Origin of the sequence: Halogranum rubrum, assembly GCF_900114455.1 — an archaeon.
Classification (GTDB): domain Archaea; phylum Halobacteriota; class Halobacteria; order Halobacteriales; family Haloferacaceae; genus Halogranum; species Halogranum rubrum.
This window is the reverse complement of sequence record NZ_FOTC01000010.1, coordinates 57672-99737: the sequence shown is the minus strand read 5'-3', so window position 1 is coordinate 99737 and position 42066 is coordinate 57672. Positions and strand designations below refer to the sequence as shown.

Annotated in this window: 43 protein-coding genes (1 of these 43 cut by a window edge); 34 read left to right on the top strand and 9 right to left on the bottom strand. The window is 56.1% G+C overall.

Annotation, left to right across the window (positions count from 1 at the left end):
* Window positions 1–699 precede the first annotated feature (699 nt).
* Window positions 700–1194, top strand: coding sequence for a hypothetical protein (locus BM083_RS21855; protein ID WP_245756973.1), 495 nt, complete (start codon window positions 700–702; stop codon window positions 1192–1194).
* 33 nt (window positions 1195–1227) lie between these two features.
* Here the strand turns inward: BM083_RS21855 and BM083_RS21850 are convergent, their stop codons facing one another.
* Window positions 1228–1461, bottom strand: coding sequence for a hypothetical protein (locus tag BM083_RS21850; RefSeq protein ID WP_089872628.1), 234 nt, complete (start codon window positions 1459–1461; stop codon window positions 1228–1230).
* Window positions 1462–1901: 440 nt separating this feature from the next.
* On the opposite strand from BM083_RS21850, the gene BM083_RS21845 reads away from it, so the two are divergent.
* The 6 genes from BM083_RS21845 to BM083_RS21805 all read left to right on the top strand — a co-directional run bounded on the left by BM083_RS21845 (window position 1902) and on the right by BM083_RS21805 (window position 8643).
* Entirely contained in the window at window positions 1902–3311 is a 1410-nt protein-coding gene (locus BM083_RS21845) for a hypothetical protein (protein WP_143085799.1), read from the top strand.
* A gap of 255 nt (window positions 3312–3566) precedes the next feature.
* Window positions 3567–3857, top strand: coding sequence for a DUF8069 family protein (locus tag BM083_RS21840; protein ID WP_089872624.1), 291 nt, complete (start codon window positions 3567–3569; stop codon window positions 3855–3857).
* Complete coding sequence (locus BM083_RS21835) at window positions 3857–4180, top strand: DUF7558 family protein (RefSeq protein WP_089872621.1); 324 nt, start codon at window positions 3857–3859, stop codon at window positions 4178–4180. Before BM083_RS21840 ends, BM083_RS21835 begins: the two co-directional genes overlap by 1 nt.
* Before the next feature lie 84 nt (window positions 4181–4264).
* A complete protein-coding gene (locus BM083_RS21830; RefSeq protein WP_089872619.1) occupies window positions 4265–5566 on the top strand; it encodes a hypothetical protein in 1302 nt (433 codons plus the stop codon).
* Window positions 5563–7017, top strand: a complete 1455-nt coding sequence (locus tag BM083_RS21820) for a hypothetical protein (RefSeq protein WP_143085798.1) — start codon at window positions 5563–5565, stop codon at window positions 7015–7017. The genes BM083_RS21830 and BM083_RS21820 overlap by 4 nt, the downstream gene beginning before the upstream one ends.
* A gap of 759 nt (window positions 7018–7776) precedes the next feature.
* Window positions 7777–8643 carry a DNA-binding protein gene (locus BM083_RS21805; RefSeq protein WP_089872613.1) on the top strand — a complete coding sequence of 289 codons (867 nt, stop codon included), beginning with the start codon at window positions 7777–7779 and terminating at the stop codon, window positions 8641–8643.
* A 114-nt stretch (window positions 8644–8757) separates the two neighbouring features.
* Here the strand turns inward: BM083_RS21805 and BM083_RS21800 are convergent, their stop codons facing one another.
* The 3 genes from BM083_RS21800 to BM083_RS21790 all read right to left on the bottom strand — a co-directional run bounded on the left by BM083_RS21800 (window position 8758) and on the right by BM083_RS21790 (window position 11484).
* Window positions 8758–9960, bottom strand: a complete 1203-nt coding sequence (locus BM083_RS21800; RefSeq protein WP_089872611.1) for a pentapeptide repeat-containing protein — start codon at window positions 9958–9960, stop codon at window positions 8758–8760.
* Window positions 9961–10335: 375 nt separating this feature from the next.
* Window positions 10336–10587 (bottom strand): hypothetical protein, encoded by a 252-nt coding sequence (locus tag BM083_RS21795; protein WP_089872649.1) that lies wholly within the window; start codon window positions 10585–10587, stop codon window positions 10336–10338.
* A gap of 75 nt (window positions 10588–10662) precedes the next feature.
* Window positions 10663–11484 (bottom strand): IS5 family transposase, encoded by an 822-nt coding sequence (locus BM083_RS21790; protein ID WP_089872610.1) that lies wholly within the window; start codon window positions 11482–11484, stop codon window positions 10663–10665.
* Window positions 11485–11619: 135 nt separating this feature from the next.
* Between BM083_RS21790 and BM083_RS21785 the strand changes: the two genes are divergently transcribed.
* From BM083_RS21785 to BM083_RS23610, 18 genes are all read left to right on the top strand, one after another.
* Window positions 11620–12810, top strand: a complete 1191-nt coding sequence (locus tag BM083_RS21785; protein WP_089872608.1) for a hypothetical protein — start codon at window positions 11620–11622, stop codon at window positions 12808–12810.
* 56 nt (window positions 12811–12866) lie between these two features.
* On the top strand, window positions 12867–13595 hold the full coding sequence (locus tag BM083_RS21780; protein ID WP_143085796.1) for a hypothetical protein: 729 nt from the start codon (window positions 12867–12869) through the stop codon (window positions 13593–13595).
* 96 nt (window positions 13596–13691) lie between these two features.
* Entirely contained in the window at window positions 13692–14618 is a 927-nt protein-coding gene (locus tag BM083_RS21775; RefSeq protein ID WP_089872647.1) for a transcription initiation factor IIB, read from the top strand.
* 96 nt (window positions 14619–14714) lie between these two features.
* On the top strand, window positions 14715–15596 hold the full coding sequence (locus BM083_RS21770) for a biosurfactant protein 1 (RefSeq protein ID WP_089872645.1): 882 nt from the start codon (window positions 14715–14717) through the stop codon (window positions 15594–15596).
* Window positions 15597–15757: 161 nt separating this feature from the next.
* Window positions 15758–16138, top strand: coding sequence for a hypothetical protein (locus BM083_RS21765; protein WP_089872604.1), 381 nt, complete (start codon window positions 15758–15760; stop codon window positions 16136–16138).
* A gap of 75 nt (window positions 16139–16213) precedes the next feature.
* Window positions 16214–16693 (top strand): zinc ribbon domain-containing protein, encoded by a 480-nt coding sequence (locus BM083_RS21760; RefSeq protein ID WP_089872601.1) that lies wholly within the window; start codon window positions 16214–16216, stop codon window positions 16691–16693.
* A gap of 101 nt (window positions 16694–16794) precedes the next feature.
* A complete protein-coding gene (locus BM083_RS21755; protein WP_089872599.1) occupies window positions 16795–17232 on the top strand; it encodes a DUF8025 family protein in 438 nt (145 codons plus the stop codon).
* Between the two features lie 108 nt (window positions 17233–17340).
* Window positions 17341–17832, top strand: coding sequence for a DUF7995 family protein (locus BM083_RS21750; protein WP_089872597.1), 492 nt, complete (start codon window positions 17341–17343; stop codon window positions 17830–17832).
* 3 nt (window positions 17833–17835) lie between these two features.
* The gene (locus tag BM083_RS21745; RefSeq protein WP_089872595.1) at window positions 17836–18201 is read left to right on the top strand and encodes a DUF7568 family protein; all 366 of its coding nucleotides are present in this window, start codon (window positions 17836–17838) and stop codon (window positions 18199–18201) included.
* Between the two features lie 77 nt (window positions 18202–18278).
* Window positions 18279–18674 carry a DUF7567 family protein gene (locus tag BM083_RS21740; RefSeq protein WP_089872593.1) on the top strand — a complete coding sequence of 132 codons (396 nt, stop codon included), beginning with the start codon at window positions 18279–18281 and terminating at the stop codon, window positions 18672–18674.
* 78 nt (window positions 18675–18752) lie between these two features.
* Window positions 18753–19157 (top strand): DUF6166 domain-containing protein, encoded by a 405-nt coding sequence (locus BM083_RS21735; protein ID WP_089872643.1) that lies wholly within the window; start codon window positions 18753–18755, stop codon window positions 19155–19157.
* 19 nt (window positions 19158–19176) lie between these two features.
* Window positions 19177–19452 (top strand): DUF7389 domain-containing protein, encoded by a 276-nt coding sequence (locus BM083_RS21730; protein ID WP_089872591.1) that lies wholly within the window; start codon window positions 19177–19179, stop codon window positions 19450–19452.
* A 50-nt stretch (window positions 19453–19502) separates the two neighbouring features.
* On the top strand, window positions 19503–19724 hold the full coding sequence (locus BM083_RS21725) for a DUF8129 domain-containing protein (RefSeq protein ID WP_089872588.1): 222 nt from the start codon (window positions 19503–19505) through the stop codon (window positions 19722–19724).
* Window positions 19725–19778: 54 nt separating this feature from the next.
* Window positions 19779–20078 (top strand): hypothetical protein, encoded by a 300-nt coding sequence (locus BM083_RS21720; RefSeq protein ID WP_089872586.1) that lies wholly within the window; start codon window positions 19779–19781, stop codon window positions 20076–20078.
* Window positions 20079–20181: 103 nt separating this feature from the next.
* Window positions 20182–21192 (top strand): DUF6610 family protein, encoded by a 1011-nt coding sequence (locus tag BM083_RS21715; protein WP_089872584.1) that lies wholly within the window; start codon window positions 20182–20184, stop codon window positions 21190–21192.
* Between the two features lie 76 nt (window positions 21193–21268).
* Entirely contained in the window at window positions 21269–21616 is a 348-nt protein-coding gene (locus BM083_RS21710; RefSeq protein ID WP_089872582.1) for a DUF8013 domain-containing protein, read from the top strand.
* Between the two features lie 85 nt (window positions 21617–21701).
* Window positions 21702–22628 (top strand): ArdC-like ssDNA-binding domain-containing protein, encoded by a 927-nt coding sequence (locus tag BM083_RS21705; RefSeq protein WP_089872580.1) that lies wholly within the window; start codon window positions 21702–21704, stop codon window positions 22626–22628.
* A gap of 110 nt (window positions 22629–22738) precedes the next feature.
* The gene (locus tag BM083_RS23610) at window positions 22739–23605 is read left to right on the top strand and encodes a hypothetical protein (RefSeq protein ID WP_177197740.1); all 867 of its coding nucleotides are present in this window, start codon (window positions 22739–22741) and stop codon (window positions 23603–23605) included.
* Between the two features lie 71 nt (window positions 23606–23676).
* Here the strand turns inward: BM083_RS23610 and BM083_RS21690 are convergent, their stop codons facing one another.
* Window positions 23677–24615 carry an ADP-ribosylglycohydrolase family protein gene (locus BM083_RS21690; RefSeq protein ID WP_089872576.1) on the bottom strand — a complete coding sequence of 313 codons (939 nt, stop codon included), beginning with the start codon at window positions 24613–24615 and terminating at the stop codon, window positions 23677–23679.
* Window positions 24616–24681: 66 nt separating this feature from the next.
* On the opposite strand from BM083_RS21690, the gene BM083_RS21685 reads away from it, so the two are divergent.
* Window positions 24682–25698: a metallophosphoesterase family protein gene (locus BM083_RS21685; protein ID WP_245756972.1), complete on the top strand. Its 1017-nt coding sequence runs from the start codon at window positions 24682–24684 to the stop codon at window positions 25696–25698.
* 64 nt (window positions 25699–25762) lie between these two features.
* Here the strand turns inward: BM083_RS21685 and BM083_RS21680 are convergent, their stop codons facing one another.
* Window positions 25763–27028, bottom strand: a complete 1266-nt coding sequence (locus tag BM083_RS21680; RefSeq protein WP_089872574.1) for a hypothetical protein — start codon at window positions 27026–27028, stop codon at window positions 25763–25765.
* 241 nt (window positions 27029–27269) lie between these two features.
* Between BM083_RS21680 and BM083_RS21675 the strand changes: the two genes are divergently transcribed.
* The 4 genes from BM083_RS21675 (at window position 27270) to BM083_RS21660 (ending at window position 30534) form a co-directional block, all read left to right on the top strand.
* Window positions 27270–28394: a tyrosine-type recombinase/integrase gene (locus tag BM083_RS21675; protein WP_089872572.1), complete on the top strand. Its 1125-nt coding sequence runs from the start codon at window positions 27270–27272 to the stop codon at window positions 28392–28394.
* Window positions 28395–28641: 247 nt separating this feature from the next.
* On the top strand, window positions 28642–29028 hold the full coding sequence (locus tag BM083_RS21670; RefSeq protein ID WP_089872570.1) for a hypothetical protein: 387 nt from the start codon (window positions 28642–28644) through the stop codon (window positions 29026–29028).
* A gap of 341 nt (window positions 29029–29369) precedes the next feature.
* The gene (locus BM083_RS21665) at window positions 29370–30050 is read left to right on the top strand and encodes a nucleotidyltransferase domain-containing protein (RefSeq protein ID WP_089872569.1); all 681 of its coding nucleotides are present in this window, start codon (window positions 29370–29372) and stop codon (window positions 30048–30050) included.
* On the top strand, window positions 30040–30534 hold the full coding sequence (locus BM083_RS21660; RefSeq protein WP_089872567.1) for a DUF8154 family protein: 495 nt from the start codon (window positions 30040–30042) through the stop codon (window positions 30532–30534). The genes BM083_RS21665 and BM083_RS21660 overlap by 11 nt, the downstream gene beginning before the upstream one ends.
* Window positions 30535–31406: 872 nt before the next feature.
* On the opposite strand, the gene BM083_RS21650 is transcribed toward BM083_RS21660, so the two are convergent.
* Together BM083_RS21650 and BM083_RS21645 are read right to left on the bottom strand one after the other, a co-directional pair.
* A complete protein-coding gene (locus tag BM083_RS21650; RefSeq protein ID WP_089872562.1) occupies window positions 31407–34286 on the bottom strand; it encodes a UvrD-helicase domain-containing protein in 2880 nt (959 codons plus the stop codon).
* Entirely contained in the window at window positions 34279–36861 is a 2583-nt protein-coding gene (locus BM083_RS21645; protein ID WP_089872560.1) for a PD-(D/E)XK nuclease family protein, read from the bottom strand. The genes BM083_RS21650 and BM083_RS21645 overlap by 8 nt, the downstream gene beginning before the upstream one ends.
* A 220-nt stretch (window positions 36862–37081) precedes the next feature.
* Between BM083_RS21645 and BM083_RS21640 the strand changes: the two genes are divergently transcribed.
* From BM083_RS21640 to BM083_RS21625, 4 genes are all read left to right on the top strand, one after another.
* Window positions 37082–37405: a DUF6788 family protein gene (locus tag BM083_RS21640; protein WP_089872558.1), complete on the top strand. Its 324-nt coding sequence runs from the start codon at window positions 37082–37084 to the stop codon at window positions 37403–37405.
* 228 nt (window positions 37406–37633) lie between these two features.
* Window positions 37634–38563: a ribonuclease H family protein gene (locus BM083_RS21635; RefSeq protein ID WP_089872556.1), complete on the top strand. Its 930-nt coding sequence runs from the start codon at window positions 37634–37636 to the stop codon at window positions 38561–38563.
* 24 nt (window positions 38564–38587) lie between these two features.
* Window positions 38588–38902, top strand: a complete 315-nt coding sequence (locus BM083_RS21630) for a hypothetical protein (protein WP_049917019.1) — start codon at window positions 38588–38590, stop codon at window positions 38900–38902.
* A 1076-nt stretch (window positions 38903–39978) separates the two neighbouring features.
* Window positions 39979–41244 (top strand): orc1/cdc6 family replication initiation protein, encoded by a 1266-nt coding sequence (locus BM083_RS21625; RefSeq protein ID WP_342707960.1) that lies wholly within the window; start codon window positions 39979–39981, stop codon window positions 41242–41244.
* A gap of 238 nt (window positions 41245–41482) precedes the next feature.
* On the opposite strand, the gene BM083_RS21620 is transcribed toward BM083_RS21625, so the two are convergent.
* Window positions 41483–42066 carry the end of a sacsin N-terminal ATP-binding-like domain-containing protein gene (locus BM083_RS21620; protein ID WP_089872554.1) on the bottom strand. It continues 5389 nt past the right edge of the window, so 584 of the gene's 5973 nt are visible here — the last part of the coding sequence; the start codon falls outside the window, past its right edge; its stop codon occupies window positions 41483–41485.

Below are 42066 nucleotides of genomic sequence, written 5' to 3'. Positions count from 1 at the left end.
AGGTAACCTTATTCGCCTAATTTCCCGTTTCGCCGATATTCAGCGGGTAGCGGCCGTCACACGTTGCATATATCGACGAGAATCTCGAGTCTCGTTTTCATATAACAAATAACGACCTCAAAATAGTCCTCCGCTATCCTATGCAATTCTGTAGCCGTCAAGTCGGAGTTCGCACCTCGATATTCGTCCAAAGGAAGGGTGGGGTACGAGGTGTGAATCCGGTGTGTTGCAAGGAGGGGATTCAGGGAAGATCGGAGTAGGGGTGGAACTTGGAAAGTTATCAGCTGCGGATAACACAGCGAGCGGCGTTGGGCGAGTGGTGAGATGGAGAGAGACAGGTGATGAGGTATCGGTCGGGAGTGGGCAGAGAGGCGAGGACTGGACAGGACTGGTTGAGGTCACTCAATTTGCGGAGATTGATTTTTCAGAGTGCGTATGAATGTGGGAAGAGGACTAGAGATACTCCACCGTGAAGCCAGGGTGTTAGCTGACGGTGTAACGGGAGTGGGGAGCATATGACGTCCTCCATGAGAGGATGAGTCCTTCGCGTTTTGTGTCAGTCTGCATATGGACGTAAATAGAGGGCGTGTGGTCAGAGAGCTGTTGTTCGCGCCGACGAAGGGTGACGGCGCTCAGCAGTCACGATCATTCGGATTGATTCCTGGCGTGCGAAGGAGCCTGGACAGCTGAGTGCGGTCAGTGAGTGATACCATGTCGACGTTCAGTAACTCCGAGTCAGCGACCGCATCGTCTTCAGAGAACCACGCGAGTCCACGAGATACTGGCGAGCAATCTCGGCAGTCTGGATGGCTAGACGAAGGGAGCAGCGACGACGGGACACCAACGCTCGAGATGGATCGGTGTCCAGAGTGCGGGGCACGCCGCTTCGTCTCGAAACTCCTGGTGTATGAGGTGACGAGCTTCGACGAGGGCGGTGAGCGAGAGTTCCGTCGGCAACATGTTCGGGCGGAGTTCGAGTACACCTGTAGCGAGTGCCAGACAACACTCCGGAGGCTGCCTGCGGATCGACGCGACTACTACGACGAGGTCAACGTCCTAGAGGCAGAACGCCGTGCAGCCCTCCGAGATCAGCTCCGACGGTTGTGTCGGCGAGTCGGGCGACGGCTCTGGGAGATGAAGTCGTGGGGTGCGCTCGTGGTCTTCGCAATCGTCGTCGCGATATTCTGGCTGTAACAGCTGGCCACATGGAACGGCAGTCAGCTCTCGTCAGAGTCGCGATGGCAGCCGCAGTTCGTCTTCGACTTCGTAGAGGTAGCCCTTCAACAGCAACTGCTCGATATGTGCCCGCGCGTCGGCACGCTCATTGCCCTGGTCGAGGAGATGGGCGACGGCGTCCTCTCTCGTCGGGGTCTTGTCATCGTCTGCAGCGTCGAAGTACTGCTCGAGGTGGTCGAGCGCGGCTTCCTCGCTGGAGGTGAGCGGCGTCCGCGAGTTCTCCATTACATAGTGTATCGGTGTCTCCCGATTTGATGATTGGGGTCTCACAGCTTCAGGGGATAGGGTTGATTCGAGACTTTCTTTCACCGTAGTTACTAGTGACTCTGCTCCTAGAGACGGAGCGTCAGTCCATGTTTGCTGTTCAGAACTGTGCGGCAGCTGTCTGAATCTCCTGCAAAATACAGAGCGCATTTCGTGCAGTAGTGTTGCCATCAATAATTAGAGCCAAATAGCTAGTTCATCCATAATAAACTCATAATTTTATAATTATATAATAATATTGCTGGGTTCAGATTACGCTCCCCCTACGTATCGAGTTCTTCGTGGACTTGTAGCTCCGACATCGCGACCCCAGAAAGCTCCTGCCGTGGGTTTGGTGGACCGCTTGTCTTTGCTGGCCGTCCCACCGCAAAGCGTTAAACGCCACATGAGGATGGTTGGGTATGACCACTGTCTATCGGTTTCGCCCAATGGAGAACTTACTCAATAGATACCACGAGCTTGAGAACCAGGAACTGGTACTCTCCTCACCGCGAGATTTTAACGACCCGATTGAGGGTTATCAGGACGTGTTTTGGGAAGGGGATGAGGTCCTGTGGGAGAATCTGCTCCGGCATTATCTCTTGAATCTCCTTTCGGCGGCCAATACTTGCCTAATATTCGATGACGACGGTTTCGATGACTATGCCATCCAACCCGAACTCACTCGTGACAGCCTCCCCACCGATGAATATCGTGAACTCTTCGATTCCGTCTGTCAATCCTTCTTCCATGAGCGAGGATTCGCAAGAGTCCCTTCGAGCTTAGCTTCCCTTCCAGAACCGCTGAGAAGGAAAAGTCTGCAACTGGTCTTGTCGGCTCTCCACTTTCCGGCGCTCGCATCTGTGTTGGATATATTGCGAGATTCAAATATTATTCCTGAAACATTGTTCGAGGTCCCGAATTCAGCAGACCCAGACACCGTTTTGGAGATTCTGGATAGTCTTTCTGCCGTCATGGATGACGAGGACGAAACGCAATGGCTAGAGTCTATGGCATCGCACGTTGGCTCCCACAAATCGCATGCGTTCCTACAGCAAGCCTTGCAGACTGGGGCCGATGAGCTTGAACTGCACATGAAGAAGAAAATTCTCTTATTCGCGTCATTTCCTGGCCGATACGTGAGGGAAGTCTGTGATTCGCTCATCCATCCGAATTGGCACACGCTATGCTTTGCAAGGGAATGCACAAATCCTTCCATGTGGGCTACATATGCAGACGAACACCGAGGCGCTGCCTTGATGTTCCGCACTGACAGCCAATCTGATGGGGCATGGTCAGAGCTCAATGTGAATGGGAGGACCGGATGGCAGGGCTCGGAGCCCATATTTGATCAGATTCAGGCATCGCTGTACGCTGTTGACTATGAATCCCCTCCTCCCCAGGTGAACTTCTTTAAGTTCTTAGGTAATCTTCCACGCCCGACGCTCGAGTCGGCATGGCATTCCACAGCGGACGGAGAGACCAGCCCAATTGTGGACGAGATCTTAGAGGATGAGGAATCCTGGCGTGATGACCTGTGGGATCACTTCCGCAGTATGACAACGACGAAACTGGAGCAGTGGGAACATGAACAAGAAATACGCATGGTACTTCCCGATTTGTTAGATTCAGAAGGTCCTCGTCGGAAGGTCACATTTGATTTATCCCAACTTGCAGGAGTTGTATTTGGGCTACGAACCTGCCTCGAGGACCGTTTTGAGGTAATGCGGATCCTCTCCGAAAGCAGTCAAGACGGCGATTCCCCACCTGTCGAGTTTTACGAGATGGTTTTCGACGGCACGAGCTTCCGGAAGGTGAAACTTGGCGTATGATGGCGTTTATCAAGTGCCTCAACCCAGTGAGACACCCACGATTTTGTTCGGAGCAGATCGCTCTCGGCGAGTATCTGCTCAACTCACGCTCTGTCTCTAGGAGACGACTCGCCGCCAACTACGGTGAAAGAAAGTTGTGCATTATCCCTTCTCCGAAGCGGTGAGTCTCCCAGTACTCCCCCAGTCAAGGAACAGGGTCTGTCGACGCCGAAAGGCGTGAGGCGCGCCTACGAGCGTGCCGGAGCGTGCATTCACATGACTGGTTCAGACGCATTCGATGATACGGCAGCCGATTACGAACGGCTCGAAACCGAACTCCTCGCACAGGACCGAGATGCGGCCCGAGTGTCGACGGCAGACGTCGACGAGACGACGGCGCGACAGGTCGTCAGTGACCTCGTCGACGACGGTGTCGTGACGGCGGTCATCGAGCAGCGAGTGCTGGTTCACGAACCAAGTGGCGAAGCCTTTGACTCGATTCTACAGCTCGCTGTCTTCCATCGCGGCTGGTCGGCTGCCCGCGACACCGGCGAGGCGGACGAGTGATGCAGCAGACGCTCTCCGGGTGTGCCTTCTGCGAGGCAGTACCCGGATCCGCGGCAGGCACGGCGCATACATGGGGGAAAGACGAGCGAGTCACCCACCAGATCTGCGTCGACTGTGCCGTCCAAGAGCATCCCGATCCCGACGATCGGGATCACCACGCCTGTGATAGCTGTGGACTCGTCGTCGACGCGCTCACTGCACTCACGCGATTCCGTGTTGAACTCGGGCATCTCGAAGGACCGTTACAGCTCTGTGCTCGCTGTAGTCCCGGTGGGCCTGCAACGTACTGGACCCACGACCTCGACGAGCATTTCGTAGAATAGACGCCGGTCACGCCCCTGTTAGAACAGATCAATAAACCGACGCCGATATGCTTATATGTTGATTGTTAAAATGAAACTGATTGTATGGGCGTACCGACCGTTTCAGATGTAGAAGACGTCGAACTCTACGACCGACTTGAGCATCGGTCATCTGATGTGCTCTGCCGGGTGTTCAACCACTTCTACTTTGAGAGTGTCGAGGAGTACTGCGATCCAGACGAATACGACCCGAAAGGCTGGCGACGTCTTCTGGCAGGTGCACTGCCCGAGGAGACGCGAAGTTGGATCCAGACTCACGCCCAGGTCGCAGACGAGAACGTAGATCGTGTCCATGCTGTCGCATATCTCAACGAGGCGTACAACGTCCCTGAGGAGAAACGAGATCCGGACACGTTGTATGAACTGGCGATTTTGATCCATGAACTCGAACTGGAGGAGCAGCTAGCGCAGCTCATCGTCTCCGCACGGATCAAACAGAACGAGATGAAGCGAACGTGGGTCCTCGACGAAAAGATCTCGCTATCGAACCTAACCAATCGGATCAGTTCTTTTCATAAGTCGTGGAACCAGCGGGAGAATCGAGCGAAGGCAGTGCTCGTACAGCAGGAACTCACCGACGAGTCTGTAGCGTCCCTCCAGATCTTCGCAGAGAAAGGAGCCGGTGTAACTGAAGAACTGACGTTTAAGTTCCGAGAGGGAGAGAATAACGGTGACACCGAGATTCCAGAGCGTCCGGAACTGTCGACGGTCCGTTATCGAGAGCTCAAACAGATGCGGGTGCTCTTAAAAGTCGAGTCGGACAAGACACTCATTGTTTTCACGGACGAGCATAGGCGCGGGTGGACTGGCGTCCTCAATGGATTTTTCGAGCACGCCTTCGATATCGAGTCGGTCACGAGCACGATAGAAAAGCAGACCGTTACTGAGGCAGCCGAACTCCGTGAAGAGGCGCATGAATCGGTCGATATCAGCGACAACCCAATTGAACACATGACAGGGTTGATCGACGACCGTTCGGAAGCTGCTCTCGATGCAGTCGACGCGTCACCACACGGGGCCGAACGGAAACAGCGACTCAAATCTAAGATTCAAAATATCGAACTATCCGGCTCAGAGATCGAGGACGACCCCAATCTCGGCACCGAGGAGTTCCGACTAATCGGCAGAACAAATCTCGATGAAGTGTTCAAGCAGGTAGACATCGAAGACGGCTTTCTTCAGTTTCTCGAGCGAGCAAGCAACGAAAGTCTAGCCCTCGTCCTCAACGTCGACGGGCGACACGTTGCTGCCCGTAAAACAGGACCACAGTCGGTCGATGGATCTCGGCTCGGCTCGGAGACACAACTCGCGCTTTCGTATTTCTTCGATCAAGAGGGGGTATTGTGAACGAAAACACAGTCGAAGCACTTGAGTCAGTCATCGATAGACGAGGGAGCGACGGTCGGTACACAGATGAAAACCTCCCAGAACCCCTCGCAGGAACGGAATTCGTCACTGCGAGCGAAGAACTCCCGAACAGGTGCCAGCACGACGGGTGTCGGATAAGCTGCCAAGTAGTCGAACGGAATGGCGGAGACGTACAGTTGGAATGTCGGCGAGAAGAATATCCACACACATTCACCATCAATAGCGCTGAGTACACCTTCTATGATATCGAATTCGAATCTCTCCTCCGGACTGTCGCCGACCACATCGGAGAGGATATCAGCTCAGTAGCGTTTGATCTGCCACGCCGAGTCACCGCAATAACCGATTCTGGATTGCGCCTCACGATGCCAGTCGCTCCGGCTCGCTTTGAGCGGGAGGTAATGGAGATATACGCGGAGGCGCTCCGAGACGACCAACCAACACTGTTGCTTACAACAGAAGGGAAGCTAGAGGACCTCCTTGAACTCGCTTCACTGTTTTCGACTGGGAGTCTCGTCTACGCAACACCACTCTCGGCCTTAGCAGAGACATCCGGGCATCTTTCGACGATGACCGAGACCGCCCAAGCGATTCAGGCAATGGAACAGAAGTTCGTCGACGAGCGATACGAGGAGGCTGGCGATCTCGTTCACCGGGTGAATATGAACCCGCGATACATTCTCACGGAACTCAATCATATGCGATTGCTCCGGAAGACAGGACATCTTTCTGGCGGTGATCGCTTAGAGACGGTCACCGAACTCGTCTTCTCACACTTGTTCTCGACCTATCCAGGAGAAGGCGGGGAAGACGACAGTGGTCAGAGCGTCCCCGATAACCTATTTCATATTCCAGCCCTCGATTCGAGCAAGTATTCAGAATCGATTCTTGGCGTCGTCGACGCCAAGTCCGCAGATCGTGCGAAATTCGGTCGGGAGGAAGCTCGTGGGAAACACGACGAGTATCTCGAACGGGCGGAGCGAGAATCAATCAACACCGACCAGGTCGCACATGCGTTCGTCATATTGGAATTCAAGGGTCAACAGGAAATCGAGTTTTTCGATAAGATGGACGAGTTCTACGATGAAGAGACTCATCTCGTGATCTTTACTGCCGATGCGCTGGCAATGCTCATGGCAGCATATCTGGCAGCGACTGTCGCGAACGAACTCGAGCTCATTCGAGGTGACTTTCGTTCAGCAATTTACCCGCTGTTCGAGCCAACAGCGTTCAGAGACGCTGGTCTTGCTCGTGTTGAGCGGGAAGTCGGCCAGTTGCAAGAGGATTACCGAGACAGGTACCTCCAGCGTCCAAGGCTGTTGATTGTCCACCGTCGTGTAGTTGAGAAACAGCTACAACGCTGTTTGGCATCCGAGAAAGAAATTGAGCCGATTTTCGAGCGATATTTCGCGGATATGCCGCTAATCTGAATCGAGGAACTAGAATCTCCTTCGAGTACGACGAATACCAGGAGCTAGAGGAACGAGCAATGGTTGGCTTCTGACCCGAATCCGTCGTTTCAAGCGCAACGAAAGCCCTCGACCGCTCGGCATCCCGCGACCCACGCTGCGCTCCTCGTGCCTGTGGTGCTTGCGGGGTCGGGGGACGACCGAGACGGCCTCGCCCTTTCTGAGTCCACCAGGATATCAGCTGTGTCACTGAGCGCCAGGCCCGGTTGAACCGTGTTTCTCTACGGCCCGCCCCGCTCGCCGCTGCCGCCCTCCGCGTCGCTCGCGACCGACCATTCCGGGCATGCGGGCGCTCTCCGCACCGCCCGCGCCCGTTCCGGGCTAAAATGCATGTGCCCTCGACGCCAGCGGGTATCCCCGTCGGTTGCGCCCCTCGCGGGCTTTCGCGTTCCAGGGCTTGGTGCCGCCTGCGCTGGCGCGCGCCACACCGCGGCGCGCGTTCTCGGCGACAGTCGCCCTGGACACGGACCCGCAGTCCGGGCCGGACACGAGCGGGCATATCCCGCTGGCCGCTCGCTCCGGGCGGGTCGGCGCGCGGTGCTGGATGATTCGCCTCACTAGGGCGCGCTCTCGCTCGCGCCCATAGGGCGCTCGCGAAGGCGCGAGCGAGAGCGCGCAGATGGTTCTGTCGGTCGGTGTCGTCGGAAAACCGCGATGTCATAGCATCGCGGTGTCGGCGCGTGAGCGCCTTCGTCGGAAATCACCCTGTAAGTGATTCCAATGTCAAGTAACAACGTCACCACGGATGTAGTTTCGGTCGATGAACAGGCGTTCGAACAGGCGGATAAGCAGACGGTCGATGAAGACGGCTTTGAGGTCGTCGACGAGACGCCGGAGTTCGAGGCGACGGTCGAGCAGGAGACGCAGGCAAAGGTGGATGCGAACCACCCGGACGGGATCGCGGATACGAGCGAGGACCGGATTCACGGTGCCACCCTCGAGCAGGAAGAGCGCATTCAGGCGCGGGAAGCCGAACTGGAGCGCATCAGTGCTCAGGCCGAATTGGGGACGCAGGACGGACGTGAGGAGCGCACGCGAGAGGTCGTCAGCGAGCAGTGTGGTCGTGACGAGCCGGAAGCCGAAGCCCGAACGGATCCCCGAGAGAATCTCGCACAGAGCGAGCTCGCGGAAGTCAACAAACAGGCGATGCGGATCAGTGAGCGTATCGATGGTGGCTGGTCGAGAGCGGTCGTCGCGGAGCAGCTGGCCGAGAAGGTGCAGCGCGGGCAGGACGTGACGAAGGCGGTGTTGGAGACATTGAAGGAGCAGAAGGCGGTCCCCGGAGCAATCGTGCCCATCGCGGATGTGCCGGACGTCCCGGTCGGGGAGGTGACGGTCGAAGGCGAAATCACGCAGCTCTGGACTCCCTCGTCGTCGAACATCCAACAAGTCGGACTGATCGAAGACGAAAGCGGGCGAACGAAGTTCACGGTCTGGGAGAAGAGTGGAAAAACGGTGGTTCGAGAGGGGCAGACAGTCAGGTTCAGGGCGGTCAAGAAGAACTGGTACCAGGGCCGATGCAGTCTCGCAATTACGGGCTGGTCGCGAATCGAGTTCCCAGAGCGCGGTCGGTGGTGGGAAGAATAGGCCGGATGAGAGCCGTTCTTTTTTATTGTGTGCCGGACCGACCCAGACCCCGCCGCCCCACCCTCCGCTCCGTGCTCGCTTCGCTGCGCGCGCAGCCACAACCTCGCTCACCGATTACCACGTCACTCGACGTCCCAATACGAATACCAATAGAGCCATCAGTAAAGCTCCAAGCAAGGCTTCTGTACTGGCAATAAGCTGTGTCAGGCCTGTCGCTGGCTGATAATCACCATATCCTAGCGTAGTGAAGGTCACCACACTGAAATACAACAGCTGCATCGGATCAGAGGTTACCACCTCCCCACCCTGCCGAATACCACCGAAACGCGAGAACAACACCGCAGCTGCCGCAATCACCGCGAACGACCACCCGACTACGAACCATGGACTCTCCCCATATCGTGTGACCCACCGCGACAGCTCCGCCTTCACATATGACCGAAACTTCCGCTTCCGGCGATACAGCACGCGGCGAGCATTCTTTTCATCGATGTAGTACTCCCGGGCCTGCTCCGGCTCAGAGCTGTCTCGATACAATTGCGACAACATTCGGTACTGCCACGCCGCCCGTTCATACGGATCCTCATTCGGGTCCCGGTGGTCGTGCATCATGAGCTCGCCGTCGTCGATCCCGGGACGCTGACCGACCATGGACTGGACTAAGCCGCCGCCCTCGTACCACGTTTGGCGACCGAAATCCGTGTCATTGTCAATTCGGGCGTTCTGAAACGAGGTGTGGTAAAGTGCCGCGCCCACGAAGTCGGCATCTCGAAGATCCGTGTTATCGAAGGTACACTCCTCAACGTTAGCCCGTTCGAAGTTCGCTCCTCGAAGATGTGCGCCATCGAACCGAGTGTCAGGTAGTCTTGCTTCTCGAAAGCTGATTCCTCGACATGTTGCCCCCTGAAAATATGTTTGGAAGATATTTGCGTTGGAGAACCTGACCTGTTTCAGGCCGGCGTTTGAGAAGTCGACATCCCAGAGATAGCAGTTGGAAAAAGAAACATCAGTTAGAATCGCACGCCGGAAATCTGCATTGACGATCGCCTGGTCCGCGATAGTGACGTCGTCGACGCGAGTGTTTCGAAGATAGAGGTCGTCAAGGCGGCCATCTTGGTTCAGCGCTTCGCGGACTTCATCCGCTGGTTTGGACTCTACCTCGGCATGAAGGATGCAGCGGCCAGTGTCGTTCCATTCCGGACGCTGACAGACATAGTCCTCGTCGCTCTGGAGCAGATGGCGCGGAAACATCTTATGCAGCATGTTCCCCATCGTGTGATCGGGTTGGTGACCACAGATGCCCTCTTTAAGAGTCATAGAGACGGTATGTTCGGAATGTAATAAAATAGATGTGGCTCAGTGAATATCATACAGATTCGTAGATACCTCAGGGATAGACATTTTTGAGTGGGCTATAAATTGGGATTTGAATGGATAGGTCTCGTCGACAGTTTCTGACTAAATCTGGTGCAGTCATCGGAGGTACATATCTCCTCGGGACGGGTGGGGTTCAAGGAGCAGACTCTGAAAGCGGTCTACCCACACCCCAACCTCCGGATGGCGAGACCCTTGATATAGTATACTCAGAAGGCTCTGTTGAAACCCTATTGTTTTGATAGCTCCCCGGATGAATCTGCCGTTAGATAGGACTGCGGATGGTCGATTCAATTCTACAATCGTATCATCACGTTGCTAGGCCCAGTGAAGGAGATAAAGGAGATAGATGCTAGCGCCCGTAACGAGTATACCAACCGCAATAAAGGCCACAGCAGCCAAGCCAGTTGTGTAGAATGCCATTTGAACCGCTTGAAGGCCAACGAGAACCGTGAATGCTGCTAGTATCGTCCAAAAGACAGTTGAGAGAACTGACCGCCCCGCTCTTGACATCTCTTCTCGCACAGCGCGCCGAATTTCGGCTTCGGGGAGGTTGTCGGAGTCGCCCATGTCGAATACTATGCTCCCCATCCATTATATAATTGGCTTGTACAGCGCGATAAGTGTACTACCGGTATCTAACGCTCAGAGTGTCTTGTCGATGTTATGTGTGAGACAGCCAATAGCGAGTTCACGGAACTGTTTCCACCAGTAGCGTGAGCGGACGAATGCACCGTATTTGCGCTTGAGGCGGGAGTTTACTGTCTCGTTCTGACTCCGTTGACCATAGAGGTTAGCGTCCAACCGAGCGTTCCACGCCTTGTGTAGCGACGAAAACTCGCGGTGCTTGATGAGCGGGCGAACACCCTCCTCGTGAGCTAAGACACGAATCTTCTGATCGTCGTATCCCTTGTCACCGAGGAGAATCTCTACGTCACCGTAGTTCCGCTTGATGAGCGACGGTGCGATCTGTGAGTCGTGTTTTCGTGTCGTCGTCACGTGTAAGTCAATGATTGCGTTCGACCTTGTGTCTACGAGGAGCGTGACTTTCAACTGCTGAATCGTCATCTCCGTTCGCTTTGTATAGTGTTTCGAGGCGTGACTCCGGTCGAAACCGGAGGCATCAATCCCAACGACACCATTGGTCGGGAGAAGCGTGACTGAGAGGTTGAGAAGAACCCGCCAAACAGCCATGTCGAGTCGCTTGAACGCCTTACACAACGTCGAAGGTGAGGGGAGTTCCGTCAGATCAATGGCACTCCGAATCCGGGGCATCTCGATAAGTTCGTCAAGAAGCGTTCGATACGTCGTATTCTTCCGAACCTTGAGACAGAGGAGGACGATGTGTTGATGAAGTGTGTACCGTCGTTTCGAGAACTTTGAGGAGTAGCGAGCAACAGCTCGTCGAGCCAAGTGATACGCCTGCTCAACGAACCGGAGCAACCGTGACTTCGGGAGGGCTTCCATCCGGTCAGACTACCGGCCCAACCTGTAACTCTCTGAGGGTTTCAACAGAGCCACTCAGAAGCATATGGCGAACTTGTGCTGTCGCCTGAGCGTCGTTACTGGGCGTTTGAGATTGATGGCGGATGGGAGGAACCTATGCTGATTGAGTACGAAGTAAACCCGAACGAGGGCTTCGATACGCCGGACGTCTTGATATTTGATGAGGACGGTTTCGGGGAGTACAAGACGAAAGTCGGTCGGTTCCCGATTGTAGATGGACCGCTTCTAACGGATAATACGTACTCGCTGGGACCGTTAGGGCAGATCTCTCTGCCGACAAAAACCCACCGCGAGAATATACATCTAGCTAATATCCCAAAGTGGGGAGATAGCCAGCTGGATTGGGGAGAAGGCTCTCCTCAAGTAGATATGTATGCTCTGGAGTGTCTAACCCGGGAATCGTCCAGTGCGTTGATGGAGTCACATGTGGTGGAACCAGGTGACTACTTTGCTGTATTCGATTGGACAGATGATGTACTAGAATCTACCTCAAAGGACAGGGTGTCGGTAGATGTCTCTGTTCGAGCAGTCAATCCTGCCTTAGAAAAGGTGGAGAACCAGGTACCGACGAAGATGGAGGAACTGTATACTGGACTCCCAGAGGAAGAATCACCATTAGTGGAGGCAGGACGGGACTTGGCATCTGCCATCTGTGTCGAAGTCCCCGAGAAGTTCCATGGAAGTAATTTGGAAGAGTCCGTACCTGAAGCAGCTCAAGTTCTCTCCGGTCTCAAAATCGTCCTAGGCCTCGTCGAGGATCAGTTAGGGTACGATGCTTCGTTGGCGTACCAATTGACAACCCGAACAACGAGCTGGACACGGTGGAGTATGTCACTCCTTCCTGTAGTCAGCAGTCTCAGTCAATTAGTTGATGATGCATGTGCGGTAACCGAGGCAGATCCAGAAGAAGCAGTAAGTGAGATCGAGAATATGTTGTTGAGTCTCGGAATCTTAATCGCTGACCTTCTTGCAACAGCGTTTGGCGTTACAGGTCGTGTAGCGTCTTTCCTTGTGGGTATGGCGCGAAAATACTTGCTCGGGTTCGTTGCTCGGACGCTAGGTTTGAAGGCTTACGTAGTGTTGCTCAAGGAGCTTCTCACACTGACTCGATCGGGCATCTCAGAGGTTTTAGCTGTGATTAAGCGGATTACCCGTGAAATCGGCGAAGGATACGACTTCCTGGACGAAAGCGAAGTAGAACGAGTCGAAGCGCTGGATGAAGAGGAACTCGAGTCTTCCAGCTTCGATTTCGATTTCTTCAGCCTTAGTCCAGAGTGTAGCCCATAGATTGACTCCTATGACTTGTACACCCCGTCAACCAGTCACCACAAAATGAACGTGAAATGAGCGCTGAAAAACCGAACCACCTATTGATTTTAGGAGTGCGCCATCCCGATCGTCGTGTTCCGTCATTAGTTGATGAGAAAGTCGATGGAGAGTTCGACCGAATTTTCCATGAATCACCAGAGGGAGACTCGTCGAAGATAAAATATTCTGCGTGGACCGTAGTGAAGAACCCGTTAGCAGTGATTTTCGGCATACTTCGGTTGGCTGCATTTGCCGTCGGCAATCTAGCTTTCGCAGCGAAGATGGTCGCTTCAGGAAAAGCCAATCAGCTCACGTTGAAGAGTGGCGGACGGACACAATGTCTTCAGGCTGCCAAACAGCTCTCCGATAAACACGAAGTGGAATGGGAAGCAGTAGACGTCTCTCTAATAGAACGTGCCAAGTTGGTCCCTCGACACTTGACGTTGATGAGCTGGCTTGCAGTCATTTTTCTCCTGATCACGGTGACACTGGCATTTAGCGGTTCGATTCCTTGGATGATTGCAGCCTTAGGATCGGTTGCCTTCGCGACGACGATAGGGACGAGACTCGGCGATGTTCGTCGACCAATCCGGGACGAACGAATGTTTGAGAATATTGTCTCAGCCTGCGAGAAGCACGATTGTTCACAGGTTGTTCTGATTACCGGTGAGAACCATGTTCAGGGCGTCGCCTCGAATGCGGCGCGTTGGAATGTAGACTACGACACGTTCTGGCTCTCCACTACGGCCGATATCGAGGACTAATTGGAATTGGAGACGCGATACTCCGGAGGGTCTATTTACCCCTCGATGGGTGAGGGGATCGCTCTACTGGCGGTTTCCCTGACCACGGTGAGAACGATGGCAACTAGAGACATCTACGAAACTGGCTTCGACGAGGACGTCCGAGCAGAGTCGAGCGCGAACCAATGTCCCGAGTGCGACGGATGGGTCACGACGAACACAGTCGAAACAGTCTGCGAAGACTGTGGCCTGGTAATCGACGAACAGCGTATCGATCATGGGCCGGAGTGGCGGGCGTACGACGACGAGGAGTGTGAACGAACGGGCGCCCCACTCACTGCCGCCCGCCACGATCGCGGCCTGTCGACGAAAATCGGTCGCGGCACCGACGCGAACGGGAACGAGATCTCTGGGCAGAAGCGACGGCGACTCGCGCGGATGCGTCGCGAACAGACTCGGGGTCGCTGGCGGTCAAAAGCGGAGCGGAATCTCGCCCACGGCCTGGGCGAAGTGCGCCGGTTGGCGAGTGCGCTCGAGCTCTCCGATTCGGTCCGTGACCAGGCGTGTCAGCTCTTCCGGAGTGCCCAGAATGAGGATCTGCTTCGTGGCAGATCCATCGAGGCCATCGCCGCGGCCAGCGTGTACGGGGCCTGCCGGTGCAACGGCCTCTCGCGGTTGCTGGGCGAAGTCAGCGAAATGGCCCGCGTCACGGAGTCACGAGTTACGAACGCGTACAAAACGCTGAACGAGGAACTCGGCCTCCCTACCAAGCCCGTCTCTCCCAGTATGTACGTTCCGCGGCTCGCCTCGGACCTTGAATGTCCTGATACAATCCGGCTGCGGGCACGAGCCCTTGCCGAGCAGGCTGAAGAGCGCGGCGTGACGACCGGGGTCCATCCAGCCGGGTTCGCAGCGGCCTGCCTCTACAAGGCCGGTCGCGAGGAGAGCCAATGGCTGACGCAATCTGAAGCCGCGGACGTGGCAAACGCCTCGAAGGCGACGGTCCGGACACACCGAGATACGTTGGATGAACAGGTGGTCTGAGGAGTGAACGATTTCTATCGAACCGAACTGACCAAGCAGACGCCTGAGACTACTATTTAAATCCAAAGACGAGGCATGTTCGCAGTAGATCTCTCTATGACCGGCCGCTACTCCGACTTCGAGGAACTGCGTCCGACCGGCGAAGCCGTCCAAATTCCGGACGAGAAGATCAGCACGAGTTGTGGCGGCGATCCAAGACGGCAACGCGTTGCAGCGAGCACAGGAGGGTATCCCGAACAACCGCCAGGCGCTGACCATGAGTGTCGTTCCTGTGGCGCGTCAATCCCAGCATCGCAGACGAAATGCCGATTCTGTCTCGCTAACCATCTCGGTGATGAGTCCGCCGACCCGGACGATACGACATCGGCAACACTCCTCGGAATCGTCCATATGTTCGTCAAGTCATCGACGTACTACGGTGCCCTCGCGAAGGGCAGTGCCGCCGCGATGCTCCTCGCTTCGAACGAAGCGGAACAGGCCGTCGACGACTGTACGCTCATCTACGATCTCGACGAAGACCCTGCGCCCCAGCTGGCTGACCAGTGGCCGACACTCCCTACTGCAGTCCAGATTGCGTCAGGCGACGGTGAGCGACTCTTGGCCGCAGCGCAAGACCGGATCGAGTGGAGTGACCAGCCAACATCGGACGGCGCTCAGGAGGGCGAGACAGTCCTCTACGACGAACGCGGTGGTGGTATTCGCGACGAGGAGCAGCTCACGAGACTACTCGACGACACCGATGATGAGGTGTGGCTGGTGCCGGCGATCGCTCTCCAACATACAACTGATGAGACCGGGAGCGACAACCAGGAAGATGGGACGTCGACCGGAGACTCCCTTGAGTGCCAGCAGTGCGGACGAGAAACTGGTCATCGATTCAGTGACTTCGAGTCACTCCCCGACGAGACGTGGTCAGGCCAACCCATCTGGGAGTGCGACGTGTGCGGCACCAATCGATATGGACCGACTCCGACATAGCTGGTGAAAGCAGCTCCGGCTTAACCAACAATGGTAATTACGGTGGTTGGCTTTGGTTAATCTGGTTGGGTTTGTCTCATTGAGTCCCACCTGGCCGCCTCTGCCATGGTCTGTTAGCCCCGAGAAGGGTGCAGGGCGCACAAACGTCCTGAGTACAACCGATGGCTACACTCCAAGCAGCGACGACATCGACCGGTGCGCTCGTAACGGATGCACAGGCGGTCCGCCAGCTCTGTGAGAACTATTGCTTCGGAACCCTCAATTGGGAGGTGGACCAGGATGGAGAGCTCACGATCTGGGGCTTCGACGACTTCGAGGTCTACGAAGCCCAAGAAGACGGACTTCCCGATTACGAAGGCGGGGTCATGACGCAAGAATTTCTACGTACACTCGCTGACTACCTCCAACCCGACGAGGAACTCGATATCCAGACAGCAGGGTTCACGAAGTGCCGATTCCCAGTCCTCGCAACGCGCTACGTAATCCGGGAAGGGGAAGTCATGTACGCGGATCTCAGCGCCCCCGAACCAATCGACGAGTAGCATCGGACAGCTCTGAACGAAGCAATCAGACGTTCGCACGTCGATTTGATGGCTGGTCGCATCTAAATCGGACGTATGGTAGTCTGTGAGAGCTGTAATACCGCGGTCGAACCTACAGCGAACTACTGCCCCGAATGCGGGTCAGAACTCAATCCGACCCGCAAGGACTGGTCGGATGGGTTCCTCTCATTAGTCGATCGCGGCCACATCCAGGAGGCCATTGACGGGAACGAGTCGCTCCCGCCAAGATACCACGATCGGTTACACGAAACTGTACGGCACGCACTCGCCGATTTCTGTCTCCTGGATCGATGGGAAGCATTCGACAACAGCGAAGCGCTGTTCGGCGATCTCCCCGATAACGAGATCTCACCGGACGATTGGGAGGAGATCGAGAAGCTTGCCCGACTTACCTGCCCATCTCGATTTATGCTCAACGCAGCAGGAATCGACCGATACACCAAAATCCTCGAATTTAGTGTCCTGCTCCATCTCCAGGACTCCGACACCTCTTTCGAGGATGTATCGGTCTCCATCGAGATCGAAGACCACTGAGTAGTGACCGCTGGAGTGGCAGGCCTAGTCGGCCCGTTGAACGACAAAGGCTGTTTATCAGGGGCTGGGAGTACTGAGCCCCTCTGGGGCTTGGTGATCCCATGACCAAACGGCCTTACGATGACCCATTCACAGACTGTAAACTCGGCTCCGATGCAATCCTCGGAACCCAAACCTTCGAGGATGTCCTGTTCACCGACGAGACGGAAACACCAGTGAACGTCTTGACCGGGGAAACGCCCAAGCACTCGCGAGCAACCCTCGATGAGGCCAAAGCCTTCGCTGCCGGTATCGACACGGACACTCCACAGATCGCACTCCCTGCATCGGTCGAGGCGCAGGTTGAGACCGCGAGCAAACCGTACACCGCAGCCGCATTCTTTCACTTCAAGGCGACAGGGTCGCTCAGACGGCACCGTGCCTACCACGCCGCCTACGAATCGAATGCATTCACGGTTACATTCGATGCTGACTACGAAACTGAGAATCTGACGATCACCGTTGAGGAGGTGAGTGAGCTACGACGGGACGAAATGTAGCGAGCGGCTCTTCAGGCGGTGTTTATTGAGCGCCGGCGATGGGTGCCGGCGCTCCCAGTTGCGGCGGAGAGCACTGTTGGGTGCGTCGGCAGACCGAGGTGAAAACCAATGCATATGGTCATCTACACGCTCGTAGAGGCATCAACGCGAGACGACGCTCTCGCCACTGGTAAGACGGTGTTCGATCGACTCGTCGGCGCGGCCCCCCACGCTGGCGCTGTCTTCGATTACTATGTGACGTTCGACGAAGATGGAACATCAGTTGCCGGCTCAGCCCGCTGGGGTGACCTGCCGGTGGCTGCGCCCGTGGATTCCAACGATGGAGAGGAACTGCTGGAACGCGGCTGGGAGGCGACGAAGGAGGAGTTCGAGCGGAATCTCGAGCGGGTGAAAGAAGCCATCGGCGAGCTCTCCGACAAGGAGATCATGCGCGACGGGGACCTCGCCCGGCACGCCTTCCACCAGGTCGGTGCGTACGACGGCCCGACGATCTTCCTGTACACCGAGCACGCGAGCGGCATCCGCCATCGCGAACAGTTGGATCGAATTCTGGAGGAAAGCGAGGACCTCTGGATCGTGCCTGCCGACGTCCACTTCTAATCGATGCCCCGAATCACAAACTGGCGACGGAGAAATCGCACGCCTACTCTCGAGTATCGGAACACTGAGACGGGTGCCCGAGCTGTCCTGCATCGAGCCCCGGACTCCTACCGGTACAAATGGCGTGGAGCGATCCTCGTCGACGGCTACCCGGTCTGGTCGCGAGGGTATGAGACAAAGGACGCGACGGCGTTTCGGAACGCGCTCCGTGACAGGCCAGCGCCCGAACTGAGTTGTCCAGAGTGTCTGAACGGCGACGTGGTCGTCGGAGGGAAAACAGCTGACCGCGCGAAAGTCCAGCGCTGGTTCGAGTGTCGGAACTGTGGGTACGAAGCACCCTCAGAGATCGTGTACGGCGCCGAGCGCTAATCGGTCGAGAATGCGTTGGGAGCTGTTTATCGTCCGGGCAGGAGAGGATGCCCCGGTTTGACCGGGGCGGTTCAACGATGAGCCTCGAAGTACTCAACCGTCACAGTGAGGCACTGTTCGAGTTCCTCTGGTGTCCGGTCTGCGGGCACGAGGTGTTCAGTCATATCCCCTTCGAGGGCGTGTTCTGCAAGAACTGCAACACACAGGTGGAACTCCAAGAATCACATGAGGATCGTGGCTACGAGGAAGCCGTCCTCGCCTGCTTCGATACCGACACGACCTGGAATCTCCACGTCGACGAAAAACTTCGTCGTGACCTGCCTGACGGGTCGGCGAGGATGAAGATCCTCGGCGCACCGGACGCCTACGAGGTCGACTGGTGGAGTCCCGAACCCAGCGAGGACTGGGAGCCGGTCGAGCGCGGTGAATTCGCTGACATCGAAGAACCTGCCGACGTGTCTCACTTGGCGTAAGGAGAGGCGTTCGGTGGGGGGTTTTTTCACCCCCTGAAGGGTGCGGGGGTGCTCGAACGAGCCCCCTCGAACAGAACTATGAGTGGAATTAGTGATCCACAGCCGAGCGAACAGTCACGTCCTTCGGATGATTCCGACGTCGTCTACGTCGGCTACCGTCGTCGAGGCCGCGCCATCGTCGAGAAACAGCCTGGCCAGGAACAGCTCACACCCGATCGGAGTCTCGAGTTGGCGAACCACAGCCCCTCAGGCTTCGAATGGGGATATGGTGGGAGCGGTCCGGCCCAACTCGCGCTTGCCCTCCTACTCGATTACACCGACGACGAGGAGGTGGCCCTGTCGGAGTACATGGAATTCAAGACCGAGGTGGTGAGCCAGCTGGAGTGTACAGAGCCAGACGGCTGCTGGCGACTCACCAGGCGTGAGATCGATGCAGCCCTTCGTGAGACAGTCGACGAACCAATCGCACCGTCCGTCAACTAACGATTACAGAGAGCAATCCATGTCAGAACCCACCCAGCAGTCCCGTACGAACGCAGAATCGACCGAGAACAGTACGCGACAGACTCCTACTGAATACGTCGAGCGAAGCGATGTCGGCGTCTCACTCACCGTGAAGCTCACTCGCGGTACTGGCACCCGCGATCAGGATAAGCTCACGGCCAAAGTGAAGGCGAAAACGCTCGAAGAGGCCCGCGAGGACATGGAGACGCTTCGGGAGTACATCCACGACCTCGCCGAGGACGCTCGCCAGATCCAACCAAGAGACGACGAGTAGCGGGCGGGTGCTGTTTTTCGTCGCCTCAGGAGGCGTGGAGGCGACCAGGAGTGAGCGACACAGGAGAGGACGATCCAGATTCGGCCGAACTGTCCCCAGAACAGCGTCTCGACCCACCGAATACACGACTCATCAACGCCGGCATCGCGACGATCAACGACATGGAGACGCTGCGAGCGTGCGTTGCCTACGAGAACGCCAACGAGCAACGTGTCCAGATCCTACGCCGACTCGATGACCGAGCCAGCGAGCTTCGGTCAGAAGATACCTAAATGACGCTCGCGGGCTGTTTGTCGGCGCCGTCAGGGGTGGAGGCTTCAAAATAGATGAGCGACCGACCTGAGATCGAGATTCAACAACAGACTGCGTTCGGTGAGGACGGCCAGCTCGAACTGGCCGAGACGAACGTCGAGACCTCGCTCGAGGACTTCGGTGCAGACGTCGATCATCGCGACCGAGACTCGCGGCTCGATCGCCCCGAAGCTAGTGAGTTCGGCGTCGACGACCGGCCAGAAGTAACGCAGTCCTCAACAGGAGATCAGTCGACGCTCTTCGCGGATACTGACGCCGACCAACAGACGCTCACCGGTGACGAGGCAGCGATGCAGTGCCTGTTCGGAGATTAACCAACACGCAGTCCCAGTTTCTACTTCTGTTGGTTAATGCTAGCGAGGTCTATCTTGCCCCGGAGAGCCCTGCGGGGCGACGGAGTCCCGCAGGAGACTCCTCATGGCCATTCACGACAGCGCAGACCCAGTTAGCAACAGTTCGACTGAGACATACTCTGACGCTCGACAAGCGGCATACGTGGCGTTCCTCCATCGGGTTCCGTTTGCGATCGATGCGCTGACTCTCGGCTTTCTCCCTGGGTTTCGCGAGGACTGCACGTATCAACAGTCGCAATTTGATACCCTCGAGTGCCCGGTCGGAATGCTCGATAACGATTTTCGGAATCCTGACCTGGACCGGTACGTCAATCGGGCACTCAAGTACGAGCCCGACGTGGGTATCATCGGTGACGCCTACGACGCTGCAGAAGTACAGTCGTACGTCGCTAAGATTCGAGAAGTCCAGAAGAGACTGCCCGAGACGGAGTTCATTATCGTCCCAAAATGCCGGGCCGCCATCGAGGCAATTCCCGACGATATCGTGCTCGGCTACTCGCGAGGGTATGCGGACAGACTTGCACACGAGTTCTCCGACCCCGTCGATTGGCGGGGCCGTCGCGTCCACATCCTCGGTGGCAGTCCACCCAAGCAACTCGAAGTCGTGGAGCAGCTCACCCAACCAACGCTGACGGGTGACCCGCCGGCCGACATCGTCGGCCTCGACTGGAATGGTCTGCATCGCGGGGCACAGTTCGGCGAGTTCTGGACGGCCGACGGTTGGGACGACAGTGGTCGCGACGCCGATCACGTCACGGTCCGAAAGACGGTCCGGCATAGTCTCAGCCGGCTCAAAGAATTCTGGCAGGACCACGGCGTCTGGCCCGATTCGACACCACAGACGGACGAGACCGCACTCACCTATTCCGGGCCCACGCCAAGCGATATCGAGAGCGCGGCGTGTACCGAGTGCCGCGCGAACGTGTGGACGACCGATCGTGGCCCGTACGTCGCCGAGTACGACACGGGAGCGGTCTGTGGGTACTGCTGCTATGAGTGCTACTTCTCGCACCGGCATCGGAACAACCTTGAGGAGATTGCTGGCGATCGGAGCGTCTACATCCCGCCTGCGTGACGCAGCGTCCTGTTTTTCGCGCCCTCCGGAGAGGACGAGGGCGTGCTAGATCAGGCCCTCCAAGATGGTGATTTCCGTGAGCCAACAACAGCATTCGAACGACGTCTCGATCGATGCAATTCCAGTCGACGTAGCGAACAGCCAATCAACCGGGGTCGAACCAGAAGATGTCCCCGAGGAAATCCATTCGATTACGCAAGCGCTCGCGCCCGAGCAGCCACCGACGAATCCGCTCGTCGCGCTGAAGGCCGCCCGCTGGTGGTATATCCACGGTACGGGCGGCACTGATCCGGTGTTCCAGTGGGCCATCGAGTGGACGCGGCACCTCGCGACCGACAGGCCCAGCGACGTCAACCAGTTCGATTCATTTCTCGACTACCTCGTCACAGTCGGCTTCGCTGATGAGAAAGCCGCCCTCCGCTAACCGCCGTCATGAGTTTTTATGCGCCGTCAGGGGTGCGGCGCGGGCTGAATTGAAGCGATCGCAGTAAGGCGAATTTCAGAATATCATGGCTACGACGAACGACTCGTCGGCCTCCTTCGAGGAGACCGACACGCGAACAGACGAGATGCATAGTACGATTGAAGCATGGATCGACGAACTCGTTGGCGACGTTGATGCGGCGCAGGCCAGCGATGAGTTCCAAGAGTGGCTCGACGTCCAGAGTCGGTTCCACGACTACTCCCATCGCAACACGCTGCTCATCAAACTCCAATGTCCCGAGGCGACGAAGGTCGCTGGCTTCAACACCTGGCTGAATGAGTTCGATCGGCACGTCCAGGAGGGCGAACAGGCGATCTGGATCTGGGCACCGATCATTACGAAGCAGTGCCCCGAATGCGAGAACTCGCCCAGTTACCACGAGGACATCGACTGTGAATACGACGAGACACCACCCGAGGAGTGGTCGAAAGGGCTGGTCGGGTTCAAACCCACTGCTGTGTTCGATATCTCGCAGACTGAGGGAGAGCCGCTTCCCGAGCTGGAGACCGAGGCGACTGGCGACGCTGAGGGCCTCGTACCCGCACTCACTGAGGCAGCGGATGAGCTCGGCGTGACGGTTCGCATCGTCGACGCTGACGAGTGGGCACACGGCGACGCAAAGGGCGTCTGCAAACAGCGGGATATCCATGATTTCACGCCGATCGTTGAGGCGAAAGCACGGACGAACCAGGCCGACCTCGCAGTTACGCTAATTCACGAGTTCGCTCACGCGCTGCTCCATTTCGACGTCGACGACGAGGCCGAACGATCAAAGCGCGAAGTCGAAGCAGAAGCCGTCGCGTACATCGTTGGTCGGTATTGCGGCCTTGAAACGAGCGGCTCAGCGTTCTATCTCGCCGCGTGGCAGGATGACGAACCAGAGTCGATCCAAGATCGGTTCGGACGGATTAGCAGCACCGCAGAGGAGATCATCGACGTGATCGACGGGTAGGTCAGTGTAGCGCGTCGATGAGCAGCTCTCCACGTCGCCGGGAGTTTCTATTGCGCCGTGGAAGGGTGGCGGCGCGCCTGATCGTGCGTCGACCGGGATAGAACGAATCCATGACTGAACAGTACCTCACGACGGTTCTCGACGAAGCCCGCCAGACAATCGAGAGCCATCCGCAAGTCGGCTACGGAACCGAACAGCCACTCCACGAACACCTGCGTTTCGCGGTACTCCGGCTGCTGGAGAACGAGGCTGAAGACACCCATACGGGCGAATCACGTGTTCCAGGGATCACTGTCGGGTACGGGAACGATGCGGCGATGTTCGATCACTGGAGAGACGAGGTTGAGTGGTGGACCGACATCGAACCGCAAGAGCACTGTACTCGGTTTCGCATCTTCTACGAGCAGTTAGACCAGGACGAGTTGCCGCGACAGGCGTTGGAGGTGATGACGGCGCTCGGCGCGTGGCGCGTCTGGGAGGGGCCAGCTGCAGCGTGTGGCTCCTACGATCACCGCGGTCGACGCGAAGCACACTTTCTCCTCCACTACAATCACCCGATTGAGGAGCACCTGGCTCGCCTCGTGGAACCCAACGACCCCGCTCTCGCCCCAGACGGTGGATGGGTGGCAACCAGAGACACCCAGAGCGCCATCAAACCAGAGACAGATACGGTTTCGGCAGAACCGTCAGCCGATGAACTCACACCGCGAACGCGGCGAGCATGCGACGAAGAGATGGATGTCTCACTCTTGAAGAAGGGTGGCGTGTACGAGGTTCATTCAGAGTCCGGAAATTTCTACGATGTCGATGTCGCTGCTGAGACGTGCACTTGTCTCGACTGGCAGCGACGCGAACCTGAAGGGGGTTGTAAGCATATGCGCCGCGTCGATATCGAAATCGAGGCAGGGCACGTTCCCCGACCAGACGGACGTCTCCCTTGCACAGAATCGGAACAGCAGCCAAATTCGATACTGTAGGCTGTCAGCAGCCAGCTAGGCTTAATCTTATTCTTAACATTAAGGTAGGGCTAGACCGAAGCCCTGGGAAGCTAGCTAACGGAACTCTCATCCACGATGAATTCTGCAGTCATAAGTACCGACTCGAGGCGCGCGATTTCATCGGCACACTCCAACTCGCCGATCCATCGATCGGGGAGTTCATCTGCTCCGAATCGAGCTCCCGCGATAGCTCCCGTAACTGCACCGACGGTGTCGGTGTCATCTCCCATATTTACAGCAGAGACGATGGCATCCTCCGCCGTGTCCGCTGTAAGTCCGTGATACAGCGATGTTTGCAGCGTATCGACCACGTAGCCGCTTGCACTGAGCGTGTCGTGATTGATACCGTCCGAAACCGATCGTAACGCTGTGAGGAGTTCCTCGGGAGCATCGGCTTCGATATGGTCGAGAGCGTCTCTGAGAGGGGTTGGTCGCTGGGTAAGTAACCCTGCCAAAGTGAGATTGAGCACGATACAGCCATACGTGCAGCGCGGATCCGCGTGCGTGATCGCTGAAGACGTCGCACTCATACGTGCAAGGTCACTCCACTCGTCCCGAAAGGCGATCGAATACGGCGCACAGCGCATTACGCTCCCATTCCCAGCATTGCTCCCTTCGGCGCGGGACTCCCACACCTGCTGGCCAGCATCACGCCAGGATGCTCCGTGTTTGATTTTCTGGAGGGCATCGCTGGTCATCAGGCCAATGTCGAACGGGCCACTGTCGTACCAGGCGACGAAGCGCTCAGCGATATCGTCCGGCCTGAACGCGTGATGCTCGGCAAGGCTTCGGGCAACACAGAGCGCCATTTCGGTATCGTCAGTAATGGTCCCTGCAGGCTGATTGTGCGTCCCGTGGCCCAGCATCTCTGTAACCATTCCGTGCGTCTGCGAAATCTGGTTTGAAGAACGGAATTCGACGGGACGTCCGAGGGCGTCGCCACAAGCAAGTCCTAGAAGAACGCCGGCCTCGGCATCTGTTGACGACATATACCCTTCTTTGAGATTCGGTGATAAAACTATTAATCAGTGACAGCAGTGGTATCAGCAATCGCTATGGAGAATACGTATGCTGATATTCGAAAAAAGCAGCATCTCGATATCACAGTCAAGGTTGTGACGTGCAGACCGGGTTCAGGTTCTCGACGCGCCTTCGAGATGACTGTCGAGGACGTTGATGGGACCTCATTTTCATTTACAGTATGGGCGAAAAGCCCGAATGGTCGGGACTACCCGTGGCAGGAGGGGCACTGGTATCGGCTTCACTCTGCATACGGGGAGGTGTGGCCAGCTGGCCGAGAGTTGCATGGGACGGGCAAACTCGAGATTGAACACAAAGGCGTTCGCCCGACCGACCGCCGTGCGAAGGTTCTCTACCTGACTGATACTCACCTGGGAAAGCAAACAGGCGGTCACAAGAACAATTCCTGGAAATTAGACACGGTCGCTGGATTCAACGCTGCGATTGACCTCGCGATCGAGCATCGTGTCGATGCCGTTGTTCATACTGGCGACGTCTTCCATAACGATACCACGAACGGAATTCCGGATTCAATCGAAGAAGCATGCCATGATGGTCTCACTGAGCTGGCGAACGCCGAGATTCCGTTCTACTTCATCTACGGCAACCATGCGCGGAAGAAGGGGAAAGTCTGTCTCGAACAGTTCTGTGACGCAGGATTGGCTACGCATCTTCGCTCCCGCCCCATTGTGATCGGTGATGCCGTCGCACTCTATGGAGTCGACTATCAGAAATCGTGGGACCACGGTCAGCTAGGCTTTGAGCGTCCACCAAGCGGAGTTGCGACTCTCCTCTGTATGCATCAGTCAGTCGCACCGCTTACGGGTAATTCACAACCAGATTGTCACCTCCAGGAGATTCTTGAGGAGAGTACCATCGCCATTGATGCACTCGCTCTCGGCCATCTCCATACAAAGGCAGAGAAGACTCTAACCGATTGTACAGCGTTCTGTGGTGGTGCGACTGAGCGTCTGACCGAAGAATTGGAACCGAGCGTCGAAATGATCACGGTTGAAAAGGGAGCAGTTCAGCGCAAAACGCACCCATTGTGACTCTTCTCAGTATTTAATATTAAGATTGAGATTAATGAGTCGAAACACTGTATCGAATTCCGAGTTACTCCCTTGGAGAAAGTGAGGAGCGCTCAAAGTGAAATTGTTCTGGCTCTCCGATAAAGAAGAAAACGTCAATACCGGCTTCCGTTAGCTTTGGAATGACCTCACGCTGATTATCAGTGATGTGTGGCTTTCTCGGAGAGGTTTCAGTGTATTTCACTTCGACATACACAGAGGGATTTTCTATCTTGACGGAACCAGCATTGTGATGCTTACTAATGTACGTCTCTAGCACGTCCTTCGGACCGTGTAAGTAGAAGTCTGGGAGGCCCGAGGCCCGTGGAAGGTCGCTGAGAACTTCCTGACATAGAGAGGGGAGTTGATTCACTTTTGATTCAGCTCGTCGTCGATCTTGATCAGAAACCGTGTCAGGGTAGTTCTGTTCGCGCTCCTTGAGCCTCTCAAACCGAGTGACCCAAAAATACGTCTGTCTTCCACGATCAACTGAAATGTCCTTTTCCGTCGTTAGATCGGCAAAGAAGGATTCAAATTCTCGCCCCTTCACATTATTCGAGGCCATACGCAGGCTCACGGGGCTCAATACCTCGCGGTTGTTTCTGGCGTATTTTTCTACAACATACGAAAGGGTGTGAAATACCTTCGATTCAGTCTGATATAGGTCACTACCTGCTTGTTTCGCATCTTGAAGCGTTTCAATTTCGTTGAAGTCGACGCTACCGATGGCTCGTTCTTTGAGTTCGTCCTCGATTTCTATTCGCAATTCTTCACTAATATAGGCTCTTGAGTCGATTTTCACTAGTGCGTCGTCAATAGACACAGTCTGCGTACCCAGTCGTGAAAATCCAGTTCGCCAAAGTGCAAGTCGAATACAGAATAACCAGCTGAACCCCTGTTCTCGGAGATTCCAAAGCGGGAATAGCTCTGTGTTTTCGATCCACTCGCCAAGTGCAGAATCCAGCAAACTCGTAGTGACGATCTCAGCGTCTCCTTTGCTGGTTGACAAACAAACAATGAACTGGTCTTCTGTGAGTTCTAGCAATAATACCCAGCTTAGTAGCCGCTGCCTTTTGTCTCGATGGGCTTCGGCTTCCTCGAGGGTGTCGAATGTAGAGGAATTTTGCCAAGACCCTAATGGACCATCGTATTCCATATTGACGGAATATCTATCAGGGTCTTCTGCTGTGTCTATCGAGAATTGTCGTATTGGCTCCCTATGTTTGATAAAACACTCTATGCAGTAGGGGAACTGCTCGAATGTGGATGTCTGAGCATCCACCTCCCTTTCGCATTCCTCGCATTTTCCCATGATGTTGAAGTTAGACTAGCTTCATCCTCAGGAACTAATTATATATCGACAGTCTTCTCGTCTTCGAGCGCACCCCCATTCATTATGTATAGCTCCATGTAGTTTATGATATGGAATATTAGGGCTACAGGCCGTGAATCGCCCAAATATTGGCATATCGGCCAATTCAATTCTACTGTGTATTATCCCAGTTGTACACAGTAGATTTACGTGGGTCGCCGCCGTCGGTCGAGCACGAACCATGGAACCCGACGAGGGCGACGCTACACCCGGGGGAACACCAGTCGAGACTGCCATCCAGCAGTACCTCGACAGCGTCGAGGCTGGCAACTCCAGGAAGAACTTCGCGTCGACCCTCGCGACGTGGCGCACCTGGCTGCGCGAGGAGCGCAGTGTGACGAGCCTCGAGGACCTGGACGTCCTCGACTGTCGACGGTACGCTCGCCATCTCAAAAAGCAGGCCCGCGACGGCGATTTGAAAGCGAGTACCGCGACCACCTACTACGCGTACGTCCGCGCGTTCCTCACGTTCTGTGTCGCCGACGAGCTCCTCGATACGAATCCGGCCAAAGCGAAGCGTGCTACCGACGAGCTCCCCGAGGATCTCGGTGACGCCGACCGGCAGTTCTGGCGGGAAAAGGAGCGGCGGGCGATCATGCGCTACGTCGACGAACGTGTCGACCACGCCCTTGACGAGGAAGCGGACGTGAGTCGTAATCGGGCCTTTCGCGACCGAGCAATCGTCTATCTCCTAGGACTCTCAGGCGTTCGCGGCGCGGAGGTGTTCGCTGAACCCTCGGACGACAAGCGCAACGGCATCACCTGGGGAGACATCCAACTCGACGCCGGTGCAGTCCGCGTCCTCGGGAAGTCACGAGAGTACGAGTATGCACAGCTGCCCGAGCGGGCCGCCACGGCATTAGAGCGGTACAGGACTGTCCTTGATCCCCCAACCAACGAGTGGCCGGTCTTTCCCAGCGGGCACGCTCCGTCGAAATATCGCGCCGTTCGCGAGCAGCTGGCCCACGAGGGAATTTCGGACGACGAGATCGAGACCATCCTCGACGACAGTGATATCGACACAGTGCTCCGAGAACATGAGGTCGTCCCACCAGCGCTCTCGACGAACGGTGCTCGCAACCTGATGAAGCGGCTGTGTGAGGACGCTGACCTTGACGTCGACGGTGACTACCTGAAGCCACACGGTGCTCGTCGAGGGCTCGGCCACGAACTTTACGCGAGTGGCCACGCTGAACTGGCCCAATCAGCGCTCCGACACGCGAGCATCGAGACAACCCACGAGTCGTACTCCGACATCCAGGCAGCAGAGACGGCGAAGCAAGTCGACGATCTCCTCGGGGAGTGAATCAACCAACGCGTGGATGCAGCAGTAGGGCGTTGGTTTAGGAGGCATCGGAACCCTAATGTTAATCCTAATATTAAGATTATGGTTATTAGTTGCCTTTGGAGGGGCCCGAGAGAATCCAGAGACGTACCTGAGGAAGTCCCATATAAAGCATGGTGCCCGTATTATCTGAATCTGGCTCTACTCCTCCTAGAAATCGATAACACAGGTTAGACCCTATATGTCCTCCTGGGTTTATATCAATCATATGGGTCTCAGAGACCTGATCAAACAGCGGCGGAGTAGAGTTCTCCCCGAAGAAGTGGGAGACGCAGCGGCAGACGTCATTCCGGGATTCTTCATCGAAGGCCAAGTTGCTCCGAAGTACAGAGAGCACCTGCTGGAGAGCTATCGGAAGCGCGATGGGAATCCACCGAGGCGAGATGACAACGGACATCTCCGCTCGATTGATGAAACACGGATGGACAGGGCCTGGAACGATGTTGCCGAGGCTATGGATCGAAGTGAAGGTGACATTCGAGCCTGTGTTCTCAACATATACGAGGATGCTGGCGAGTATGAAACCAAACCGGCCCGCCTCCGTCACGATTTTAACGAAATACTGACTCGTGCCGCGACTGAAATCGAGGATTGAGCCTGCCACGGCGTCCATCACTGTCGAGCCCTACCTGCTTCCTGTTCACACGTAGCCTTTCGGACAGAGGAACTCCAATTGAGGGAGCATGATTAATCTTAAGAATAAGGTTAAACCTTTGAGAATAGTAATCGGGTGAAGTGGACTGGACCATCAGTAATTCAATACTAGCCGTCCCAGTGAACGACAAACCAGTATTGGTCTACAGCAGCACTAAGTAGTAGACGACCTGTTTTAATCTTATTCTTAAGATTAGGTTTCGTGGTTTGAGTCGTCTCTTCTCGCAGTCCCACTCGAGACCCCACCAAAATCTACAAGAGTATCGGTAGCTAAGAGCGACCATGGTAGCCCTCAGCGAACAAACATTGGGGATGGAGCTTACAGTCCCATTGCCGGTGCCGAACAGCCGGCTATTCCGATACGCAGCAACAGGCGACATCCTCACACTGCTCGCCAACAACCCACATACACGGTTCAGCATCAGGGACATCCGACGGGCGACTGATCACAGCCCGAGCAGCGTGACCGATACAGTCGACCTGTTAGCTGAAACCGACCTCGTCCAAATTACACGAGAAGGGAACAGGAAGCTCGTCCAGATCAATCGCGAGCGCCTCACAAAGCCAGACGACCCGGTTCTCCAGATCCCGCAGTCCGAGTTCCACGATCCGGTTCGAACCCTCGAGGAGAGTTTGCGCAGTCGGGTCGACAATATCGCCGGCATCCTCATCTTCGGCAGCGTCGCCCGTGGCGAGGCTGACCGTTCGAGCGACATTGACTGCTTTGTACTCGTCACCGATGAGAAGGCGACCGCCCAGCGAATCGCTCACGAAGTCGCACGCGACTTGGAGGAACAACGGTTCGCTGGCGACCGCTACCAGTTCCAGGTCCTCGCCGAATCAATGGAGAGTGTTACCAACATCGGCGATCGACTCCGCGAGATCTTCACTGAGGGTATCGTTCTCTACGAAACTGAGGAACTCCAAACGGCCAAGCAAGAGGTCCTGACGAATGGACAGTAGTTACGTCGAAGACGCACTCACGGACGCCCAGCGATCGTTCGAGCGTGAGCCAGCCCACAAAGAATCTGGACTCGACACCGACGACGACGCACTCCTGCAGCTCCGGAAGGCATGTCGTCTCCTCGATGCTGCCCGTTTCCTGCGGACACAGAACGGATACTATACCGTCGTCATCGAAAGTTCGTTCATCGCCATCGAGCGCAGTATTCACTTCTATCTACTCCACGCGACAGGGATGGGCAGCACCGAGTTCGTCACTCACTCTGATGTCTATGAACGTGGCGCCGAGGCGAACTTGTACAGCGAGTCGTTGGGAGACCAGTTCCTCCAACTCTGGCGGGAGAACCGCTCGAAAACCTACTATCGACAAGCCGTCGGTGGAGAAACACAGGCCGACGCCATGCTCGAGCTCGCGACCGCGGTTCATCAGTATATTCTCGACTATCTTTCCATCGGCCACGAGTGCATCTGCAATCGAGGTTGATAAGCTTAAGTCTAATATTAAGATTAATCAGTCAACTTCGCCCTCTTGAGTCGATTCTGAGGATAAAATAGGTCGAGGCGAGTGTCGGTCGCACGATGTCTTGGGGATTGCATATGAGTGAGAGAACCAACGGAACAGGTCTATTAGAGGTCGGTTGGCGGAAGGAGGTCACAGAGGATGGGTGCTTGTTCGAGGAGCGAGTCGAAGAGGCGTTCAGTAGGCCGATATAACGCATGATGTTCATCAACGGTGTAAGTGGACTCCTCATCCTCTGTCCGAGAGAGGAAGTCGCTGTCGAGAAGCGGAGCTAGCGTAGCATCTAGCGCAGCACCGGTACGCCCAGACTCGACTTCGAGTGTATGACGTGGAAATTGGGAAAGAAAACTGCGGGTACAGCAGCCTAGCACGTGGGCACGCCGGACAGCGAATAACTCATTGAGTGCAGTACGATGGGTGCGTGTCCAATAATCGTCGAGCCTGACGTAGGTGCGGACAATCGGAGAAAGGTCATTGAGGGTGCCATTTGCGTGGACAATGCCGAGATCGTTGAGGGCGTGTTGGTCGTGGGTGTCAAGAGACTCACCGAGCGGATGGAGGACAGTTTGGAGTGCATCGTGGTACCGCGACGTTAGAAATTCGCCAGCGACGACATGGGCGTTGCCGATATTCCGGGTTGGGTGGATTGCCTCGTGGTGATCGGGATCGCGATGGTCAACATGGGTTCGTGGGTAGGTCATGTAGCACCCCCCACAACGAGGCGTCAGGCATTAACACTCCGAGCGTCCAAGAATGGCGATATTAGTTCCCCAATCTGAACCGCTGTTGAACACTTAGCTATCAACAGGCGTCGAAAGAGCGTCGAAGGGAAGCTGCTACTGAACGGTCGGAGCGGATTCCAAGCCAGAAACAGCCTTCACGATATCAGTCAGGGCGTCCCGTGAGAGGGGGTCGATCTCTTCGCGAACGCCGTCGACTGTATAGAGAATCGATGCCGAAATCTCACGCTCAGGATACAGCTCCCGAAGTACGTGATAGTAGACACTGAGTTGTTTTCGGTACTCGGCTTCCGCGTGCCGACCACGGTCGGTCTTGTAGTCGACCACTTCGATGCGGTCGGCTCGAACGTGAACGAGATCGATAATCCCGGAGATCATCACGCGAGTCCCGTCGACGTCCAGCGGAAGGTAGGCGTCCTCCTCGACGAGCAGGTCGCCCGACAGGCCATCGAGAAACGACATCACGTGCTGTTTGTCGTCCCATCCGGGGTCATCCCGATTCAGTTCTACATCATCGCCGCGCGCGTACGCTTCCGCAAAATCGTGGACGTCGGTGCCGAACGCCTTCCCCATACCATCGTCGACGTCCTCGAAAACGTCCTCACGCATCAGTGAATGCGGTGAGTGTCCGACCGGTCCCTCCGGTGTCGGTACCGTAATCAGCAACTCTGTCTGCTCGGTGTCGTCGACGGTGTCTGCATCGGGTTCAGTGTCCCACGCTTCGATTTCAACCGGGAGTTCTTCGAGGAACGTGTTTGGGTCCTCCCCGGCCGAGAAGATCACGTGGCTCTCGGCGCGCGTAATTGCCACGTAGAGCAGTCGGCGCTCCTCGTCGTACTCCCTGGGTAAACACCGGCGGAGGACGTCAGTCCGCCAGTCATCGTATACGTGAGGAAGGCCGTCAGCCTCGGCGTAGCGTTTCCGCTGTCGGAGTCCGACCGGATCCTGAAACGTAATCGTTCCACTCCCGCCGCCCGACGGCGGGAATCGCCCACTGTTCATGTTGGCGAGCACGACGATAGGATGTTCGAGCCCCTTCGCTGCGTGAATCGTCTGGACCGTCACTGAGTTTGCACCGGCGTTCGCATGAACATCGTGGGTACTGCCCGCTTCGATGCCGCGCTGGATGAACCGGATAAGGTCTCCCCGAGTCAGTGTCGTCGCGGTGTGCACTGACTGAATCGTGTGGAGAACGACGTCGGCCGTAGCACCGTCGTACCCGTAACGCGAGAAGACGCGTTCGGCCACCCCGCCGAGCGTCTCCAGTTCTGCCAGCTTCTCGCGGAACGAGCTCATGTTCTCGGGATACGCCTCAGTCTCCAGGACGTGCTTGATCTCATCGAGTGCGTAGCCTGCTTGCTCGAGGACGACCGCCCAGCCGCGGTCGGTGTCGGATTCGAGGATGCGGAGCCACGCTAGCAGTAACTTCGCCTGAGGCGTGCGGAACAGCTCGATCCCGCCCTCGTACGCCATCGGCAGTCCGTACTCCTCGGCGGTCTGCAGCAGGTCGCGGCCGAACTCTCGTGTTCGCGTGAGAACTGCGACGTCTCGATACTCGGGCGTCCGAAGCGACCCGTCATCGGCCTCAACCTGGTAGGCATCGTTGCCGACGATATCCTGAATCTTCGCGACCACCGACTCGTGTTCCTCTGGGCTCGCGATCGCTTCGATCTGGGTGTTCTCGTGTTCGGTGTTGGTCGAGAGTGAGACGATTCGATCCTGGATGGCCTCGACATCGACGTTGTCCCGGTTCGCCGCCGGAACGAGTAGCCCGTGCTCCGAGAAGTCGAGGATCTCCTGGGTGGAGCGGTAGTTCTCGATAAGCTCGATGGTGTGAATGGGACGGGTGTCGAAGGTGACCCGTTCGTGGTCGGCGTTCAGTTCGTCGACGAACCGATTGAGTCGGTCCTCGAAGGCAGTGATGTTCTCGACTTCGGCGTACTGGAAGCCGTAGATGCTCTGCTTCCAGTCACCGACGACACAGAGGTTGTTTGTCCCCGCGAGCAGCAGCGTCAGCTTGAACTGAATCTCGCTGGAGTCCTGGAACTCGTCAACCATCGCGTAGTCGAACGCAATGGATTCACGAAGCGCGTGGTCCTCACAGAGCAGGATGAACGCGAACAATTGGAGGAACCCGAAGTTGAGGTAGTTCCGGCCGAGCGCGAATTCGAGGTACTCGTAGAAGACGTCGTGGACGAATGCCTTGAGTCCCTCGCGGTCAGCGTCGAATACCATCCGAGCGACGGCATCGGGGACGCGCTTCGTGCCCTGCCCGCGAATATCGGCCTTCTCAGGGGCGTTTGGCAGGTAGCACTTGTTCTTCCCATAGCGATTGAGCTTCGATCGAAGCTGTGACTGCTTGCTCCCGCCATTCTGTGGCTCATTTACCTCATCGAACAGCGATTTGAACGCCTCAAAGTTGCCGTCGAGATACCGTTCGCCGTTCCGATACCAGCCGTCGGCTGTCGGGAACACACCCTTCGAGGCGAGTTGTGAGACGAGTCCGAGGAGTTCCGTCGGGTTCGAGACGATGCGGAAGTAGTCATCGTACTCGGGGTGGTCGTCGCTGAACCGGTCGATGAACTCTCCGAACAGGGCTTCCTCGACGAGGTCGTCTTCGACGATGCGCGTCGAGCCCGTGATGCGGTCGTCGATCCCGAGGTGCGTCGGCGCGGCATAGCCGTGCTCCTGGAGGAGATCGTGGCAGAGCGAGTGGAACGTCTGAATCGGCGCGTCCGCGAGATCGCGCATTCCGTACTCGCAGTGGCCGACGATCCGGTCCTTCATCTCGGTTGCAGCGTTGTTCGTGAACGTCACCAGCAGCACGTCCTCAGGGACGACGTCGTCCTCGTCGACGATGTTCGCATAGCGGCGCGTGATGGTGAACGTCTTCCCCGTGCCTGCGCCGGCGTCAACGAGGTATAAGCCGTCGGTGCTGTCGATGAGGTCCTGCTGTTGAGGGTTGGGGTCAGTCATGGTCAAGAAGGAGGTCGCGGTTGTCCACGCGACGGTAGTTCGGTTCACCGGCGAGTCCGTTCACAGGGAAGCGTTCTTCGCCAGCACGTCGGTGGTTAAGTTCCATCATACGCTCGGTGACGAACGTCTCGAAGGCGTCGAGATCCTCTTCGAAGTAGTTCTGACTCCGAACTCGTGCCAGCTGACGAAGCAGCTGTTTACAGCCCGACGAGACGTATTTGTACTCGCCGACACACTCCTGGAGTCGAGTTTGCATCGCCTGCCCGAACTCGGAGTCGATGAGTTCGTCACTATCGCGTGTCGCCGGTAGCGGGACCGACTCGAACGCAGCTTGATAATCAGTGTACTCAATCTTCGAGAGCGTCTTCTGGCAATTCTTCGCCCCGTCATCGCGGAGCTTCTCGAACGTCGCTCGCGACCGGGCGTGCTCCTCGAACTGGGTCGGATGATACTCAACGGTCGTCAGCGTCTCATCTAAGTCCGCCTCGCCGGCGACGACGTCGTCGAGCGTCTCGAGAAAGTGGAAGAACGTGAACTGTAGGCGCTCGCCCGGGCGCTCACTTCGGCGGTGGGCGAGATAGAGAAGTGCCTGGAAGTTCGGCGTATCGCTTGGTGGATCGAGCGCGGAGTTCTTGACGACGCGAGACGCTCGTTTCCGACTCCCACTCTTGTAGTCGAGGAGGTGAGTCGGACCATGAACGAGGTCGATCTTACCCTTCAGTCCGAGATCCTCGTTCTCGAACCAGCGCTCCGTGAACGGCGAGTCGACGTCTCTGTCAAAATGGGCCGCGAAGAAATTCTGCCCCCACCCGCTGTTGGGAGTGAGCAGGTCGTCGCCTTCCGGGGTGCGTTCGTCGAGCAGCTCGACGATGGTTTCGAGCCCGATCCGGTACTTGGTACGGCGCGTTGGACGGTCGACGCGGCGAACGAACGATTCCGCCTCCTCAAGCATTACGTCGACGAGGTCTTCGATGGTCTCCTCGTCGATCAGGTCGGGATGATTGACGTAGAACTCGGCGAAGTCATGGAAGAGATTCCCCTCCTTGAAGTAGTCCTTATCGGGGCCGTCGACGAGCCGACTGAAGAGGTAGTCACGGGGGCTGTTGACGTACGTACTCAGACTGGACTGGCTGACGGTGTCGATTTGCGTCGGTGAGACGTCGAGCGATTCCTTCTCGAACCCATCTTGGGTCGCACTGAAGGTCCGTCCGTGAGTCACCGTGTCGAGATCGCTGAACCGTTCGAAGTCATCATCAAGGAGGTCCTCGAAGTAGAGACACGGCGTTGCGGGTGAGCCGCCGATCGTGTCCTGAACGAGGTAGTACTGTTCGACGCCGTTCTGGAGGAGGAGCTGAAACTGCGTCAGGTTCCGAGTGAATTCGGCGTCACGGTCAACCCACGGACGACGTGGTGGGGAGTGAGTCCACGCTTCGTCGAGGCCGAGGTAGAATACGACGGGGCGGTCCACGTAGGCTGCTGACTTCGCGTCGGCCAGGAGAACCCCTTCGTGTTCGCGGTCGACGGGGACTTCGTAGCTCTGGAGGTAGTATTCGAGCCGATCAATTCCCTGTCTGATGACGTAGTCGGTAGCGATACCGAGCGCCTCGAGTTCATCTCGGAACGCATCGAGGCTGATCCCGGCCTGTCGTTCGTATGCAGTAAGTGCTCCAGCGAACGTTGTCTCGCCGATTAGCGCGCTGAACTCCTGGAACCAAGTGAGACTGTCGGCGTCGACATCCTGTAGCCGCTTATCGTCGTGCTCAACGTCGACAGCGATCCCGAGGCTGGAGAGGACTGAACGAATTGTCTTCACACGCGTCTCTGTCCCGCGAGTAGCGGCGCGAAGGAACTGGACGAATCCACGGTGGTGCTGTTCATCAGCGAACCCGGGGCCACCGATAAACGGAATATCGGCGGCCTCGAGCGCGCTCGGGACCAGCGTCGCATACTCACTACCGCGATCCGAGACGACCGCGACGTCCTCCGCATTGTCGGCGGAGACTATGCCGAGCACAGCGTCGACGATTGCTGTACTTGAATCGAAGATGTGGAACGGCGGTCGGTCGAATGCGGCATCGGTGAATGGATCGAACGTATCGTACTGCGTGGGGAGAATCGATTGTTCGAGGGTCGTGAGTTGGTCGTGGCCGACGACGGCAACATCTTTGCTGTCGTCGATTTGGTACTCGCCGAGTCGCCGGGAAGTCGTATCGAGCGTTGAGAGCTGTTCGACGGTGGTCTCCGTCGCGGTGTCGGCGTATGCGTCGTAGTCGAGAACGGCATCGACGCGTCCCTGGTGCTCCCAGCATTGGAGCGTGTTGCCGATCGCGTATGCAGCCTGCTTCCACTCGAGGTCGGTGGTCGTAACGAGTTCGAGAAAGGCACTCCGATCCTCGGCGCGTTCGCGACGGCCTGCTGCGAGTCGACGCGGCGTGATGGCAAATATACCGAGATGAGCCCGGTCAAGACGTCGGTTCAGGCCACTGGCAAGCGGCGCATCAGGAACGATGACGAGGTCATAGTCTCGGACTTCGTCGTAGAGAGAGTCAAGTGGTTTCGCCCGCGTAACTGGCACGGCAACAACAACTCAGCCAATAATTCATATAATTATCGCCAAGTGTGTACTTGATAGCGATCACTTGGTATCGATGAGAAAGAAGTCGCCGGCTAAGACATCAATCCCCTTCATATGCGGAGAAGTGGGTCGGGAAGCGCAGGACAGTCGTAATCGAAGGTCCCCCGCTTAACCAACAAAATTAAGCCTTCGAGCCCCATCTGTTGGTTAAAGTGCCCCCATGTCGTACTCAGAACCAGCGACCCCACCCGAGGTTCCAGGAGAAGTAGCGTCCTCACTCGAGGAGTGTAATGCGGAAACGCTCCGGTCTATCGCCAAGTATGCTGATGCACTCGCAGAGTATCGAGAGCGAGAGGCGCGGTTAAACGAAGCTGATGATGAAGACGATCCTCAAGAACGCCCTGAGGATTTGCCTGAAGACGTCCCTACCAAAGCCACACTGACTGAGAAGGAGATCAACGGAAATCGGTATTACTACTGGCAGTGGAGAGAAGGTGACAAAATCAAATCACAATACAAGGGGCCAGTGAATCCGAGCGAGTAGAGATTAACCAACAAGTGCAGAATACTGGCGTGTCTGTTGGTTAACCAGGTGGACTTGTTGCTGCCGATTCCAGTATCAATATCTTACCGTAGAATGGATGTCTTCCGCGTATTCGAGAGAATCAGATTTCGATAGTGACTCGATTCTGAGAGTAGCTGAAACGGCCGTAGTTAATCTTAAGATTAATATTCAGATTAGATTTAAGTCGGTTCAGTATGTGGAGCCACTATGAGCGACCAATTCACCGAGGCCCTCGATAAAACAGAGGAGGCACAGGAGACCTATGCGAATCAACTCGGGATCAAGCCAGAGCGAATTCCGTTCACGGCTGAAACACTTCCTGACGCGAGGATTGCGGTGCGTGCGAATCAAGATCTACTCAACGAAGTCGCGAGCCACATCCTAAATCGAGCAGGCCACATCTCGATCATCGATGAACGGGGCGCTGGGAAATCTCACTTCCGTGATCTCGTGTACGATGCTCTTTCAGATGGCCCTCGGAGCGAGGAGTTCCGAGTCGCTCGAATACGCGAAGTGGAGTCCATCACGACACGTCGCTTCTATACACGCCTTCTCGACGAGCTCAGTGAGTACGATGACCTCGAGATTCCAGAGACGTACCCTCACGCCACAGACGAAGTTCGACAGCTCGTCGAGGAGGTTGCCGACCAGCTCGAAGCCCTCGATATCGCGTGTATTATTCAGGTCGACCAACTCGAGGATGCAGCTCGGAATACACGGACCTTCGAGCAGCTACTAGCCGCGTTGCAGAGTGTCGGTGACCTCGGAGAAAGTGAACCAGTTTTCATTCTCTTCCTGTTCGGAACAGAGCGTGCTGGTGATCGAATCGACGAACTGCGCGAGACACTCAGTTCGCGACTCGTCGCGAAGGATCGGACGCTGGAACGGTTCGGGTTCGCAGAAACAGAAGAACTCATCGCCAGGTGGCTTGCCTGGGCCCGTGAGGAAGAGTACGATTCTGGATATCCGTCCGACCCCTACACGGCGAGTGCCATCGAGACTGTCGTCGAAGTCAGCGATGGGACTCCGCGTAATACTCGACAGAAGTGCTATCATGCATTCCGGGCTGGTGCGCAGCAATTCGCAGCCGAACAAGACGTCCAAATCACGGACGAGACGTTAGACGAATATCTTTAATATTAAGCTTAAGAACAAGAGCGTATGAGCAACGACAATCCATTCGGCGAAGCGATGGATGACGCAGCGGAGGAAAAAGACCGAGTGGACCAGCAAGGTTCGTCGGACTTCGATACAGAACCTTACTACGACGCACTCAATACTGGCGTGAAGGACCATACAATAGGCGTCTCCGTAAGCGAAGAAATGCATCAGTTCTGGCGTGAACTCCAGGACACGGATGATGTCGACGTCAATCCGGCCCAGTCCATTCGTAATCATCTCGAGAATCTCGCCCATCGTCACCCGGACGTATTCGAACGAGCTATGCGGAAGCTCGAAATCGATCGGGAGATGTGACCGACGCCCTTAACCAACAAGTCTGCCGGAAGACATCTTCGCGTTGGTTAACTAGCGAGAGAGACTCAAATCGTCTTGCAATCGGTGACACATGGACTGTACGCATCGACCCTGCAGTGACGTAGAATCCGATGGATTGCATTCTAATCGCCAGGAAGCGGAGGCTCACCCCTATCGACTTGTTCACCGAGACCACGTACGTACACAGAGTCACCCCTATCGATTTGTTCAGGGGCGTAGCTATGGGCAGTTCGATCGTTGAGGAGAGAAGTTCCTGAATTCCAGGATAGAATTATGAACGCGGAAGGCCTCGCTGGGGAACGGATTCTGCATATTACGGTACTGACTTTGGAACCACCCTCTCACCCCTATCGATTTGTTCTCCCGGGAAAGAGCACCACCGGAGCTGTTTGACACCGGTGGAAGTAATGAGAAATACGGTGATCAGGAGTTCTCTCCTATATTCTACGCTTTTATAAGATTGTTTTTCGACTATTTCGGGAGACGAGGACGAAGTAGAACAAATCGATAGGGGAGACTGGTTGAGCTCAGAAGCAAGTCTAAGGACTTGTATTGGAGATGTCGAGGCTGACTACACCCACGTTACAGGAACCTGTTTAAGTCAAGAAACGAAGCCAAATCGAACGACTCCAATCGATTAGAACAAATCGATAGGGGTGTGTCTACTCTAGCTAGTCTAGTACTAGAACTAGAAGAAAGAAGAATAGATAGAGAGGACAACAGCTCATCCAACGAAAATTCGGCTTAGGGGTGGTGACAGCGTGATCGGCATCGAGTGACCCCTACCCCTCCTTTGTGGGTAGAACAAATCGATAGGGGTGAGAGGGTGTTGTTCATTTCTCGTGATGTCGTCCAAAGAAAGCCTCTCTAACAAATCGTCGGAGGTCTGCGAGCAGAACGCTATAACTCTTTGATTCTACACTGATGAGCCTCATAGCGGTAGAAAAGAAATCGACAGGGGAATCTTTTAGTATCCTGATAGAGTGAGGTGGGGTATGCCCACGGATCCTGGTCCCGAGGAAACACCCGAGTCCACGGGTTCTATCAAAGATCTCATCCTCGAGCAGGAAGAAGCCGCGAGTCTCATCAAGAACCGATCTCTTCTCGAACCGAACGAGATCGTCGACGAGGAACGTATCGTCGGTCGCGACTCCCAGCTTACTGACATCACCCAACATCTTCGCGTCGCGATCAGCAACGAACGTCCCCCAAATCTCTTCCTCTACGGACCGTCAGGGACTGGGAAATCGCTCATTATCAACGCCGTCTGTTCGAACATCCTCGAACTCTGTGAAAGTCGTGACATCAGATTCGGCGTAATCCAGATGAACTGCCAGAACGTCGGGACTCTCGGCTCAGCCGTTTACGAGCTAGCCCGAAAAGTCGCGAACGACGTCGGAGCGACCGTTGAGGTCCCAGAACACGGTATCCCGAACAAGAAGAAATGGCGAGAACTCTATCGTCTAATCAACGAGCACTACGACACAGTCGTCTTCATCCTCGACGAACTCGATATGCTCGTCGGTCGCCGAGATATGGACGAGCCGGCTTTCTCTCGTCTTCTGTACCAGCTATCTCGTGCTGGGAGCACGGACGAGATCACTGCCCAGGTTTCGGTGACCGCCATCACCAACGACACGAAGATGATGGAAAACGTTGGCAGTCGAGCACTCAGCTCGTTTACACCCGAGGACGTCCACTTCAGCGACTACGACGCCAACCAGCTCCGAGAGATTCTTTGGGCTCGGGAAGATGCTTTCCACGAAAACGCACTCAGTAACGACGTGATTCCGCTAGCTGCCGCGTTCGCTGCTCAAACGAACGGGGACGCACGGAAGGCGATCGACCTCATGCGAACAGCAGGATCGATCGCTGAGAAAGCAAATGCGGACCAGGTTCGCGAAGAGCACATCCGAGAAGCCCAAGACAAAGTCGAGAAGAACCGCGTACTCGAAGTGACTCGTGGGATTAGCACCCAGAAGAAGCTCTGTCTCTTTGCGACTGCTGCGGTTGCTCGGGAAACCGGGACTGGTGCAGCGAAAAGTCCGCTCGGCTATCGCGTGTATCAATATCTGACGGGGACACTCGATGCAGATCAGTATCACCAGGAGACGTACGTGAACAAGATGAAGGAACTCACGACGTATTCCTTGGTCGAGACCGAGCGGAAAAGCCAGGGACCGCATTCGGGAAGTTATCTCGAGTTTACGTTTGGAGAGAACCCGAACACCATCATCGAGACACTTCGAGAAGATTCGCGACTGAAGGACGTCAACGTGGACGAACTACGGACCGTCGTGAAGGCTCAGATCAATAAGTAGCTTCTTCTCGGAACAAATCGATAGGGGCGAGGGTGCGGCAACAACCTAGCTCACTCGACATCGAGAACAAGTCGATAGAGGTGTGCCCCAGGTGCTTGGTGGTTTCTCACACAACAAATCGATAGAGGCGTCTGTCTCGCTCTAATCTACGGTATTCTCAGGCGACATTTGTTCTATACTGTCCTCGAAATATGGGGCACAAGTGGTGCCGCTCCGCCAGCCTACTGCCGGAGTTGATTCACTGGTCTACGCTCATATTCATGTAGCCGCCTTTAACGACTTCCTCGAAGGGATTTCCACGAACTAGGGATTCAGCGTCTGACTCATCTTCGAGTACTATCTCAGAAACGAAACGCGTCTCTGACGCCCAGTTGGGTGTCCCTGGCTCAGGGACGTGGACGAGCCGAATCACGTACGACCGATCTCCTCGGAGAAATGCCTTGCAGCGACGGTATTCGTTGGTCGTTAGTCGGAAGTGGAATGGTGGGGAACGGCCGCCGACCGCCTTCACCTCGACAGGAACGAACTGGCCGAGATCGAATTCTCGTCGTGGACCCGATAATGGACCGAACGGGTCGATTACGTCGAACCCGGGGCCCTGTTCAAGCGTGACGTTACAGAGTCTGACCAGCGGATGATCCCGAAGCCGCCCATTTCCAAGGTGATCACGCCAGTCGACGATAGATTCCCGCGTTAACCCACCGCCCGACAAGAGCGGTAGTAGTTCCTGGTCCCAGACTCGGTCGAGATGCCAGTTGTGATCGCCGTTCTGCTGATCGTCGTGCAACGCACGGAACGTCGAGCGGACCGTCCGAATCATTC

Coding starts and splice junctions, on each gene's coding strand:
- BM083_RS21850 (WP_089872628.1), bottom strand. CDS start 1,461: ATGGAGAACTCGCGGACGCCGCTCACCTCCAGCGAGGAAGCCGCGCTC.
- BM083_RS21845 (WP_143085799.1), top strand. CDS start 1,902: ATGACCACTGTCTATCGGTTTCGCCCAATGGAGAACTTACTCAATAGA.
- BM083_RS21840 (WP_089872624.1), top strand. CDS start 3,567: ATGACTGGTTCAGACGCATTCGATGATACGGCAGCCGATTACGAACGG.
- BM083_RS21835 (WP_089872621.1), top strand. CDS start 3,857: ATGCAGCAGACGCTCTCCGGGTGTGCCTTCTGCGAGGCAGTACCCGGA.
- BM083_RS21830 (WP_089872619.1), top strand. CDS start 4,265: ATGGGCGTACCGACCGTTTCAGATGTAGAAGACGTCGAACTCTACGAC.
- BM083_RS21805 (WP_089872613.1), top strand. CDS start 7,777: ATGTCAAGTAACAACGTCACCACGGATGTAGTTTCGGTCGATGAACAG.
- BM083_RS21800 (WP_089872611.1), bottom strand. CDS start 9,960: ATGACTCTTAAAGAGGGCATCTGTGGTCACCAACCCGATCACACGATG.
- BM083_RS21795 (WP_089872649.1), bottom strand. CDS start 10,587: ATGGGCGACTCCGACAACCTCCCCGAAGCCGAAATTCGGCGCGCTGTG.
- BM083_RS21790 (WP_089872610.1), bottom strand. CDS start 11,484: ATGGAAGCCCTCCCGAAGTCACGGTTGCTCCGGTTCGTTGAGCAGGCG.
- BM083_RS21785 (WP_089872608.1), top strand. CDS start 11,620: ATGCTGATTGAGTACGAAGTAAACCCGAACGAGGGCTTCGATACGCCG.
- BM083_RS21780 (WP_143085796.1), top strand. CDS start 12,867: ATGAGCGCTGAAAAACCGAACCACCTATTGATTTTAGGAGTGCGCCAT.
- BM083_RS21775 (WP_089872647.1), top strand. CDS start 13,692: ATGGCAACTAGAGACATCTACGAAACTGGCTTCGACGAGGACGTCCGA.
- BM083_RS21770 (WP_089872645.1), top strand. CDS start 14,715: ATGACCGGCCGCTACTCCGACTTCGAGGAACTGCGTCCGACCGGCGAA.
- BM083_RS21765 (WP_089872604.1), top strand. CDS start 15,758: ATGGCTACACTCCAAGCAGCGACGACATCGACCGGTGCGCTCGTAACG.
- BM083_RS21760 (WP_089872601.1), top strand. CDS start 16,214: ATGGTAGTCTGTGAGAGCTGTAATACCGCGGTCGAACCTACAGCGAAC.
- BM083_RS21755 (WP_089872599.1), top strand. CDS start 16,795: ATGACCAAACGGCCTTACGATGACCCATTCACAGACTGTAAACTCGGC.
- BM083_RS21750 (WP_089872597.1), top strand. CDS start 17,341: ATGCATATGGTCATCTACACGCTCGTAGAGGCATCAACGCGAGACGAC.
- BM083_RS21745 (WP_089872595.1), top strand. CDS start 17,836: ATGCCCCGAATCACAAACTGGCGACGGAGAAATCGCACGCCTACTCTC.
- BM083_RS21740 (WP_089872593.1), top strand. CDS start 18,279: ATGAGCCTCGAAGTACTCAACCGTCACAGTGAGGCACTGTTCGAGTTC.
- BM083_RS21735 (WP_089872643.1), top strand. CDS start 18,753: ATGAGTGGAATTAGTGATCCACAGCCGAGCGAACAGTCACGTCCTTCG.
- BM083_RS21730 (WP_089872591.1), top strand. CDS start 19,177: ATGTCAGAACCCACCCAGCAGTCCCGTACGAACGCAGAATCGACCGAG.
- BM083_RS21720 (WP_089872586.1), top strand. CDS start 19,779: ATGAGCGACCGACCTGAGATCGAGATTCAACAACAGACTGCGTTCGGT.
- BM083_RS21715 (WP_089872584.1), top strand. CDS start 20,182: ATGGCCATTCACGACAGCGCAGACCCAGTTAGCAACAGTTCGACTGAG.
- BM083_RS21705 (WP_089872580.1), top strand. CDS start 21,702: ATGGCTACGACGAACGACTCGTCGGCCTCCTTCGAGGAGACCGACACG.
- BM083_RS23610 (WP_177197740.1), top strand. CDS start 22,739: ATGACTGAACAGTACCTCACGACGGTTCTCGACGAAGCCCGCCAGACA.
- BM083_RS21690 (WP_089872576.1), bottom strand. CDS start 24,615: ATGTCGTCAACAGATGCCGAGGCCGGCGTTCTTCTAGGACTTGCTTGT.
- BM083_RS21685 (WP_245756972.1), top strand. CDS start 24,682: ATGGAGAATACGTATGCTGATATTCGAAAAAAGCAGCATCTCGATATC.
- BM083_RS21680 (WP_089872574.1), bottom strand. CDS start 27,028: ATGGGAAAATGCGAGGAATGCGAAAGGGAGGTGGATGCTCAGACATCC.
- BM083_RS21675 (WP_089872572.1), top strand. CDS start 27,270: ATGGAACCCGACGAGGGCGACGCTACACCCGGGGGAACACCAGTCGAG.
- BM083_RS21670 (WP_089872570.1), top strand. CDS start 28,642: ATGGGTCTCAGAGACCTGATCAAACAGCGGCGGAGTAGAGTTCTCCCC.
- BM083_RS21665 (WP_089872569.1), top strand. CDS start 29,370: ATGGTAGCCCTCAGCGAACAAACATTGGGGATGGAGCTTACAGTCCCA.
- BM083_RS21660 (WP_089872567.1), top strand. CDS start 30,040: ATGGACAGTAGTTACGTCGAAGACGCACTCACGGACGCCCAGCGATCG.
- BM083_RS21650 (WP_089872562.1), bottom strand. CDS start 34,286: ATGACTGACCCCAACCCTCAACAGCAGGACCTCATCGACAGCACCGAC.
- BM083_RS21640 (WP_089872558.1), top strand. CDS start 37,082: ATGTCGTACTCAGAACCAGCGACCCCACCCGAGGTTCCAGGAGAAGTA.
- BM083_RS21635 (WP_089872556.1), top strand. CDS start 37,634: ATGAGCGACCAATTCACCGAGGCCCTCGATAAAACAGAGGAGGCACAG.
- BM083_RS21630 (WP_049917019.1), top strand. CDS start 38,588: ATGAGCAACGACAATCCATTCGGCGAAGCGATGGATGACGCAGCGGAG.